Raw genomic sequence first — 57,203 nt, 5'->3', positions numbered from 1 at the left:
TGGCGACGCAGGTCTCGTTCCTGTACCAGCGGCACGATCTGCTGACGCAATTCGCCAATCACCCGGCTGATCGGCGTGTGGTGTCGGATTTCCTGATCGAAAAGGATCCGCTGTTCGCCGGCCTCACCTTGGGCGCAGACGAAGAGCGGCTCTATCAGCGGCTCTACGCCACGCTGCAGCCGCAGATTCCGCGGCCCGACCTGGTGATCTACCTGCAGGCGCAGCCCGAAATCCTGATGGATCGCGTACGCAAGCGCGGCGTCGGCGCCGAGCGCAACATCACCGAGAGTTACCTCGCCAACGTTTCCGAACGCTACGCGAGCTTCTTCCATCAGTACGACGCCGCACCGCTGTTCATCGTGAATGCCGAGGTGCTCAACCCGGTCGATCACGACGACGATTTCGAACTGCTGGTTGAACGCCTGACCGCCATGCGCAGCTACCGCGAATTCTTCGGCTACGCCCAGTAATCCATCCACCGCCCTAACGCAAGGACGCAGGTTGCCGGCCCGATCGGCGGGCAGCCCTCCGGACCCGGCAATCCGCATGGATCCGCAACGCGCCCGCAGCCAGGAAGTCCCACGATGACCTATCTCCAGAACGACCGCCCAGTGACCCTCCATGAGCTCGCGAAAATGCGGGCAGAAGGTCGCAAGATCGCGATGCTGACCTGCTACGACGCCAGCTTTGCCGCTTTGCTCGAGCGCAACGGCGTCGACGTCTTGCTGGTCGGCGACTCGCTCGGCAACGTATTGCAAGGCCAGAGCACCACACTGCCGGTCACCCTCGAACACATGGTCTATCACACGCAGTGCGTCGCGCGCGGCAGCAAGCGGCCGATGATCGTGGCGGACATGCCCTTCGGCAGCTACCAGGAGAGTCCGCAGCAAGCGCTGCGCAATGCGGCGCCGTTGATGGCCGCCGGCGCACATATGGTCAAGCTGGAAGGCGGCGCCTACATGGCGGAAACCGTGCGCTTCCTGGTCGAACGCGGCATTCCGGTATGCGCGCACATCGGGCTCACACCGCAAGCGGTCAATCAGCTCGGCGGCTACCGGGTACAAGGCCGTACCGAAGAAGGCGCACGCCAGTTGATCAGCGACGCGCTGGCGCTGGAAGCGGCCGGCGCGGCGCTCGTGGTGCTGGAAATGGTGCCTGCGTCGGTCGCCGCCGAATTGACGGCCGCCCTCACCACGATGGCGACGATCGGCATCGGCGCCGGCAAGGACACCGATGGCCAGGTCCTGGTGCTGCATGACATGCTGGGCATCTTCCCCGGCCGCAAGGCGCGTTTCGTGCGTAACTTCATGGACGGTGCGAGCACCATCGACGATGCCGTCGCACGCTATGTGGCTGCGGTGCAGGACGGCAGCTTCCCGGCACCGGAACACACTTACTGAACACAAAGAAAAAGGGCCGCAGACAGCGGCCCTTTTTGCATCTGAGCGCGAATGCTCAGCTCTTTTTTGCGTCGGTTTTCTTGTCTGCCGTTTTGCTCGGCGACTTCGTCGAAGCGGATTTCTTGGCGTCTGCGCTAGCCTTGTGGTCGGCCATGTCACCACCGGGGCAGGCAAATGCGGGCGCCGACAGCAGCAAGGCTGCAACGCAGGCAAGGGAATACATTGATTTCATGGGGCAGCCTCCTCGGGGAACAGGCTGTCAATCTAGCAGGCTGCTCGGCCCATGTCAGCCTCGGGCGAAAAATAGCGCCGCCATTACGATGCCCGTCAGCACGATCGCCGACCGCAGTATCGGCGGCGGAAGCCGACGCCCCAGACGCGCGCCGAGGTAGCCACCGATCACCGCTGCGACCATCATCGGCAGCGCCTTCTGCCACACAACGACACCGCCCAGTGCATAGAGCACGGCTGCAATCGTGGTCAGCACCGCCGACACCAGGTTCTTCAGCGCATTGGCGCGATTCAGGCTGCGCTCCCCAAGCAAGCCATACATCGCGAGCAACAGAATCCCAAGGCCGCCGTTGAAATAGCCGCCGTACACCGACACGATGGCGACGCCTGCCGCCGCCGCGCCCGCACCCGCCTCGCCCTTGCCACGCCGCGCGAGCCACGCCAACAACCAGGGCGCCAGCGCGAACAGCAGCGTCGCCAACAGCAGGAGCCAGGGCACGATGCGTTGGAATGCGGCATTCGGCGTGATCAACAGCAGCCCGGCACCCGCCGCACCGCCTACAAGGCTTAACAGCAGGGTCAAGCCGAGCCGCCGGCGGTCGAGACTCCCCAACTCGCGGCGGAAGCCCAGCGTGCTCGCGACGTAGCCCGGCAGCAGCGCAAGCGTGCCGGACGCATTCGCCGCGACCGGCGGCACGCCCGCGAAAACCAGCGCTGGCAGCGTGAGAAAGCTCCCGCCCCCGGCCACTGCGTTGAGCCCGCCGGCAAGCAAAGCGGCCAGCAGCAGAACCATCCACTCGAGGCTCATGTCATCGCCCGCCTTCGTTTCCGCGGCGGAAGTTGCCTGTGGCGCGCGCCATCAAGCCTTGTGCAGTCGCATCGTCAGCGGTCGCGATGCGTGCCAGAAATCGGCTCGCATCGGTGCCAGCCAGCACCGTGACGGTACGACCATGCCAGTCGATGAAGACGCGATCGTCGGCCGTCTTTCGCCAAGCGAACACCGCGCCTCGTCCGTGCGCGCTCATTCTTCCGTGGCCCAGGCCCGGCTGCGGCCGACTGCGTCGCGCCAGCGCGCGAGACGCCGGGCCGCCTCGTCGCGCGATATGGCGGGTGCGAAAGCGCGCTCGATCTCACCGTCTGGCGACGAGGGGTCGGACCCAATGCCCACGTAGCGGGCTGCGAGTCGCGCGGCGCCCAGCGCCGTGCTTTCGGTCACCCGGGGCCGCAGTACCGGTACACCGAGAAGATCTGCCTGAATCTGCATCAGCAAATCGTTGGCGCAAGCGCCGCCATCCACCCGCATCGACTCGATCTGAAGTCCCGCATCGGCTTCCATGGCGGCCAGCAACTCGGCCGACTGGAAGGCGATCGATTCGAGCGCCGCCCGGGCAATGTGCGCGCGAGTCGTTCCCCGTGTGAGGCCGAACAGGCTGCCGCGCGCGAACGGGTCCCAGTACGGCGAGCCAAGCCCGGCGAAGGCCGGCACGAAGCAGACACCATCGGAATCCGGCACCGATCGCGCAAGCGCCTCTACCTCGGCCGCGCTGCGGATGATGCCGAGTCCGTCGCGCAGCCACTGGACGACTGCACCACCGACGAACACGCTGCCTTCGATGGCGAACACCGGCGTCGCGTCGGTTTGCGCCGCGGCGGTCGTCAGCAGCCCATTGCGCGAAGGCGTCGCCACTTCGCCGGTGTGCATCAACATGAAGCAACCGGTGCCGTAGGTGTTCTTGACCATGCCCGGGGCAACACACCCTTGGCCGAACAGGGCGGCTTGCTGATCGCCGGCCACACCGCCGATGCGCACTGGCGCCCCCAACCGATCGGGGAGTGTTTCGCCAAAATCGGCCGCAGAAGGCCGAACCTCCGGCAGCAACTCGCGCGGCACGTTCAGGTGCGCCAGCAACTCATCGTCCCAGCAATGGTCGCGGATGTTGTACATCAGCGTGCGCGACGCGTTGCTGACATCCGTCGCATGCACTCGCCCGCCGGTGAGCCGCCAGATCAGCCAGGTATCGACGGTGCCGAAAGCCAGTTCGCCGCGCGCTGCACGCTCCCGCGCGCCGGGCACCGCATCGAGTATCCACGCGAGCTTGGTGCCGGAAAAATAGGGATCCAGCACGAGCCCGGTCCGCTCACGGAACATGTCGGCCAGCCCGGCATCCCGGAGCGCCGCACAGTGGGCGGCGGTACGGCGGTCCTGCCACACGATCGCGGGATGAATCGCGCGACCGCTCTGACGTTCCCATACCAAGGTCGTCTCACGCTGGTTCGTGATGCCCATGGCGGCTACGTCGCGCGCGCCGATGCCGGCCTTCGCCAAGGCCTGCCGCGCGGTATCGAGCTGGCTTTGCCAGATTGCCTCCGGATCGTGCTCGACCCAGCCGGGCTGCGGATAGCGCTGGGGGAACTCCTGCTGCGCCATCGCGATGATCGCGCCGCCTTCGTCAAAGATGATCGTCCGGGAACTGGTCGTCCCCTGATCCAGCGCCATCAGATACGCCATGCGTTCGCCTCCCCTCAGGATCCGTGATCGTACGCGGCCGGGTGGCTAGTCGCCCAGCCCCGCACGGTGTCGCTCGATCCAGCGCTGCAACGCACCGACTTCCTCGTCCGCCAGGCCGAGGCCGAGCTTGGTGCGCCGCCACAGGATGTCCTCCGCCGTCCGGGCGAACTCCTCCCGCATGAGGTAACGTGCTTCGCTCTCGAACAGGCCAGGAATGATCTCGTCACCAAGATCCGCCGTGTCCGCGACGCCATCCAGCAGCGCTTCCATGCGGCTACCGTAAGTGCGCGCATAACGTTCGATCAGGGCCGATGGGAGCCTTGGCCAGCGCTGCAGCTGACACTGCATGAAGGCATCGATATCTGCACCAGGCAGGTCGCCGCCGGGCAAAGGCGCGTCGGCCGTCCAGGGCGGCGCGCTGTTGCCCAACTGTGAGGCCACGGATTCCATCACCTCTTCGGCTAGTTTTCGGTAGGTCGTGAGCTTGCCACCGAAGACAGACAGCAAGGGCGCGCGCGCGGTGTCGAGCTCCAGCGCGTAGTCGCGCGTCACGCTGGCCGCCTCGCCTGCATCATCGTCGAGCAAAGGGCGGACGCCTGAGAACTGCCATGCCACCTCATCCGGCCGGATCGGTTCCAGGAAGTAACGATTGGCCATGCGGCACAGGTAGCTGACCTCATCGGGCTCGATTGCCACCTTGGCCGGATCGCCTCGGTAGTCGAGATCCGTCGTGCCAATCAAGCTGTAGTCGCGCTCAAACGGAATCGCAAAGATGATCCGACGATCAGGATTCTGGAAGATGTAGGCATACGGGTGCTCAAAGCGGCGACGCACGACGATGTGGCTGCCTTTCACGAGGCGCACCGCCTTGGCGCTACCGACGCGCAGGACGCCATGCAACAGGCTGCTGACCCACGGCCCGGCAGCATTGACCAGCATTCTCGCGGACACCGCCTCGCGACCACCATTCTGGTTCTGCAGCGTCAGCGACCAGGCCTCGTCGTCCCGCCGTGCTGCCACAAGTGACGTGCGGGTGGCGATTCTCGCGCCGCGCTCGTGGGCGTCCATGGCATTGAGCACGACCAGGCGCGCGTCCTGAACCCAGGCATCCGAGTATTCAAAACCACGCACGAACGCCGGCTGCAAGGCATGCCCGGCCGGGTGCCTTCGCAGATCGACACCGCACGAGCCCGGCAAACGCTCGCGAACCGCGAGGTGGTCGTACAGGAACAAGCCGGCGCGGATCATCCAGGCGGGCCGTTGCCCCTCGTCGTGGGGCATCACGAACCGCATCGGGCCGATGATGTGGGGCGCCGCTCGCAACAGCACCTCGCGTTCCTGCAGCGCCTTTCGCACCAGGCCGAACTCACGGTATTCGAGGTATCGAAGCCCGCCATGAATCAGCTTTGTGCTGGCGCTTGAGGTGTGTGAGGCGAGATCATCCTGCTCGCACAACATCACCGACAAGCCGCGCCCCGCGGCATCGCGCGCGATGCCCGCGCCGTTGATGCCGCCGCCCACCACAAACAGGTCGTAAGCCGCCAAGTGACTGCCCTCCCTCGCGTCGCATCGGCAACGCGCCTGCAAGGGGTTAACGGCCTCGCGAGTGAGATGCTGAGCTGCAGCGCCGGGCGCCGGCACGGCCGATGCGCAACCTTCGCGCGAGGCTGCGGGGCATGCACAAGCCAATGGCGGATTTTGTGGTTTACCGCTATTGGATTGGCAATTTCACAACAGTCGCGCTTGCGCGCGGCACCAATCCGGTCGCCCTGATTGTTGTGTCACAGCCCCCTCGGTAGAGTCGCCAGCACACCTCGGCAAAGCCGGGGCTCACGCCACGCAGCAAACCGGTGCCGACCCCGATCTCACCCATTCTTTCCGAACTCGCAAGCCGCCTGGCCGGGAACGAGCCCATCGCCCTGTTCGAGAACAACCTCGACGCCGATGGGCTGACGCGCGTGTTCTCGCAGCCGGCAGGCATGGTGCTGACGTGGGATGGCCCCACGGTGGCCAGCGCGCTCGCTGCAATCGAAGCGGCAAACGAGGCTGGCGAATGGATCACGCTCGCAGCCGACTACGAATTGGGCTACGCGCTGGAGCCAAGCCTTGCGGCGCGCCTTCCGCAAACCGGGCGCCCACTGCTGCAGGCGTGGCGTTGGCTACGATGCGATGTACTTGATCGACCCACGACCGACGCACTCGTTGCAGACGCTTTGGCGCTTCTGAAAGATGACGAGGCCCGGGCCGGCCTGGGCGAGCTGCAGTTCGGTTTGGACGAACGCGCATACCGCGCCGCGCTTGAGCGAATCCGACATCTGATCGGCCTGGGTGACTGCTACCAGGTGAATTTCACGTTTCCCGTCCGCGCGCGAAGCTACGGCCATCCGCTGGCGCTCTACGACCGCCTGCGCACCGCCCAACCGGTACGGCATGGCGGCTACCTGCGTCACGCCGAAGGCACCATCCTGTCGCGCTCACCGGAATTGTTCGTCGCGCGGGAGGGCAAGCGCCTCGTCACGCGGCCGATGAAAGGCACGGCGCCGCGCGGGCAAGCGCAAGCCCTTGCCGAGTCCGTCAAGGATCGCGCCGAGAACCTGATGATCGTCGATCTGCTTCGCAACGACCTTGGCAGGCTAGCGCCCAAAGGCGGCGTCCGGGTTGAGCGCCTGTTCGAGATCGAAGACTACGCGACGCTCCACCAGATGACCTCGACCGTCGTCGCAGCCCCCGTGAGCGCCGGCCTCGGTGAGGTCTTCAGCGCCCTCTACCCGTGTGGCTCGGTAACCGGTGCGCCCAAGATCCGCGCGATGGAGATCATCCGCGAATTGGAAGCCGCACCGCGCGGCCTGTATTGCGGAGCGTTGGGCTGGCTGGCGCCGGATCGCAGCTTCAGCCTCAACGTTCCGATCCGCACCATGGAACTCAATCAGCACGGTGACGCACACATGGGCATTGGCAGCGGCATCGTCGCCGATTCAGACGCCGCCGCAGAATGGGCGGAATGCCACGTCAAAGCCCGTTTCGCAACGCAACTCAAACCCGAGTTTGCCTTGTTCGAGACCTTGCGCTGCGACGGAGGCAAACACCCCTTCCCGCTTCTCGAACACCATCTCGCCCGCCTCGGGCGCTCCGCGTCGGCACTCGGCTTTTCGTTCGACGCCGGCAGCGCGCGTGTGCTGCTGGCACGCACGGCTGCCGACCTGTCCGACGAGGGCCCGCACCGTGTGCGGCTCGCACTTTCCGCGGACGGTGCGCTGGCGATTACCCATGCCCGGCTTGATCCCCTGCCAGCACATCCGACGGTGAGGCTAGCCCCCGAGCGACTGCGCGCGGATGACTACCTCCTCCGCCACAAGACGACCCGCCGCACGCTCTACGACGGCGCCCTGCAGCAAGCCATTGCCGACGGGCACTTTGACGCGCTGTTCTTCAATGAAGCCAGCGAACTGTGCGAAGGCGCCCGCAGCAACGTCTTCCTGAAGATCGGCGGGCAATTGCTGACGCCCCCCATTGCCTGCGGGCTCTTGCCTGGCGTGATGCGGCAGACCCTGCTGGAAGCCGGTCAGGCCGCAGAGGCACGCCTCTACCGCCGCGATCTGCTGCGCGCCGAGGCGATTTACGTCAGCAACGCATTGCGCGGACTGCTCGCCGTAAGCCTCGTCGAATGAGCGCCGGCTGTGGCTTGCAGCCAACGCGTAGCCGCCTTCTGGCTTGACAAGCCGAAAAACATCGGGCAATGCGCCGACCTAAGGCCTATAATCCCGCCCTTCTTGAATCCGCGCGGCGAATTCGCAGGGCGTCCTGCTGCCGCGCTTGATGGGTACCTATGTCGTTTTCCGAACTCGGTCTGATTCCCGAATTGCTGCGCGCCGTTGAAGAAGCGGGCTACAGCGAGCCAACGCCAATCCAGCGTCAGGCGATCCCCGTTGTGCTGGAGGGTCGCGACGTCATGGGCGGCGCTCAGACCGGCACCGGCAAGACAGCGGGCTTCACGCTGCCCTTGCTGCACAAACTCTCGCGCTGGGCCAATACCAGCGCGTCGCCGGCCCGCCACCCGGTACGGGCGCTGATTCTTGCGCCGACCCGCGAACTGGCGATGCAGGTGCACGAATCGGTGCAAACCTACGCGAAATACCTCCCGCTCCGGGCCGCCTGTATCTACGGTGGCGTGGACATCAAACCGCAGCTCGATGAGCTGCGCCGCGGCGTGGAGGTCGTGGTAGCGACGCCGGGCCGGCTTCTCGACCACGTCGAGCAACGCAGCATTTCGCTCGGCCAGGTCGAATTCGTCGTGCTCGACGAAGCCGACCGCATGCTGGACATGGGCTTCATCCCGGACATCCGCCGCATCCTGGCGCTGCTTCCGTCGCAACGTCAGAGCCTGCTGTTCTCGGCCACCTTCTCGGACGAGATCAAGAAGCTCGCCGACTCGATGCTCAAGAGCCCGCAGCTGATCGAAGTCGCTCGCCGGAACATGGTCAGCGAGACGATCACGCACCGCGTGCACCCGGTTCCGGGCGCGGTAAAGCGCGATCTGCTGACCTGGCTGCTGCTTGAGGATGTGGCCGCGCCTCAAGTGCTGGTGTTCTGCAGCACGAAGCTCGCCTGCGCGCGCCTAGCCCGCCAGTTGCAGAAAGACGGCATCGCGGCCGATGCGATCCACGGCGACAAGAACCAGCAACAGCGAACCGAAGCGCTCGAAGGCTTCAAGAGCGGCGCGATCCGCGTGCTGGTAGCCACCGACGTCGCAGCGCGGGGACTCGATATCGATGACCTGCCCTGCGTCATCAACTACGAGCTGCCGCCCACCGCTGAAGACTACATCCACCGGATTGGTCGAACCGGCCGTGCGGGGAAGCAAGGCAATGCGATCTCGCTGGTGTCACCCGATGAGCACCTGCGCCTCACCGCGATTGAAAAGCTGATCAAGCTGAAGATCACGCAAGAGGTCGTGCCCGGCTTCGGCAGTGACGCCACGGCGGATTCGGCGCGCCGCATCCTGCGCAACCAGAACGCGGACCGTCGCGCCCACGCCTCGCCTGATCGCGAGCGGCCCCGCCACGCGGCGCCAGACACGCTCGAACGCAAGCCGAACCTTGCCGCCGATGGCTTTGATTTCAACCGCCCGTATGCCGAAAGCGAGTCGGCCCCGGTCGTGCCCGGAAAGGCCATCAGCCAGCCCAGCGCGCCACGCAAGGCAGGTCGTCCGATCCCTGTGCTGCTCGGCGGTAACGGGCGCTGAACTAACAGCGCATCGCAAAAGAAAAGGCGCCTTGCGGCGCCTTTTTCATTGGCTCAGCGACAATCAGCCAGCCATTTCCTTCACGTGGGCGATCACGTCCGCCACGGCCTGCTGTGCGCTGCCGTACAGCATGCGGCAGTTATCCTCGTAGAACAGGGCGTTCTCGATACCCGAGTAGCCCGCACCCTTGCCGCGCTTGATCACGATGACGTTCTGCGCCTTGTCGGCATCCAGAATCGGCATGCCGTAGATCGGGCTGGACTTGTCGGTACGCGCCACCGGGTTCACCACGTCGTTTGCACCAATCACCAGGGCGACGTCGGCGAGCGGGAATTCGGCGTTGATCTCTTCAAGGTCGAAGATCTTGTCGTACGGCACACCCGCTTCGGCGAGCAGCACGTTCATGTGCCCCGGCATGCGGCCGGCAACCGGGTGAATCGCGAACTTCACCTCGACGCCTTCCTTTTCGAGCAACTGGGCCATTTCCCAGACCTTGTGCTGCGCGCCAGCCACCGCCATGCCGTAGCCCGGCACAACAATCACCTTCTGCGCATAGCGCATCATTGCAGCCGCATCGAGGCCAGAGACTTCCTTCATCGAACCCGCGATCGTGCCGCCAGCCTGCGCTTCGCCAGTGATCGGCTGGAACAGGATGTTGGTGAGCGGACGGTTCATCGCCTTGGCCATCAACTGGGTCAGCAGCGTACCGGCTGCGCCCACGACGATACCGGCGATGATCAATGCCGGATTGCCCAGCACATAGCCTTCAAAGCCCACCGCGAGGCCCGTGAAAGCATTGAACAGCGAGATCACGACCGGCATGTCGGCACCACCGATCGGTAGCGTCAACACGGCGCCCAGCAGCAAGGCCAGTGCGAAGAACAGGATGATGTGCAAGGGCGACGGATGACCGCCCAACACGATCGCTACGCCAAAGCCGATCGTCACCAAGCCCAACACCACGTTCACCGCGTTCTGAGCCGGCAAACGGAACGCCTTCTGCATCACGCCCTGCAGCTTCGCCCAAGCAACGCAGGAACCTGAGAACGACACAGCACCGATCAGCGCACCCAAGGTTGCGAGCGTCGTGACGACCGGGCCGGTGACATGACCCCGCGCGAATTCCAGCGCGGCAATCGCTGCAGCAGCGCCACCGCCCATGCCGTTGTAGATGGCGACCATCTGCGGCATGTCGGTCATCTTGACGACCTTGCCGGACCACCATGCCAGCGAACCGCCGAGCGCCAATGCGACGACGATCAGCAGCATGTTCCGCATGTCCGGGGTCAGGAACGTCACCACGGTCGCCAGCACCATGCCGGCGCCCGCCCAGACGATGCCCTTGCGCGCCGAAACCGGCGAGGCCATCGCCTTGAGGCCCAGAATGAACAGGACCGCAACGACGAAGTACGAAATATTGATCAGCCAAGTTGCCCCGGTCATTTGGCCGCCTCCTTGCGGTCATCGCGCTTGAACATGGCGAGCATCCGTTCGGTTACCACGTAACCGCCGGCCGCATTCGCCGCGCCGAGCACCACGGCAACAAAACCGATTGCCAGTTGCAGCGGATCGTTCGGGTCAGCATTGCCGAGTGCCACCATCGCACCCACCAGCACCACGCCGTGCACAAAGTTGGACCCCGACATCAGCGGGGTATGCAGGATCACCGGCACGCGCGCGATGACCTCGTAGCCGGTAAATGCGGCCAGCATGAAGATGTAAATTGCCAGGAAGCCTTCCATTGCGGCGCTCCGTCAAAGTCCGAGAATCTTTTTCACGCCTTCGTGGCGTACCGCGCCGTCGTGCGTGAGACAGGTACCTGCGATCACCTCGTCGGTCCAGTCGATCGCCAGCGATCCATCCTTGATCATCGGCGAAACGAAGTTGTAGAGGTTCTTGGAGAACATCTCCGACGAGTGAGCGGCCATGCGGCTGGGCAGATTAGTCGGGCCGACGATCAGCGCGGGGCCAACCCGAACCGCCTCACCAGCCACGGTGCCAGCAACGTTGCCGCCCGATTCAGCCGCCATGTCGACCACGACAGCACCGGTCTTCATCTTCGCAACCATATCCGCGGAGATGATCTGCGGCGCCTTCTTGCCGGGGATCGCCGCAGTGGTGATCAGGGCGTCGCATTGCGCAACAGCCTTGCCAAGGCGCTCCGCCTGCTGACGCTTCTCGTCGTCGGTCAGTTCGCGGGCATAGCCGCCGGTACCCGCAGCAGATACGCCGGTATCGACGAACTTGGCGCCGAGGGATTCGATCTGCTCCTTGGTTTCCGGACGCACGTCGTAGGCTTCGACCATCGCACCCATGCGGCGCGCCGTCGCAATTGCCTGCAGACCCGCGACACCCGCACCGATGACGAGCACCTTTGCCGGCCGGATCGTGCCGGCCGCGTAGGTCAGCATCGGGAAGAACTTGGTGCAGTGGCTGGCGGCGATCAGTACGCACTGGTAGCCGGAACATGCCGCCTGCGATGAGAGGATATCCATGCTCTGCGCACGCGAGATACGCGGCAGCAGTTCCATCGCGAAGGTCGTGATCTTGCGCTCGGCAAACAGCCGGGCACGATCCGCGCTCTGGTAGGGTTGCAGGCCTGCAACCAACACGACACCCGGTTTGAGCTTGCCGATCAGTTCGTCGGAGGGCGGCTGGATTGCGAGCACCAAGTCCGCCGCGAGCACCTCGTCGACACCGTCTGCCCAGCGCACATCGGCGAAATCGCCCTCTGCGATGCTGGCAGCGTCGGCGGCGCCGCGTTGAACAACAAGCTCGACTCCGAGCGCCCTGAAACGTTTAGCCACCTCGGGGACCAGCGCAACGCGCCGTTCGCCGGTGACTCGCTCGGCCAAAACGCCGATCGTCAGTGCCATGAAGCCTCCTGGTCAGATGCTGCCCATGCAGGGCAATGGCGCATATGCGCCGGAGTTGCCGGAAGCCTCTGCCCGCAAACGGACGAGCGCAGCCATCGAGGGCGCGCCGAACGTTGGGGGGAGTGCTGCGGCAACGACGAGCCGGCATCATACTGACTGCTGCCGTAATCTGAGAAGCGGAACCGCGCGCGAGTCCGATTACCAATGAGTTGGATCAAACCGGAGCAGTACATGCCGATCAAGTCAAAACCAGTCACCCGCCCCCGAAAGAAGGCGCGCCCGGATTACCGGAGGAAGATTGGCCAGCCGCCAGGCGCACTGATTCACTTGGGCGACATCAAGACGCCCTCGCCCGCGATCACCTTGTTCGAGTACGACCGGACCGGATTCAAGGAATGTCGATTCGCATCGGTCGCTGAATCTCGCAGCTTTGAGCCGGCGCACGACGTGGTCTGGCTCAACGTGTACGGTCTTCAACAGCCCGAGGTGATGAGCGAGATCGGCCGGCGTTTTGCCCTACACCCTCTGACGCTGGAAGACATCCTGAACACCCATCAGCGCCCGAAGCTCGACGACTACGGGAGCTATCTGTTCTTTGTGGCACGCGCCTGGCGCACAGCCGAGGATAGTGGTGAGTTGGTGTCAGATCAGGTCAGCATCGTGCTAGGCGAGCGCTTCGTGCTGACTTTTCAGGAGAGGCCAGGCGGCCTCTTCGATCCAATTCGGGAGCGGTTACGGCAAGGTAGCGGCCCAGCACGTGAGCGCGGACCCGACTACCTTGCCTATTCCTTGCTCGATGCGGTGGTTGACCGCTACTTCAACGTGCTGGAATCGCTCGGGGGCCAGATCGACCAACTGGAAGACACCATCGATCAGCCGCGGGCGGCGCACTTGATCACGGCCATCAACCGCCTCAAACACGACACCCGCGAACTTCGGCGCACCGTTTGGCCGCTGCGGGAGGTCATCACCAGCCTGCAGCGGGTCGACGAGCGTTTCGTCAAACGCAGCACCGACATCTATCTGCGCGATGTCTATGACCATATCGTCCAGGTTGTCGAATCACTCGACAGCCTGCGCGACGCAACTGGCGACCTGCTCGATCTGCACATCTCACTCGACAGTCAGCGGCTGAATACCGAAGTACGCGCGTTGACGGTGGTATCGATGCTTTTCATGCCGGCAACGCTGATCAGCGGCATCTTCGGCATGAACTTCCAGACCATGCCGTGGTTGTCGCTGCCCAACGGCTTCTGGTTCGCGCTCAGTTTGATGCTGGGCATCGCCAGCATCATGGGCCTGATTTTTTGGCGTCGGCAGTGGCTACAGAACAGCTGAGTCTGTCGGCCATTTTTACAGTAACCGGCCGGGCATATTTCCCACTTGTGACAAATTCTTTGCAAACAAAGCGATGCGTGAATTTGTCACGTTCGGGCACGCTTCCTGCTGTCGTGGCAGTTGCGCCCATAAGGCGCAATCAACCCGACAACAGGAGCACCTAAGAATGACTTCAAGCAAGCTGTTCCGTGCGATTGCAGCAATTGGTTTCGGCGCTGCCGCCTCAATGGCCTACGCCGTTCCGATGTCCATCACGCCGAGCATCACCCCGCTGATCGCATCGGGCGCTCCGCCCGACAGCCCCGCCGCGCGCGTCGACCCCAACGAGCCGACTTCGCCCTTCTCCGGCGTCGTCAGCATCAACATCCGCTATAGCAACGGTGACAGCTTCATCTGTTCGGGTGCCATGATCGACCGCTGGCATGCGGTATCGGCCGGCCACTGCGTTGACTCCAACGGCAATGGATCGCTGATCAACATCAATCAGCCCGGAAACGATGTTCGCGTCGTGTTCAATGCGACGAGTGCGCCCGGCAGCGCCGGTCGCGCTGTGATCACGGCCAACAAGGTCGATATGCACCCGGATTACGCTGGTTTTGGCAATTGCCCGTCGGGCGTGCCTGGCTTCTGCGTGAACGACGATATCGCGATCATCCGCTTGTCCTCCCCTGCGCCTGACGAAGCGAAGACCTACAAGATCTACCGCGGCCCGGTCAGCGAAGGCACCCAGTTCACGATGGTCGGCTACGGCACCAGCGGTGACGGATGGGACGGCTACTATGTCAGCCCGGCGTTCCGCGTGAAGCGCAGCGGCAAGAACGTGTTCGACTTTGCAGAAACGAACGATGAAGCTGGCTTCAGCGCCGGTAGCTCGAAAGAAGTCTGGTACGCCGACTTTGACGGCACGCTGCGCGACGGCACCACGGTAGACACCTTCTGTGATCCGTCGGTACTCGGCGTCGCGGTGTGTGGCGCCAGCCTCGGCAACGACATTGAAGCCAACATCGGTGGCGGAGATTCGGGCGGCCCGTCCTTCGTGCTGGTGGACGGCGAGTACCAACTCGTCGCCAACAACACCTTCGGCTTCGCGATGGGGTATTCGCCGAAGGGCGGTTTCGGCGACGGCATGGGCGGCATCCTGCTTGACTCCTACCGCAACTGGATCGACAGCACCGCGGTACCGGAACCGGGTTCGCTCGCGCTGGCGGCCCTGGGTCTGGCTGGACTTGCCGGAGCACGTCGCCGTCGCCGCGGCTGATTCGCTCTTCCGCAAAAAGAAAACGCCCCGAAAGGGGCGTTTTCTTTTCCGACACGCGAAAGCGGCCGCTTCGATCAGGCCGCCTCAACGAGACGGATGATCGCCATCGAAATGTTGTCGCCGGTACCCCGCCCGCGTGCCCGCGCTGTGTCAATCAACCCACGCGCGGCCTGACGCGCAGGCTCATGGCAAACCGAGCGCGCCAGCTCCTGGTCGCTGCAATGCCCCCAGAGACCATCAGAGCAGAGCAGGAATCCGTCTCCCGCCTTGAGCCCCTCGACGCTGCACACTTCAATCTTCGGCTCGCGGTCGGCGCCCAGGCAAGAAAGCAGCAGATTGCGATGTGGATACGTTTCAGCATCCGCCTCCGATATCTGGCCGGTACGAACCAGTTCCGCCACCAGCGAATGGTCGTTGCTGCGAAGCGCGACCCCACCATCGCGGAAGTGATAGATGCGGGAGTCACCGCAATGGGCCCAATGCACCTTGCCGGGCTGCATCAGCAGCACGCACGCAGTGCTATGCGGATCCTGTTCGCTGGTGAAGCGCGTGAGTTTGATGACAACGTGCGCCTCTTCGATGATCGCCCGCAGCAGTTCTTCCGGCGATTCAGAGGCGGGCGAATAGGCTTCGAAGTTCTGCTTGGCCTTGATGACGACCTGCTCGGCAGCCATCGCGCCGCCCGTGTGCCCGCCCATTCCGTCCGCGAGCACCGCAAGCAGCATGCCGGGGCGCGAAGGATGCGGGAACAGGCCCACGCGGTCCTGCTGCTCCTTCCGGTCCCCTTGGTGCATCGCAACGACAGTATCGATAGTTAGGGCCACGTTTTTATCGCTATTAACACTTATGACAATTCTAGCGGTGTTTGTAGGCCACCGATAGCCTGATTCGGGAACACCATCGCCGTCGTACTGATTGGCTCAGCGTTCCAGAACATGGAAATGCTCGATCACCTGCTCGCACAGCTCGTTCATCTCATTGGCGCTGATCTCGAGCCGCTCAAGCAGCAAGCCTTCGTCGTACTCACCACTGGGCTCCGTCAGATCCATTTCGCGCGCATAGAGGTGCATGGACAACTGGAGAATACCCACCAGCATACTCGTCGGCCGCGAAGGGATACATCCCCCTTCATGGTGAAAACGTACCGCCTGAGCCACAAAATCAGGAAGGCGCCAGTGGCGCGCAAGCAGGAAGCCGATCACGGCGTGGTCACACGAGAAGGCTCGGTCCTCGGTCCGGATGTCGGCCCACTTGTTCACATACCCCTCAATGCCTGTGGTTCGGCAATAGGCCGGAAACCGTTGCATCAGGATCGGAACGCCACAGTCATGGAACATGCCCGCCAAGTAGGCCTGTTCGCCACTGACTCGTCTTGCACCGGGAAGGTGGGCAGCGATCAGCATCGCCAATTGGGCAATTGCGGTCGATCGCGCCCAAAAGCGCGCGAGAACCCGCGCATCGCCGGCCATCGCGCGCTGCACGCACAGCGCCTGGGCTAGGGCCAAGGTGCGCGGCAAACCGAGCAATAGAACGACCTGCTCCACCGTTTGCGGCGGCGAAGGGCGTGCGAACAGCGGCGAACGGGCCATGCGATAAAGTCCGGCCGTGAGCGCTGCGTCGCTGGCTATTACCTCCGACACATCCCTCATCTCGGGATTTTCGGTCAGAGCCAGCATTTGCAGCGCCTGCAAGGCGGCCGGCTGCGGCGGCAACTGCAAGCCACGCGCAAGCAACGCTTCGGGCTCGTCTTCCGCGGAGACAGTGAGTCCAACTGTGGTCATTCGGGGGTTAACGGCCCCAAGCAACGCAAGTTGAGCAAATTGCGCGGTCAGGTGCTCAAGGCTTCGTCCAGCCACTCGATCCAGTGTCGCACTGGCACGTCAGCCGCGCTCCCCAAGTGCGCGATACAACCAACGTTTGCGCTGGCGATACCTACCGGCTTACCCGCTGCGAGCGCTGCGAGCTTGTTGTCGCGAAGACTGGTGGCAATTTCAGGTTGGAGCAGCGAATACGAACCGGCCGAGCCGCAACAGAGATGTGCATCCGCAACAGGTGTCAGTTCGTAGCCGGCGCGCTGCAGCAATCCCTCCACCACGCCGCGGATCTGCAGGCCGTGCTGCAACGTGCAGGGTGAATGAAAGGCAATTGCACCTCGACCGCCCAACGCCCGCTTGACCAGGCATTCGTCCAACGCATGGGTCTCCCGCGCGATCAGTTCAGCAATGTCGAGCGTCTGCGCAACGACCTTTCCAGCTTGCGCAAGCATTGGTGCGTCGTCGCGGAACAGATGTCGATATTCGCGAACGAAACTACCGCAGCCCGAGGCCGTGATCACCACGCCCTCCACCTCGCCACGCTCAAGGGCCGGCTGCCATTGCTGAAGCAGACGCGATGCATCCTCCCGCCCGCCTTCATGGTCATTCAGATGACTACGCAGGGCACCGCAACAACCATCACGCCTGACTTCGATCAGCGAAATACCAATGCGATCCAACACTCGCGCGGCGGCGGCATTGACGTCCGGCGTCAGCGCGGGCTGCGCACAGCCCCCCAGCACCAACCACTTCCGGGCGTGCCGTGGGCTTGGCCAGACGCCGCGCGGCCGCGATGGCGCGAGTTTTGCGGCAAGCGTGGACGGCATCAGCGGGCGCAGCGCCCGGGCCACGCGATAGGCGGCGCCGAAGACAGCCGGTTGCGAAATCGTGTTCGCGAGCAACCAGCGCTTTACCTGCTGCGGCGCCGACCTGGGAGGCGCGAGGTTCTCGGCCCATTTGCGCCCAATATCCACCAAGCGGCCGTACTCCACGCCAGACGGACACGTCGTTTCGCAGGAGCGGCATGTCAGGCATCGATCGAGGTGCAGCTGCGTTCGGGCCGACACCGCCTCCCCCTCCAGCATCTGTTTGATCAGGTAGATGCGGCCGCGTGGGCTGTCGAGTTCGTCGCCCAAAAGTTGAAACGTCGGGCAGGTCGCAGTGCAAAAGCCGCAATGCACGCACTTGCGCAGAATGGCATCCGCCTCTGCGCCGTCTGCGGTGTCACGGATGAAATCAGCCAGCTTGGTCTGCATGACGGCCTCACCAGTCGGGGTACATGCGTGCGCGGTTGAAAACGCCAGCCGGATCAAAGGCCGCCTTCAGCCGACGATGCAATCCAAGCAAGGCGGGGCTCAAGCGGCCGAAAGGCACATCGCAGGACTCACCTTCGCCAGCGCGAAAGCACATCGCGCTGCCGTGCTGGCGGGCCACATGTTCGACCAGTGCCGCCCCCTCCTCCACTGGCGTACGCAACCACCGCAGGGCGCCACCCCATTCGATCAGGCCCGAATCGGCGGCACCAATCGTTTCCTCGCAACTCGGAACAGACAGTCGCCACAGCGGGCGGCTGCCCGCGAAGAAAGGATGCGTCTGTTCGCGCAGTGCGCGCCAGAACGCCTGCTGCGCGGCCGGCTCCAGAACCTCACCGCCGATCTTCTTGATGGCGGCCTCAACGGCCGATGCAGCGCCCGACAAGCGCACATGCAGCAAACCGTCCACCCAGCAGCTTGCGGACAACGGGAGGGGTTGCCCGCCCCACCGGTTCAGGCTGCGCAAGGCGTCCGCCTGGGTCATCGACAGCCGCACGGTACGCTCAGCGGCTGGCAGAGGCATCACCTTCAGCGACACGTCCAGCAACAGCCCCAAAGTGCCCATGGCGCCAGCCATCAGTCGCGATACATCGTAGCCGGCCACGTTCTTCATCACCTGGCCACCAAATCGCAGAATGTCGCCACGACCGTCCATCAAGGTGACGCCGAGCAGATGATCACGCACCGCACCGGCGCTGGCGCGGCGCGGACCGGACAAGCCCGCGGCCACCATCCCTCCGACCGTCGCCAGGCCAAAATGAGGCGGTTCGAACGCGAGCATCTGCCCCCGCTCCGCGAGGACCGCTTCCAGCTCAGCGAGTGGCGTTCCGGACCGCACGGTGACCACCAGTTCCGTTGGTTCGTAACTCCGAATGCCACTCCACACGCGCGTATCGAGGAGCTCACCCATCGGCGAGCGGCCGAGAAAGCGCTTGCTTCCGCCTCCCTGCAGTACCAAGGCATGCCCGCTGGCCGCCGCGCGGCGCACACGCGCCTGCCAGTCCGCGAGAACCGGGTCCAAGGGGTCGGCCATCAGAAGCGCTCCAATTCGGGGTACGGCAAGTTGCCGCCTTGCACATGCTGGCGGCCGCCCTCGGCGCAGCGGTTCAGCGTCGGGATCGCTTTGCCGGGGTTCAACAAACCAGCCGGATCAAAGGCCGCCTTCACGCGATGGAACATCCGCAACTCGTTCTCGCCAAACTGAACACACATCTGGTCGATCTTCTCGACGCCCACGCCATGCTCGCCCGTGATCGAACCGCCCAAGGCGACCGATCGTTCGAGGATCTCTGCGCCGAACGCTTCAGCCCGCGCCTGTTCGCCCGGTGCAGCGGCGTCAAACAGAATCAGCGGATGCAGGTTGCCGTCGCCAGCATGGAACACGTTGATGCAACGTAGCGCATAGCGGCGCTCCATCTCGGCAATCGCGTTGAGCATTTCGCCAAGCCGCTTGCGCGGGATCGTGCCGTCCATGCAGTAGTAGTCGGGCGAGATGCGGCCCGCCGCGGGAAAGGCGGCCTTGCGCCCCGCCCAGAACCGCAGACGCTCGGCCTCATCCCGCGAGATCCGGATCTCGCCAGCGCCGGCCCGCTGCAACACCTCGCTGACCCGAGCCACCTCCTCCGCCACTTCCTCGGGAGTGCCGTCACACTCCACAAGCAGGATCGCAGCCGCATCGAGCGGATAGCCAGCATGGACAAAATCCTCCACCGCCGCCGTGGCCGCCTGGTCCATCATCTCAAGGCCGGCGGGGATGATGCCCGCGGCGATGATCTCGGCGACCGCCTCCCCCGCAACCACGACGTCCGAGAACGCCGCCAACACGCATCGTGCGAGCTGCGGTGTTGGCAACAAGCGCACCGACACTTCGGTCGTCACGGCCAGCATCCCCTCGGAACCCGTCAGCAATGCAAGCAGGTCATAGCCCGGTGAGTCGAGCGCGTGGCTGCCAAACTCGACCACGTCGCCCGCCATCGTCACGCCCCTGACTCGCAGCACGTTATGCACGGTCAGGCCGTACTTTAGGCAATGCACGCCACCCGCGTTTTCTGCGACGTTGCCGCCAATCGTGCATGCAATCTGCGAGCTTGGGTCCGGCGCATAGTAGAGCCCGTATGGCGCTGCCGCCTCCGATATGGCCTTGTTACGCACGCCGGGCTGGACGACGGCAACCCGCGCAACGGGGTCAACGCGAACAATCTTGCGAAACTTCGCCATCGCCAGCAGCACGCCGAACGCATGCGGCATTGCGCCACCCGACAGGCTCGTGCCAGCCCCCCGCGCCACCACCGGCACCCCCATACGCTGGCAAATCTTGAGGATCTCAACAACCTGCGCCTCCGTCTCCGGCAGGGCAACCAGCATCGGCAATTGCCGCATCGCAGCCAGGCCGTCGCACTCCCAGGGTCGCAAGTCTTCCAGTTCACTCAGCAGACAAGTCGGCGGCAACACGGCGGCTAATGCCTGAAGCACCGCGTTTCGGTCTATGCCCGAAAAGTGGACGTCGGCCTCCCCCGGCGAAACATCGTTCACACTCGTTCCCATGTGCCGTCCCCAAAAGTGCTGCCCAAGTACCGCATGAGGGTCACCGCCAGCTGTACGCTGGGCGACCACGCCTCCGTCACCACCGATAACCCATTCATCCCTGCGGCCAACTTGTCGCTTATGTGCGGCCAAACCCCTAGCTCTCACCCCGTTTGAGAGCACATTGGCTGCTTGGATGACTCTACTGGATCAACGTCGGGAACGGACATCGTTCCCGCGCGCTGGTCGTTACGCGCGACCGTCCGAGAATATGGTCCCTCATAACCAGTACGTCGTCACCTGTGTTGGATGTGACTTCGCCTTGGCGAGCCTACTACTCGACCGCCCATTGCCGGCGCCACTGCCGCTGAATCGCCAGGGCTAAACCGACGCCGACCGACTCCTATCGAGCCAGTGGCCTGCGCCGCCGCGTCCGCCACGAAATGCGCCGCATCCGTGGGACCTAACGGCCAGCGAGTCAGTTGATGCAGCCCTCACCGCCTGAGTGCTGGCGCTTACGCTTTGGCCCGACTCACCATGCGTTCAGCCTTGGCTGAGTCCGCGCGAGGCCTCATTTCTGATTTCAATCAATGGAATTCAATTTCTTATTGCGAAACGTCGTTTCACGCATCACAATAGCCCTGCTGCTAACAAGGATGAAGGCAGCACTGATCAATCTCGTTTTCTGGAGACAGACATGGCCTCGACCGAACAAGTACAAAACCTCGTCGGAATGCTGGACGCCTACTTCGGCTGCGAAGGCTTCCACGTCAACATCAACGTGCTCAACCGCGACATGCTGATCGACGCCATGGAGAATCCGGAAAAGTACCCGCAGCTGACGATCCGCGTGTCCGGGTATGCGGTGAACTTCACCAAACTCACGCGCGAGCAGCAGCTCGACGTGATCAACCGTACGTTCCACTCGCACTGAGCGCGGACGATCGCGGGCGAGGCGCCCAACGCCGAACGCCCGCCTCCTCCTCAGAATCCCCCAGGGCCGGCGAGCGCCTATAATCGCGCGCTCGATTGACTGGGGGATTTTGATGGGACATCGCCTTTCGCGCATTGCCACCCGCACGGGTGACGATGGCACTACTGGCCTTGGAGACGGCAGTCGCGTCGCCAAGGATTGCCCGCGCATTCACGCGCTTGGCGAAGTAGACGAACTGAACTCGCTGCTTGGCGTGCTGCTGGCCGAGACACTGCCGGACGACGTCAGAACCTTGCTGGATCACGTCCAGCACGACCTGTTCGACCTTGGCGGAGAAGTTTGCATCCCCGGCTATACGATGGTCACTGAAGCACATGTGCTGCGGCTGGACGACGCCCTCGCCCACTACAACGCATCGCTTCCGCCACTCAAGGAGTTCATCCTGCCCGGCGGCTCCCGCGCTGCCTCGTTGGCGCATCTCGCTCGTACCGTTGCACGACGTGCCGAGCGCGCAATCGTCACACTTGCCCACCAGGAGAGCATTCACCCGCCGGTGCGTCAGTATCTGAACCGGCTCTCGGATTTACTCTTCGTGCTGGGGCGCCATCTGAACCGTTGCGCAGGTGGCAGCGACGTGCTTTGGAAGCGCGCAAAACCAGGCGAAGCCTGACAAAACAGAAGGGCCGCGATGCGGCCCTTGTCATTTCTGTTGCGGCAACTGGACGTAGGTCTCGTTCGGCTTCACAAGCCCGAGGTCGTAGCGGGCACGCTCCTCGATCGCTTCGTAGCCGGTTTTCAGATCCCGTACCTCGGCCTCAAGGCCCGCATTGCGCGCCTCAAGCTTGGCATTGCTCTCGCGTTGCGCCTGCACCTGCTGGTCAAGCTCTCTGACGCGGGTCCACCCCCCTTTGCCGAACCACAACGGGTACTGCAACACACCGAGCAGTGCGACAAGAATCAGGGCTGGCCACTTCATGTGGAACCGATCGTCATTAGAAGCTGAAAACGCGCGAATTCTATCGGAATATCAAAGAGAAAGGGCCGCTGAGCGGCCCTTTCCAGTGATTCGGCAACCGGCTTGCGCCGGCAGTCGATCAGCGATTACGCAGGTTGTAGAACGCCGACAGACCCGGGTAGAACGCGACATCGCCCAGATCTTCTTCGATGCGGAGGATCTGGTTGTACTTGGCGATACGATCCGAACGCGACAGCGAACCGGTCTTGATCTGGCCAGCGTTCAGGCCGACAGCGATGTCAGCGATGGTCGAATCTTCGGTTTCGCCCGAACGGTGCGAGATCACGGCGGTGTAGCCGGCGCGCTTGGCCATTTCGACGGCGGCAAAGGTCTCGGTCAGGGTACCGATCTGGTTCACCTTGATCAGGATCGAGTTGCAGATGCCCTTGTCGATACCTTCCTTCAGGATCTTGGTGTTGGTGACGAACAGATCGTCGCCCACCAGCTGAACCTTCTTGCCCAAGCGGTCGGTCAGCAGCTTCCAGCCTTCCCAGTCGCCTTCGGCCATGCCGTCTTCGATCGAGATGATCGGGAACTTGTCGACCAGGCCAGCAAGGAAATCAACGTTCTGAGCCGGGGTCAGCGACAGCTTCTCGCCTTCCATCTCGTACTTGCCGTTCTTGAAGTACTCGGAAGCGGCGCAGTCCAGACCCAGGACGATGTCCTTGCCAACCACGTAACCGGCCTTCTCGATCGCTTCAACGATCAGTTCCAGCGCTTCAACAGCACCAGAGACGTTCGGGGCGAAGCCGCCTTCGTCACCCACCGAGGTCGGGTAGCCCTTCTTGTCCAGGATCTTCTTGAGGTTGTGGAACACCTCAGCACCGTAGCGCAGCGCTTCCTTGAAGGTCGGCGCGCCGATCGGCAGGATCATGCATTCTTGGAAGTCCAGGCTGTTGTTCGCGTGGGCTCCGCCGTTGATGACGTTCATCATCGGCACCGGCAGGCTCATACCGCCCGAACCACCGAAGTAGCGATACAGCGGCAGACCGGCTTCTTCGGCAGCAGCACGGGCGACAGCCATCGACACGGCCAGCAGCGCGTTGGCGCCCAGGCGCGATTTGTTCTCGGTGCCGTCGAGGTCGATCATCGTCTTGTCGATGAAAGCCTGCTCTTCGGCGTCGAGGCCCACGAGCGCTTCGCAGATCTCGGTGTTGATGTTGTCGACAGCCTTCTGGACACCCTTGCCCAGGTAGCGAGCGGCGTCGCCGTCGCGCAGTTCGATCGCTTCGCGCGAACCGGTGGAGGCGCCCGACGGCACCGCTGCGCGGCCCATCACGCCAGATTCGAGCAGCACATCCGCTTCAACCGTGGGGTTGCCGCGCGAATCAAGGATCTCGCGGGCGACTACATCAACGATAGCACTCATGGTTTTTCCCTTTTCTCTATCAAGACTGTGCCGCCTATGGGGGCGGCATCCCTCTCACCCGCCGGAAAACCGGCGGTGCGGCGCCCGCTGACGGGGGAGTGTCCCGGACGCGCATGACCGATGAAACTTTTTAATTTTAAGCTGCCGAGTATGTCGGCGCTTTGACCGTGCGCAGACTTCAGCTTTCGAGATCGCCGAAAGCCAGGTCCGAAATCGGCTCCCACAGCGCGACCACCTTCAGATGCTCTGGATGCACAAAATAGGCTTCCAGCGCTTCACGACTGTCGAAGCCGGAGACCAGCACGTAGTCCCAACCGCACACGTCCGGCGTGGTATTGAACCCACACTGCCATGTGCGGATCTGCGGCACCTTGGTCGGCAGCGCGCTCATGGCCGCATGGGCTTCGCGGGCAGCGGTGGAATCGACCGCCACCCCCGGCCTGAGCTTCAGCAGGACGACGTGCGTGATCACAGTGTCGTTTCGATGAAGCCGTGACGCTTCACCAGCTGATCGATCTCCTTGAGCGTCGCCAGTAGCGCACGCATCTTCTGCAGCGGCCAGGCGTTCGGGCCATCGGACAGCGCCTTGGCCGGATCCGGATGGGTTTCCATGAACAGGCCCGAAATTCCGGTTGCAACAGCAGCACGCGCCAGCACCGGCACATGTTCCCGCTGGCCGCCGCTCTTGTCGCCTTGCCCGCCCGGCAATTGGACCGAGTGCGTTGCGTCAAACACAACCGGGCAGTTCGTTTCGCGCATGATCGCGAGCGAGCGCATATCGGAAACCAGGTTGTTGTAACCGAACGAGGCACCGCGCTCGCAGACGAGAATCGTGTCCGCGCCACCGGCTGCTTCCTTGGCCTTTGCGACGACGTTCTTCATGTCGCCGGGGGCAAGGAACTGGCCCTTCTTGATGTTTACCGGCTTGCCCGTCGCAGCAACGGCGCGGATGAAGTCGGTCTGACGGCACAGGAAAGCTGGCGTCTGCAGCACATCGACGTATTGCGCGACGATCGGGGCTTCCTGCTCGGTATGCACATCGGTGACGACTGGCACCTTCACCGTTTCACGCACCTCGGCGAGGATCTCGAGACCCTTCATCATGCCCAGGCCGCGGAAGCTATTGCCCGAGCTACGGTTGGCCTTGTCGAAAGACGATTTGTAGATGAACGGAATGCCCAGATCGGCGGTGATGCTCTTGAGCTCGGCCGCGGTATCGAGCGCCATCTGGCGGGATTCGATCACACACGGGCCGGCCATCAGGAAGAAGGGCTTGTCGAGACCGACTTCAAAACCGCAAAGATTCATCGTTGTTTCCTCGCTACCCGCCGCGCATGCATCTGCCATGGCAGTGGGCGAAAAAATGGCCGGCTTGAAGCCGGCCATGTGATTTTCGGCTTACCGCTTGGCCGCTTGCGCCAAGGCGGCGCGTACGTAAGCGGTGAAGAGCGGATGCCCCTGGCGCGGGTTGGAAGTGAATTCCGGATGGAACTGCACGCCCACGAACCACGGGTGATCCGGCAGTTCGATCATCTCACACAGGTCGGTACCAGGCGCGCGACCGGATACACGGAGACCCGCTTCTTCCAGCTTCGACAACAGGGTGTTGTTGACCTCGTAGCGATGGCGGTGACGCTCGACGACTTCCGGCTTGCCGTAGATCTCGCGGGCCAGCGTGCCTTCGCCGAGCAGGCAGGTCTGACCGCCCAGTCGCATCGTGCCGCCGAGGTCGGAATTTTCGTCGCGCTTTTCAACCTTGCCGGTGCGGTCCTGCCACTCGGTGATCAGACCGATCACCGGATACGGCGAGTTCTTGTCGAACTCGGTCGAGTGGGCGCCCGCCATGCCGGCCACGTCGCGAGCGAACTCAACGACGGCAAGCTGCATGCCGAGGCAGATCCCCAGATAGGGCACCTTGTTCTCGCGCGCAAAGCGGATCGCGGCGATCTTGCCCTCGGTACCACGGCGGCCAAAGCCACCCGGCACGAGGATCGCATCCATGCCGGACAGCACGCCGGTGCCATCCTTCTCGATCTGCTCGGAGTCGATGTAGTGGATGTTCACCTTGCTCAGCGTGTGCATGCCGGCATGCGACAGCGCTTCGGTGAGCGACTTGTAGGACTCGGTCAGATCGACGTACTTGCCGACGAAGGCCACGTTGACCGAATGCTCGGGGTTGTCACGTGCGAACACGAGCTTGTCCCACAGCGACAGATCTGCAGCGCGCGCAAGGATGGCGAGCTTGTGGCAGACAATCTCGTCGAGCATCTGGTTGTGCAGCATCGCCGGGATCTTGTAGATCGAATCGGCGTCCAGCACTTCGATGACCGCTTCCGGCATCACGTTGCAGAACAGTGCGATCTTGCGGCGCTCGTCGACCGGGATTTCACGGTCAGAACGGCACAACAGCACGTCCGGCTGGATGCCGATCTCGCGCAACTCCTTGACGGAATGCTGGGTCGGCTTGGTCTTCAGCTCACCGGCCGTCGCAATGTACGGCAGCAGCGTCAGATGCATGAAGCAGGTGTTGTTGCGGCCTTCTTCGATGCCCATCTGGCGGATGGCTTCGAGAAAGGGGAGCGACTCGATGTCACCCACGGTACCGCCGACTTCGATGATCGCCACGTCGGCGCCTTCAGCGCCGCGCTTGACGTAGCGCTTGATCTCGTCAGTGATGTGCGGGATGACCTGAACGGTCTTGCCCAGATACTCGCCGCGGCGTTCCTTCTTGATCACGGCGTCGTAGATCTGGCCGGTCGTGAAGTTGTTGCGCTTGGACATCTTCGCGCTGGTGAAGCGCTCGTAATGCCCGAGGTCGAGATCGGTCTCAGCGCCATCCTCGGTCACGAAAACTTCCCCGTGTTGGAACGGGCTCATCGTGCCTGGATCGACGTTGATGTAGGGATCGAGCTTGAGGTGGGTAACCCGGAGGCCGCGGGATTCGAGGATGGCCCCCAGCGAAGCAGCTGCAATGCCCTTGCCTAGCGAGGACACCACGCCGCCGGTGACGAAGACGTACTTGGTCATGGCGAAACGGGATGCTGGTAAAAAGAGATGATAGCGCATCCGGCCCGCCCCTCCAAACCGGACGTCGGCAGCCCCGCCGCGAAAGCCTCAGAGCGGCCGCCGCACCTCTTCGAGCAGCCAGCCCCGAAACCGCTGCACCAAGGGCAGTTCGGACGAGGCCGGCGTCGTGACGATCCAATAGCTCGATGGCAAGGGGCGCACGCGGTCGAACAGCTGAACCAAACGACCGGCGGCAAAATCGGTGATTGCGAGGCTGCGCCGCGTCAGCACCACGCCGGCGCCCTCAACGGCAGCTTGCAGCGCGAGGCTGGAGTCGTTGTAGGACAGCATCTTCGGGCGTGCCGACAAACTCAGCCCCTCCGCCGCAAACCAGTCGGGCCAATCCTCCCCGTGGCCATGCAATAGCTGAACATCGCGCAGATCGGCCGGCGCGCGGGGCAAGTCGCCACCTCTAAAGCCCGGACTCACTGCGACGAGCAACTCGTCAGCCATCAGGAACTCGCTCAAGAGCCCCGGGTAGCACCCGCCGCCGAAGCGGATCGCCACATCGACGCCTTCGGCCAGGAGATCCACCAAGGCTTCCGACGAGCGAATGTTCAGCTCGATATTGAGCTCTCGCTCAAGGAAGCGACCGATGCGTGGAGACAGCCACCGCGCAGCGAAGGACGGCATGGTTGTAACGGTGAGGCGACGCGGGTTTGTCCGGCGCCGCAGCGCGGCGGTGCGCTCTGCGATACTCAGCAACGCATCGTGGGCGGTCTCGGCGAGGGCGGCGCCCGCCGCCGTCAGCGCGACGCCGCGGCCCTTGCGCTCGAACAGCGCGACGCCAATCCACTCTTCCAGCGTCTTCACCTGCTGACTGACGGCACCGTGCGTCACCGACAGCTCTTCAGCCGCGGCTGTCAGGCTACCAAGGCGAGCGGCCGCCTCAAAAGCACGCAAAGCGCCAAGCGGCGGCAACGGAGGCAAGGCCGATCTGTTAGCTGATCTCATGGCTGAGTTAGAAAGTATCGGAGCACGGTTTTTCCTGAAACAGCAGACTTCGAACTACCGAATCGACGTTTCAGGAGCCCCCAGTCATGAAAGTCAATCTAACACAGACACAGTTGTCGCTTGAATCAGGAAGCGTGCTCTCACTCACCGACGCCGCAGGACTCGCGCTGCACTGCGAGGCCGGCCGCCTGTGGCTGACAACGCCCGACCAGCCCGGTGACCACATTCTCGACGCCGGCATGAGCTTCCCTGTTACCGGTCGCGGAAAGCTGGTGATCGAAGCGATGGGCGCGAGCCGTGTCTCGATGCAACGCCCGGCTCCTGCCGTCGCAAACCTTCTCCCCCAACCGCCCAGCCTGCAATGGGCAGAAAGCTGAGGACATCATGGCCTTCGAACTTTTCCTCGCGCCGGTTTTTGTCGTGGTGGTCGCGGCCGCGGCCGATGCGGTCATCCGTACGACGAAATACCGCCTCCCCCGCGCTGACCAGCCGCGCCCGCGCGCAGACTGAAGCAACCGCCCGGTCCAACGCCGGGCGGTTACAGCGCCCGCGCGATCAGCTCCTTCATGATCTCGTTGGTGCCGCCGTAGATCTTCTGCACCCGCGCGTCCGCCCAGAGCCGTGCAATCGGGTACTCGCTCATGTAACCGTAGCCGCCGAAGAACTGCAGGCACTCATCCAGCACCTTGCATTGCTGCTCGGAACACCAGCTCTTGGCCATGTAAGCCGCGGTGGCATCGAGCCGGCCGTCGAGCAGGCGCTGGATGCAATCGTTCACGAAGACGCGCATCACATGCGCAGTGGTGGCGCATTCGGCGAGCTTGTGGCGGGTGTTCTGGAAATCGAACACCGTCTGGCCGAAGGCCTTGCGCGCCTTGGTGTAGTCGAGCGTCAGTTCCAGCGCACGCTCGATCACCGCAATCGCCAGCACCGCGAGCAGCATCCGTTCGTAGGGCAGCTGGCTCATCAGCTGCGCAAAGGCCTGCCCCTCGGCGCCACCCAGAAGGTTGGCCGCCGGCACGCGGACATCGTCGAAGAACAGCTCGGCGGTATCCGAACCCTTCTGGCCGATCTTGTCGAGGATGCGGCCGACGCGGAAACCCGCCAGCCCCTCAGTTTCGAGGACGATCAGCGACAGCCCCTTGCCGCCCTTCTCGGCGCTGGTGCGCACGACAACCACCAGCAAATGCGCGGTAGCGCCGTTGGTGATGAAGGTCTTGGCGCCGTTGATCACGTAGCCGTCACCTTCGCGCACCGCCCGGGTGCGAATGCCCTGCAGGTCGCTGCCCGCATCCGGCTCGGTCATCGCGATACCGGCCAGCAGCTCGCCGCGCGCCATCTTCGGTAGCCAGCGCCGCTTCTGCTCGTCGGTGCCGTAGTCGAGGATGTAGTGCGCCGCGATGGTGTGCACCGAAGTGCTGACTGGCACTTCGGTGCGGCCCAGCTCTTCGACCATCACCAGCTGATGGGCGAGGTTGCCCCCGGCGCCGCCCCATTCCTCAGCCAGCTCGGGCAGCAGCATCCCCATCTCGCCGACCTTGCGCCAGACCTCGCGGTCGACAAAACCCTGCTTACGCCAGCGCTCGCAGTGCGGCGCAAGCTCGCCCTCAATGAAGCGGCGCGCGGCGTCGCGGAACATCGCGATGTCCTCGGTCATCCAGGGCAAGCGCGTGGTTTGCAGCGGGATCATGCGGCGTTCTCCGGGAGTTGTTCGATGACGCGGGCGGCGAGTAGCGCGTCGAGATCGGCGTCGGAGAACCCGAACGCGCGCAGCAGTTCCACAGTGTGTTCGCCGGCCAACGGCGGCTCGCTTCGCACCGAGGCGGGCGTGGCCGAGAGGCGCGGCGCGGGCGCCGGCTGGCGGATGCCGGCCACTTCGATGAAGGCCTCCCGCGCCTGCAAGTGCGGGTGCTCAGGCGCCTCGTCCATGTCGAGCACCGGCGCGATGCAGGCGTCGGAATCTGCAAACATCGCAGTCCAATGATCTCTCGTCTGGCCGGCGAAGATCGCCGCAAGGCGCTCACGCATCCCCGGCCAGTGCGCTGCGGTGTATTGCTCCAGCACCGGAAAGTCGGGGTCGTCCCCCAGGCCCAGCGCCTGCAGCATCAGCGCGTAGAACTGCGGCTCAAGCGGCGCGACCGACAGCCACTTGCCGTCCGCGCAGGCATAGACGTCGTAGAACGGCGCAGTGGAATCGAGGATGTGCTCGATGCCCGGATAGCGCTCGCGCTTGGCATGGACGTTGTAGAGACCATGTGCGAGCAGCGCGGCACCTTCGGTCATCGCGGCGTCGATCACCTGCCCGCGGCCGCTGTGGCGCGCTTCGAGCAGCGCGCAGGCGATGCCGAACGCGAGCATCATGCCGCCACCGCCCATGTCGCCCAGCAGCGAAGGCGGCGCCCAGGGCGCGCCGCCGTGCCAGCGGCCGGCGTCCAGCGCGCCGGAGAGCGCGGCGTAGTTCAGGTCGTGTCCGGCGCGCGGTGCCAGCGGGCCGGTCTGGCCCCAGCCGGTCATCCGTGCGTAGATCAACCTCGGATTGCGGGCCGCGCAGACGTCCGGGCCCAACCCGAGCCGCTCCATCACGCCGGGGCGAAAGCCTTCAATCAGCACATCGGCCTGTTCCAGCAGCCTGAGCACCACCTCGGCCGCGCCCGGGGCCTTCAGGTCGATGCCCAGCGAGCGCTTGCCGCGGTTAGCGACGGTCTCGCGCCCACCGCCGAAGAGCTGGCGCGCCAAAGTGCCACCGCTGCGTTCGAGCAGCGCCACGTCGGCCCCCATGTCTGCCAGCAACATGCCGCAGAACGGCGCAGGGCCGATGCCGCCAATCTCGATGACGCGCACGCCGGCCAGCGGGCCGGTACTCGGGTTCATTCGGACTCCTTCAGGAACAGTTGCGCCAGCGTATCGACCAGCGCGTCGATGGTGTCGCCGCGGTCGGGGCGGAACCATTGCACCGCCCAGTTCATCGCGCCCATCAGGGCCATGCGCGAAAGGCGCGGCGATTCGGCGCTGCACCAGCAGCCAGCGGCGATCAACGCATCGATCTGCGCTTCCCACATCGCTTCGTAATCGCGACGAAGCTGCCGCACATGGCGCTCGGCGGCCGAAGGCAGCGCGCGGGTCTCGTAGAGCATCACCGTCATGTGGTCGGCATCGCGGTCGAGGATGCCCTCCAGATGCCGCTGCGCCATCTGCCGGAAGGCCGCGACCGGGCCACCGCTCGCCTGCGCCGCCGACACCGCGGCGTGCACATCGGCCATGCCCTCCTCCATCACCGCGACGAGGATCTCCTCCTTGTTGCGGAAGAAGTAGAACAGGCTGCCGGACTGCATGCCCGCGGCCTCGGCCAGCTCGCGCACAGTCGCCGCACGGAAGCCCTTCTCGCGGAACAGCCGCGCCGCCGAGCGCACGATGCGGGTGCGACCGTTGTCCGGCCCCGGTGGCGCCTTCGGGCGGCCCGGCTTGCGCGGCGTAGCGGGTTCAGCGGAAGGCTTCGCCACGGGCAGCCTTTTCGCGTAGCAGTGCCGGCGGCGCAAAGCGTTCGCCGTAGCGCGCTGCCAGCTGTTCGGCGCGCGTGCAGAAGGCCGCCACGCCGGTCGCGTTGATGAACTGGATCACCCCGCCAGTCCAGGCCGGGAAGCCGATGCCGAAGATCGAGCCGACATTGGCCTCGGTGATCGACTCGAGCACGCCCACCTCCAGGCAGCGCACGGATTCGATCGCCTGGATGAAGAGGATGCGGTCGCGCACATCGTCCAGCGGCACCGCCTCCGGCCGCACCGGGAACGCTTCGCCCAGCCCCGGCCACAGCGCCTTGGGCTGATCGGCGGGGTAGTCGTAGAAGCCCGCCCCCGCGCTGCGGCCGCTGCGGCCTGCTTCGGCCAAGCGCCGCACTACATCCAGCGCCGAGGGTGGTGTGTAGGGCAGGCCCGCCTCGGCGCAATCGCGTGCGGCCTGATCCGCGACGGCGAGGATCAGCGACAGCGTCACTTCGTCCATCACCGCCAACGGCCCGACCGGCATGCCCGCCTGCTGCGCAAGGTTCTCGATCACCGCCGCTGGCACGCCATCCGCCAGCAGCGCCGCGCCCTCGTTGGTGAAGGTGCCGAACACCCGGCTGGTGAAGAAGCCGCGCGAGTCGTTCACCACGATCGGCGTCTTGCCGATCTGCTGCACGAAGTCACAGGCCTTCGCGAGCGTCTCGGGCGAGGTGCGCGCGCCCTTGATGATTTCGACCAGCTGCATCTTGTCGACTGGCGAGAAGAAATGCAGGCCGATGAAACGCGCCGGGTCGGCCGAGGCTTCGGCCAGCCCGGTGATCGGCAGGGTTGAGGTGTTCGATGCAAACACGCCACCGGGCGCGAGCATCGGCTCGGCTTCGCGGGTTACGGTGTTCTTCAGGGCGCGTTGCTCGAACACCGCCTCGATGATCAGGTCGCAGCCGTCCAGCGCGGCGATATCGGCTGCCGGGGTGATGCGTGCCAGCGTCGCGTCGCGCTTCTCCGGCGTCGTGGCGCCGCGGGCGAGGCGCTTGTCGAGCAACTTGCGCGAGTAGTCCTTGCCCTTCTCGGCGCGCTCGATCGTGACATCGCGCAGCACCGTGTCGATGCCGCGACTTGCCGCCGCCCACGCGATGCCGGCGCCCATCATGCCCGCGCCGAGCACGCCCACTCTCTTCGCCTGCCAGGCGGGCACGCCCAGCGGTCGGTGCGCGCCGCGCTTGATCTCATTCAGCCCGAACCACAGGGCGCCGATCGTGTTCTTGGCGATCTGGCCGGTCGCCAGCTCGACGAAGTAGCGGGTTTCGATGCGCAGCGCGGTGTCGATGTCTACCCGCGTCGAATCCACCGCTGCCGCGAGTGCGGCTTCGGGCGCCGGGTAGCAGCCGCGGGTCTTCGCACGCAGCGCGGCAGGCGCCACCGAAATCATCTGAGCGGTCTTCGGGTTCTCCGCCCCGCCGCCGGGGATCCGGTAGCCCTCCGTGTCCCAAGGCTGTTGCGCAACGGGCGACTCAGCGATGAGCGCACGCGCAGCCGCGACCAAGTCCTCGCCCGGCGGCACCACGCGCTGCACCAGCCCGGCCGAAAACGCCTCGGCCGGGCGAAAGCGCTTGCCCTCCAGCAGGTAGGGCGCAGCGCGGTAAAGCCCGAGCAGCCGCACCATGCGCACCACGCCGCCGGCACCGGGCAATAGACCCAGCGTGACTTCGGGCAGGCCCAGCTCGATCCGCGCGTCGTCCGTGCAGATGCGCTGATGCGCGCAGAGCGCCAGCTCCCAGCCACCGCCCAGCGCGGCACCGTTGATCGCCGCCACCACCGGCCGGCCAATACGTTCGAGCCGGCGCATCGCATGCTTCAACGCTTCGACCGCTGCGAACACCCGCGGCGCGTCGTCGCGCCGGTAGCCGATCAGCTCTTCAAGGTCGCCGCCGGCGAAGAAGGTCTTCTTGGCCGAGGTCAGGATGATGCCGGTGGTCGTCTCGCGCCCGGCTTCGAGCTGTGCGACAAGTTCGACGAAATCCGCCTGGAAGTGGGCGTTCATCGTGTTCGCGCCCTGCCCCGGCATATCCATGGTGACCACGACAATGCCGTCTTCGCCCCGCTCGAGCCGGAAACTCTGCAGATTCGTCATGTTCACACCCGTTCGATGATCGTGGCGATACCCATGCCGCCGCCCACGCACAGCGTGACCAGGCCACGGCGCAGGTTGCGGCGCTCCAGCTCGTCGAGCAGCGTGCCGACCAACATCGCGCCGGTGGCGCCGAGCGGGTGGCCCAACGCAATCGCGCCGCCATTCACGTTCACCTTCTCGTGCGGCACCCCCATCGCGCGCATGAATCGCAGCACCACTGCAGCAAAGGCCTCGTTCACCTCGAAGAGGTCGATGTCCTCAACACTCAGGCCGGCGCGGTCCAGCGCCTTGTGGGCCGCCAACGCTGGCGCGGTGAGCATGATCATCGGATCGTCGCCCGCCAACGCGGTGGCAACGATACGGGCGCGCGGCGTCAGCCCGTTCGCCGCCGCCGCTTCGTTGCCGATCAGCACAAGTGCGGCGCCATCGACGATGCCGGACGAATTGCCGGGGGTATGCACATGCCGCACCCGTTCCACCTGCGGATAGCGGCGCTTGACCAATTCATCGAAGCCCAAGCCGCCCATGGCCTCGAACGAGGGCTTGAGTTTGGCCAGCGCCTCGGGGGTCGTCGCCGGCTTGATGAACTCGTCCTCGGCGAGGATCACCTGTCCGAGTCGGTCCGTCACCGGCACCACCGAACGAGTGAAATGGCCTGCCGCGCGCGCAACGGCAGCACGCTGCTGCGAAGCCAGCGCGAAGGCATCGACCGTATCGCGGTCGTAGCCGTCCAGCGTGGCGATCAGGTCAGCGCCCACGCCCTGCGGCACGAAGTGGGTCGCAAGACTCGTCTCGGCGTCCAGCGCCCAGGCCCCGCCGTCGGACATCATCGGCACGCGCGACATCGATTCGACGCCACCGGCCACGACGAGATCCTCCCAGCCGGAGCGCACCTTCTGCGCCGCGAGATTCACCGCCTCCAGCCCGGAAGCGCAGAACCGGTTGATCTGCACACCGGCCGCGTTCCAGTCCCAGCCCGCGGCCAGCGCGGCGATCTTGGGCAGGCATGCGCCCTGATCCAGCACCGGCGTCACACAGCCCATCACCACATCGTCCACCCGTGCGGTCTCGAACCCGTGCCGACGCACCAACTCCTGCATCAACCCAACCGTCAGCGCGATTGGTTTGACCTCATGCAGGCTGCCGTCGGCCTTGCCCTTGCCACGCGGCGTGCGTATCGCCTCAAAAATGAATGCTTCGCTCATGCTCCCGGATTCCCCCAGCGTCTTCCCCGGCAGGCAAATTAGTTGAGCGAGCGTTTGCTTGGCAAATTATGTTTGTGCTGGGCGGCCCGGACGCGGAGTCATGAAGTGCCGTGCCGCCCAAGTGGGTAACGGATGCGCGTGCGTTGTTGGCAGCCAACGATGCCTCCATTCGTCGCAGTGATCGCGCAAGCGCCGCTCAGGCGTCCGCAATCGCTGCGCCGGACGCTGGCTGCAGCAGCGCGTTCCAGTCAACGCGCCGGCTGAGCACCATCACTCCAGCCAAAACACCGAACAGCAGCAGCGTGCCAAGCAGCAAGGCGTTCTGCTCCGAACACAGGATTCCGTACAGAGCGCCGTACAGCCCACTCAACAGCACGGCGAAACCGCTCGCTCGCCACATGCTTCCGAGCGCGGCACTCACGTAGTAGCTGATCAGCCCGACGCACACGACCGAGGCGGCGCCGTACGCGGCGTCGAAACCGATGTGTTCGGACAGCGCCAGTAGCAGCATGAAGAACAGCACCATCGCGAAGCCAACCAGCAGGTACTGCACCGGGTGAACCCGCAGGCCCTTGATCAGTTCGTAGACGGCAAAGAGCGCGAGCGTGCAACCGACGATCAGCATCGCGTATTTGGTGGCGCGGTCGCTCATCACGTACGCATCGACCGGGGCCACCAGGGCAACGGCAAAGCTCTCGACGCCAGCAACCGACCGTGCAACCGCCGGCGCATCATCCTGCGCGACAGTGTCACTGGCATTCTGCCCCGCCGGTTCGGCCCCAGCGCGAGCCAGCCATTGTGCGCGCGCATTGCTGGCCACGGCGCTGGTACGCCATACCGCATCAAACCCACTGCTGCGTACAGCCCGTTCGGCCGGAAGGAAATCACCGATGAATGAGGGATGCGGCCAGTCTGAATGCAACACGAGGCGGCTTTCCATGCCAAGCGGGATGACATCCAGGCGCTGCGCGCCGGCCACCTCCGCGACGATTTCAAAGTCAATCATGCTGCCTGGTTCCGGCACGCTCCCGAGCAAGGCGGACACCCCCGCAGGCAAACCGCTCACACCGGTACCTGGCGTTACGTTCAGCGCATGCCCACCCGCGTTCATGCGGACGGCGCGCAAGCCCCGCGCACTGGCCACCGAGAGCACGAGAGAGGGCCTGCCAAACTGGATCTCGCTGCCCTCGACGCTGCGCTTGACCGATGCCGCCGACGGCATCCGAAGCGCCCCCTGGAGCGCGCCAGAAAATGCGTAGCCGTTGACGCGGAAGACACCGCGCTTGCGAACATCGGGCACCAATTGGCCCGTCACATCGAGCGTCTCTGGCAACACGTACAGCACACCGGCCTGACTCATCGGCTCGCGCGTCTCTTTCGACGTGCCACGCTGATTCACCACCACCCAGTGCTCGGTGTACGGCACGATCAACAGCCCGCCGGCCAGAGCCTGGGGGCCGGCTAGGCTGTGGCTGACCGTGCGCAGCGTTTCTTCGCGATAACGGCCACGGTCTTCCATCACGCCTCGCACCATGGCAATCGCGATACCCAGCACGGCGGCAAGCGCCGCAAGCATCAGAAACTTTGAGACAAACGCCTTCATGATCGACTCCGTTCAGTACACGAGGTCGCCAGTGTCAGCGGTGAGCGTGGAGCCCTTCTGAGGGGAAAGTGTCCGGTGTGTGAAGTCCGGGTGAAGTCCCGAGGCTGCGCGTACCGACCACGCCCGGCGAGGTCGCCGTGAAACAGCGGTGTGCCAGTCCTAAGCCAGCGGCAGCGTGAGGCGCGCGAGAACGCCGCCATCCTCTGCGTTGTCGACGTCAACGCTACCGCCGTGCAGACTCGCGACCTCGCGCGCAACGGCAAGGCCCAGGCCGCTGCCTGAGCGGCTGCCGTCGGGGCGGGGTAAGGAGAAGAAGCGTTCGAAGACGCGTGGCAACGCGTATGCTGGTATCCCCGGCCCGTGGTCCCGCACCGAGAGCACCAGCTGCGTGCCGATGGTATCCAGCGTGATTCGCACCACACCGCCAGCGGACGAGAAGTCGATCGCATTATCGATCAGGTTGCCGACAGCGAAACCTAGCAGCGCTTCGTCACCGCGAATTTCAGGCCAGGACTCAGTCACCGGCCCTTCGATCGTGATGCCACGCTGCTCGGCCACGGCGCGGCGAGGGCCAACACAAGAGTCGAGCAGCGCCCCCGCTGACAGGCGCCGCAAATCGGGCGTACGGTCGCGCGCCTCAAGCCGCGACAGCAGAAGCAGCCGGTCGATTGCAGACTGCATGCGCACACTCTGTGCATGCACGTTGTGCGCGAAGCGCGCACGCTCGGCCGCCGGTAGATCGGCTTCTGCGAGCAGTTCCGATGCGCCACGGATTGCGGCAAGCGGGCTCTTCAGCTCATGCGTCAGCGCCTGAACATAACGTTCGACATAGAGTTTGCCGTCGAGCTTGCGCCGCATCGTGGCCATCGCCTGCGCCAGATCGTTAAGCTCCCGCGCCCCGGATCGCGGCACCTCGGCCGGGAGCCCTTCCGAAACATCACGCGCATAACGCTGCAGGCGACGGACCGCGAACGAAAGGCGGACGGTGACGAACAGACCGAGCGCCAACGAAGCCGCCACAAGCGCCAGCCCGTAGCGGGTGATTACGCTCTCGCTGCGCGCGATGATCGGGTCCACCCTGGCGATCGGCTTGGCAACCGTCAGCACGCCAATGATGCGCCCCGCATCGATCACCGGCGCAGCAACGTGGAACACTGTGCTCGCGTCGTCATTGGGTTCGCTGCGGGTGCTGCGCGCACCGTATTCGCCCTTGAGCGTGCGCGCGACATCTATCCAACGCGAGTAATCCAGCCCTTCGGCTCGCCCTTCGGAATCGAACACCACGATGCCGTGCGCATCGGTGACGTAGATGCGGTAGTCGAGCGATGTTTTCCGGAAGTGCCAGATCGGCGCATCGACCTGCCGTTGCGAGTAGGCGCGTACCTGGGTGGCGAAGCGCCCTTTTGCAAGGGTGCCGTCGCGTAATTCGTCGGACGCGAGCGCGGCCAGCAGGTTCGCAGTGTCGACCATCGACTCTTCGATCGTCTCCCGGATACTCGGCTTGACCTCGCGCACGACGATCATCAGCGCGAACAGCCCCGTGAGGCCGACGATGACGAAATAGCCGACGAGAATACGTAGCGGTAGGCTCAAGCTTGCACCGAGTACCCGAGTCCGCGATGTGTCTGAATCGGATCAGCGTCGGGCGCGACCTCGCGTAGTTTGGCGCGCAGGGTCTTGACGTGGGTATCGACGGTCCGGTCGGTGCTGTCACGGTCGTTGCCCCAAACCGCGTCGAGCAGTTGCTCGCGCGAGAACACCCGCCGCGGCGCTCGTAGCAAATGGGCCAGCAGACGGAACTCGAAACGCGTCAGCGGCAAGGCCTGAGCGCGATATTCGATGCGCGCCTCGAGTTCGAACAAGGTGAATCCACCGCTGACCGGTGCTGCCGCCGCTGAGGCAACAGCCGCCGTGCGACGCAGAATCGCCCGCACCCGCCCCGCCACCTCCCGCGGGCTGAACGGTTTTACGACGTAATCATCAGCCCCCAGTTCAAAGCCCATCACACGATCGATTTCCTCATTGCGCGCGGTGAGGAACATGACCGGCAGCGTCGAAAAGGCACGCAGGCGACGCACAAGTTCAAAACCGCTGATGTCCGGCAAGCCGATGTCGACCAGGGCAAGATCCGGCGGCGCATCGCGCAACAGAGCCAAGGCCGCAGCCCCGTTCTCCGCCTGCTCTACAACGTGGCCCTCGCTGCGCAGCACGTAACTCAGCGTGTCTGCAATGGCGGGTTCGTCATCAACGATCAGGACGCGACTCATGGGTTCTTCAATGAAGGGCAAAGGCCTCAAGGATAGCGCGCCGCTTGGAACCCACCCACCACATGCGGCGTGGCATCAACTCAGAACTTGTAGCCGAAGTTCAGGCGGAAGCCCTTGAGATCATGGTCACCATGGGTATAGGTAATCCCCAGGCTCGATTGTTCAATCGTGACACCTGCGAAGTTCACACGGGTACTCGCGGCGATCCCGAACTCCTGGTACTTCTCGATGTAGAGCGCGTCGCCGGAGTAGCGCGTGTCGATGATCCATGCACGCCACGCCGCCGGGCGCCCGAGCAGGCTTGACGGCAACGAGCTGCCCACATCGATGCCGTTGCGCAGCATCGTGTTCGAAAGGTCATAGTCGATTTCATAGTCACCGTACTTGAGGCTCTGCGTCCGGTACAAACCGACCATGTCGGTGATGCCGAACTGCCAGTCGCCCAACGCAAAGGCATAGCGGCTGGACAGACTCGCCGAGTACATCACTGCCGCCGCGCCAAGGTCGGACGATCCGGTCGCGCCAACCCGCAAGGCTGGCGTGAGCACCCAGCCCTTGAGCACCGGCACCCGGAGCGCGCCACCCAGTGCAGCGCTGCCGCCCTTGGCGCCTTCCACCGTGGTGTAGGTCAGCGGCGCCTCCAGCTTGAAGTGGTAGCCGTTGCCCAGGTTCCAGGTCCAGCCGAGCGGTAACTTGGTGACGTTTTGCGAGAATCCGCCGGCGCTGTAACGCCCGAACTCCAGTCCGACCAGCGCATAGTTGTTGCCAGCCATGGAGCTACCCGTTGTGTCGTCGACGAACACCGAGTCGGCCGCCGTCGAGAAGTCGGCTGCACCCATTTGCCCCATCAGGCTGCCAGGGTTGCCAGCGACCGGGTCGACAGGCGAAACATGGGCGAGCTCTTTCAACATCCGTGTCAGCAGGTCGGCGCCCTCGCCCTTCATCCAGGTTTCGAACTGGTCTTCACTCGCGCTGCGGGTGCCGCCGGCGAAGGTCAGGTTGATGCCGAGTGAAGGCACGCGAAAGTTCAGCGTCGGCGATCCGGATGCGTACTCCACCTGTGCTGGCAGGCCCCGGATGTAGAGGGTTGCCACGGCCGCCGATGTCTCGGTATAGGTACTGACAACGCCTTGCAGACCGCTTGCCGAAACGGCATCCAGCAGATCGCCGATTGCGGAAAAGCCTGCCTTGCCCTGTTGCCCACTCTCGCGCACCAAGGCGTCGAGTTCGAACAGATCCTTCGCCTGCACACCTGTGCAGCAGGTAGCCATTGCAACGGCCAATGCCCAGTTCCGCATATGCGCCCCCCTCTTACTCTGATCCGGCGGCTGTGCCGCCCATGAAATCGGAATATATCCCGGCGACCTCGGGCGACGCGAGAAGCGGAAATCCAATGCGCCAAACACGTCACGCAACGCATGGCCCCGCTATCTCGTTCTGATTGAAATGCCCACTATCCACGCAATCCCACCAAGCCTTGCAGCAGGGCGACGGCGCACCGCGGGCCGTCGACGGCGTCATGTGCGGGTCCCTGCTAGACTTGTCGCCCCAGCAGAGTGCATTCACAAGAGGCGGAGAGATGAACATCATCGATGACATCCGCGCACGGCAAGGCGAGCTGTCGCGCATTCGACGCGATATCCACGCTTATCCGGAACTTGCTTTCGACGAACACCGGACCGGTGATGTGGTCGCGAGACACCTGGAAGCGCTTGGGATCGAGACACATCGCGGCATCGGCCGCACCGGCGTGGTTGGCGTCATCCGTGCCGGGAGCAGCACGCGGGCGATTGGCTTGCGCGCCGACATGGATGCGCTCCCGATCACCGAACGCAACACCTTCGAGCATTGTTCAAGGCACGCTGGCCGCATGCACGCCTGTGGCCATGATGGTCACACCACGATGCTGCTCGGCGCCGCCGAATACCTGGCGAAGCACCGCAACTTCGACGGCACAGTCGTGCTGATCTTCCAACCGGCCGAAGAAGGCGAAGGGGGCGCGCCGGCGATGCTAGCGGACGGCCTGCTTGAACGCTTCCCGTTCGAGATGGTGTTCGGCATGCACAACTGGCCAGGGTTGCCAGTCGGCAGCTTTGGCGTCTTTCCTGGCCCGGTGATGGCAAGTTCAGATCAATGGGAAATCCATCTGCACGGCCGCGGCGCACACGCCGCCATGCCTCAGCAGGGCTTGGACCCGATTGTTGCGGGCGCGGCGCTGGTGCAATCACTGCAATCGCTAATCACGCGAACGCGCGATCCGCTCGAACCTGCGGTGCTATCCGTTACCCAGTTTCATGCGGGCGAGGCGTACAACGCGATCCCGGATCGCGCCTACCTGATGGGCACCGTGCGCGCCCTGTCTCACCATGAACGCGACCGCCTGGAACATGCCATCGGTGTCGTGACCGACGGTATCGCGGCGGCCCACGGCGTTCGCGCCGAATACACCTATCGGCGCGGCTACCCACCGACGATCAACGATGCTGCGGCTGCGGCCGTGTGCGCACAAGCCGCTGCCAAGGTGGCCGGCGCGACCGGCGTACTGGCCAATCTGCGCCCAAGCATGGGTGCGGAAGATTTCGCCTACTTCGCCCAGGCGCGGCCGGGTTGTTACGTGTGGATCGGCAACGGACCCGGTGAAGGTGGCTGTACCTTGCACAACCCGAATTACGACTTCAACGACGAAGCCCTGCCGATCGGTGCGAGTTACTGGGTGAGGCTGGTCGAAACCGCCTTGGCGCCCGCATGAGCCCCGACCAGATCCTGCTCTTCATTGGCGCCGCGTTGCTGCTCGCTGTCGCGCCGGGCCCCGACAACCTGGGGGTGCTGACGCTTGGGGTATCGCGCGGGCGCAGCGAGGCACTCGGCTTTGCGCTGGGCTGTGCAGTCGGCTGCTTCAATCACACGCTGCTGGCAGTGCTTGGCGTGTCCGCGCTGATAGCGGCCTCACCGCTCGCGTTTCGCGCGCTCCAACTGGCCGGTGCAGCCTACCTTGTCTGGATCGGCGTTCAGGCCTTGCGCTCTCGCGGCGCCCAGCTCGCCAACCTCGACACGCCATCGGCTGCGGCTGGCTTCCTGCCCTATTTCCGCCGCGGCTTGATCGCCAATGCGATCAACCCCAAAGTAGCTTTGTTCTTCCTCTCATTCCTGCCCCAGTTCATCCGCGCGGACGGCTGGCCGGCCCCGTTGCAGCTGGCGGTGCTCGGTGCGCTCTTCGCAGTGGTCGCCGCCATGGTCTTCGGCGGCATCGCGCTGGCTGCGGCGCCGCTTGGCGGCTGGCTACGTCGTCGCGAACGCCTTACGCGCTGGCTCGACCGTGCTACCGGCGGGCTCTTTGTCGGCTTGGGGATCCTTACCGCTGTGGGGATTCGCTGATTGCCTGTCGCGGCAGTCTGAGGCATCCTCGCGCCCTCGTTTTACGGGATTTGGTTTCATGCACGTTCACACCACGATTGCCAGCCTGCGCAAGGCGCTCATCAACGCCGACCGCGTCGCCTTTGCCCCGACCATGGGGAACCTGCATGAGGGCCACATCAGCCTGATGCAGCGAGCGCGCCACCACGCTGGCGTGGTTGTCTCCAGCATCTTCGTCAATCGACTGCAGTTCGGTCCGAATGAAGACTTCGACAAGTACCCGCGCACCTTCGAAGCGGACTGCGCCAAGCTGCGCGACGCCGGCGTCGATCACTTGTTCGCGCCAGACGAACGCGAGCTGTACCCGCAGCCGCAGCAGTACTTCGTGCAGCCCGCTCAGGCACAGGACGCCATTCTTGAAGGCGCTTGCCGCCCTGGGCACTTTCAGGGTGTCGCGACTGTCGTCTGCAAACTATTCAATATCGTGCAGCCGGACGTTGCGCTGTTTGGCAAGAAGGACTACCAGCAGCTCATGGTGATCCGCAACATGGTGCGCGAACTCGCCATGCCAATCGAGATCATTGGTTGCGACACCGTACGGGCAGCGGACGGGCTTGCCCTATCCTCCCGCAACGGCTACCTGAGTGCCGACGAGCGCGCCGAGGCGCCGCGCCTGCACCGCCAACTCGCCGCCATCGCCGAATCCGTGCGCGCCGGGCGCCATGATTTCGCCGCCCTTGAGGCCGCCGCAGTCGCGCATCTGAATGAAGCGGGCTGGCGCCCGGACTACATTGCGATTCGTCGGCAAGCGGATCTGCAAGCCGCCGAGGTCGGCGTTCCGCTCGTCGTGCTCGCCGCAGCCCGGCTCGGCAACACCCGTTTGATCGACAACCTGGAAATCTGATCGGCGCCAGCGCTGCACCGGCAAGGCCGGTGCTCGTCAGAAACTATCCGGTGACGTGGGAGATCCGCGAGCGCGACGACTCCGGCTCGAAGGGCCGCTCGTCGTCATGTTGTGCGATCTCGTTGATCGCACGTTCCGGATTCTCGGCGCCGCGTTGCAGCGCGACGCCCACCGCGAGCACGTCGATCACAACCAACTGCAGAATCCGCGCGATCATTGAAATGAAGGTTTGACCGTCTTCCACATGGTCAAGCCCGATACTGACCGTCGCCTTGCGCGCCAGTGGGCTCTTGCTCGCGGTGATCGCAATCACCTCGGCACCTGCTGCCATCGCGGCATCGACCGAGCGCAGCAAATCCGCCGGCCGGCCTGAGGTCGAAATCACCACGACGACATCGCCCGGCCCGAGTAACTCGGCAGACTGGATCTGCATGTGAGTATCGGAGTACGCCACACAGGGCACGCGGAACCGGAAGAACTTGAACTGTGCATCGAGCGCCACCACCGCCGCATTCCCGATCGCGTAGAACTCGATCCGGCGGGCGCGGCGCAAGAGTGTTGTCGCCTCTTCAATCGCGGCGACGTTGATGGTGTCGCGCAAGCGCAAGATCGCCGATGCGGTGTTCTCCATCACCTTGGCGCTGATGTCGGGCGCCGAATCGCCATGCCTCACCTGACTGTGACGAACCGGAACGGTGCCAGTGAGACCCGAAGCGAGCTTGAGCTTGAAATCGGACAGTCCCTGGAATCCAAGTGAGCGGCAGAAGCGGATCACGGTTGGCTGACTGACCTCAGCCTGCCGGGCAATCTCGATGATCGGATCGTTCAACACGGTCCGGGGGCGCGCGAGTACCAGCTGCGAGACCCGCTGCTCAGCCTTCGACAAGGTCGGGCCCGCCGAGCGAATCTTGTCCAGCAATGAACTGTCGCCAGTTGCGCGGCCACGCAGGTGATCAGCCAGGATGGCCGAAACGCCGTGGAACGCCGGATACGGCGCAGTGATCACGTAGGTCGGCACCTGCGACAGGTAATCCGAGAAACGCCCTTTTGCCTCGAAGCGCGCGCGGAACGGTGAATGCAGGAAGCGTGGCCCGAGCCGCGGCACGATGCCACCACCGATGTAGATACCGCCCAGCGCACCCAAGGTCACCGCCAAGTTGGATGCAACCGTGCCAAGCATGCCGCAGAAGCAATCGAGCGTTTCCACGCACACTGGATCACTGCCAGTGAGCGCGGCCTCAACGATATCCTTGGCCTTGCGCGGCAAGGGCGGCACGCCGTCTCGCTCGGACAGGGCGCGATAGGTCAATTCGATGCCGGGCCCGGAAATCAGACGCTCGCCAGACACGTGGGGGTACTCACGCCAGCAATAGCGCAGCACATCCATCTCGCGCTCGTCGTTAGGCGCAAAACTTGTGTGGCCGCCTTCACTGCCCAGCGTTACCCACCGATCCTCGGTGGGGATCAGTGCTGACACGCCAAGGCCGGTGCCCGGCCCAAGCAAGCCGATGACTGAGTTAGGCTGAGGTTCACCACCGCCAACCTGCATACGCTGGTCGGCATTCAGATGCCGCAGCGCCATCGCGAGTGCGGTGAAGTCATTCACGACCAACAACGTGGTCAGGTCGAGCCGCTGACGCACTTCATCGATAGAGAAAGTCCAGTCGCGATTGGTCATTCGGACCAGATCGCCGCCGATCGGATTGGCAATCGCAATGCCCGCGTGACTCACACGGAGCACACCAACCTTGCGCAGATAGGCCCGGGTCACATCGACCAGGCCGGCGTAGTCGTCACACCGCAATACTTCGATCGACGCAAAGACACCGGGGGCCATCTCCAGCGCGAAACGTGCATTCGTCGCACCGACGTCCGCGAGCAATCGCGGGCCATCAAGGTACGGTTTGGGGTGCGAGAGCATGGGCACAAATCCGGCAACCGAAGCCGGTGTCACACCACGCTGCGCCCCCCTAGCCATCATGCGACCTCGCAACCCATCGTTGCCTCGAGCAGCTCGTACCAATGCTGACGATCAAGGCTGTGGTTGGCGGCGGCGATGGCCAAACGAACCCGTTCGAGCTTGCCAGTACCGATAACCGGCACCACACCAGAGGGATGGCGCATCAGCCACGCAAGCGCAACCTGCTCCGGTGTCAAACCCGTTTCCCGCCCGATCCGCTGCAGAACCTCGCCCACGGCGAGCCCGCGCTCATCGCCTTGCGAGAAAAGCCGTCCCGCCGCCAGCGGTGACCATGCCATTGGAACAATCCGCATCTTCTGGCATTGATCGAGCGTGCCATCCGCCAATGGGTCGGTACGCAGCAGCGAGAATTCAATCTGGTTTACCACCAAGGGGAACGGTAACCGCGATTGCAGCAGCTCGACTTGGTGAGGATGATAATTCGAGACACCAAAGGTCCTGACCTTGCCCGATTGCTTCAGCGCGCAGAACGCCTCGGCAACCTCGTCCGCATCCAGCAACGGGTCGGGGCGATGCAGGAGAAGGAGATCGATACGATCGGTCGAAAGCGATCTGAGCGAGTTCTCAACCTGCGCGGCAATGTAGCCACGCGAACAGTCGTAATGCTTGACGCGCAGATCCGGCCAGCGGGCCGACTTCAGGCGGATTCCGCACTTGGTAACCAGTTGCAGGCGATCGCGCAGGCCGGCAGAACGCCGGAGTGCATCACCAAGTGCCGCTTCGCCTTGGTAATCGCCGTAGATATCCGCTGTGTCGACTGTCGTCACCCCGACCTCAGCCGCGCCTTCGACAAAAGCGGCCATTTCCGCCGCTGTCATCGACCATTCCTGGAAGCGCCAGGTTCCAAGCACGATCGGAGAGATCTTCCCGACATGGCGGGACGCAATCATGGCCTCGCCTCCAACAGCACCACGCCCTCGCCCAACACTTTCACCTTGCCCCCACTCACCGTCACTTCACGTCCCGTATAGGCATCGCGCAAGCTAACCCCATTGGCAAATACATCGCCAACGGAAAGCTCCTGATCACCGTTTACACCAATCGCCGCAACGATACGATCGCTGCCGTCAGCGGCAACTCGCGAAAACACGTAGGGACTGGAAGAAAGCTTTGCATGCCGACCGCGTGCCACAGCAGGGTGGCGAGCGCGGAACTGAGTTAGCTTCGTCCAATGCGCGAGCACGGAATCATTGATCGCATTCCAGTTCATGTCGGAACGCGTAGCCTGCTGCGGATCGGAATTGGTGAACGGACCCGGCGGACGGGATGTTTCGTCACCATAGAATATCTGCACCCCGCCCGGCGCCAGCAAGAGCGCCGTGCCGCCATCGATCAAGCGGCCGCGGGGAAAGAGCTTCGTATCGTGAGATGAAATATACGAAAGCACGTTATAGCCCGGATCACCTGCCAGCTTCGCAGCGTAGTCTCGATAGACGCCGTCGAGATCGCGAAGGTTGGCCGCGCGATCCTGAAAATCGAAATTGATCATGGCGTCAAAACCATTGGCGTACAGCGCGCTCTTTTCGACGCCGTGCCCCCAGTACTCGCCGACCATCCAGAATGGCTGATCGTCAATTTTCTTCGTCGGGTTCTTCGACTTCCACTCCGCCAGCGCCTTTACCGCATCGGATTTGAGGCGCTTCCATGCAGCCGGTTCTACATGCTTGACGGTGTCACATCGGAATCCGTCTACACCGTAATCCCGGACCCAATTGGTAAGCCAGGTTACCAAATAGTCGCGGACGGTCGCATTCGGGAGCGTCTTAGCCTGCGTATCGCGTTTCGCTTTAAGAAACGGGGGAAGATCAACCTTCTCCGTGCTTTCAGTGCGGAAGTCCGGCAAATAGGCGAGTTGTTTCGTGTAATCGTCGCTGCCCTCTGGCGCGTAGCCGGGCAATCCGGCTCGTACCCAGGCGCCCCCCCACCATTGAGCCCACTTCTTCTTATCGGCGTTGTAGTCGATAAACTCGTGGTAATCACGCAGGCCGGCCTTATCCGCGCCGCGCCAAAGAACGGGGATACGAAAATCGAGGGCGCTCTGGATATCGAGATAGCCCGGGTGATTCATGACAACATCGAACACCACCCGAATACCCTGTGTATGCGCGGTATCGATCATTTCGCGCAATTCATCCGGGGTACCCATGTTGCGATCCAACACGGTGAAATCGGTCGCGTAATAGCCGTGGTAGGAGTAGTGCTTAAACTCCTGGTTCCCACCAACCACCCAACCGTGAATCTGTTCGTACGGTGCGGTTATCCATATTGAATTGACGCCTAGCGCCGAAAACCAGCCAGACTTGAGCCGTTCGGTAACGCCGGCGAGATCCCCGCCATGAAAGGTGCCGATTTCGTTCAGGCCGTCTCTCTTGCGACCGTAGCTGCCGTCGTTATCCGGATTGCCGTTCTTGAAGCGATCCGTAACGAGGAAATAGACAATCGGATTGTCCGCGAACTCCGATGCCGCGAAACACTGACTACTCAGGACACATCCAAAAGCAACAAAGATCGCAAAGATCTGGCGCATAACGGCCTCGCGGGGACCAAATAAAATCCGCCGCCTCAAAGGGCGGCGGATCGTCACACACGCAAATTACTTTGCCTGGCGAGCCTTGATTGCTTCTTCCTTGGACGTGTAGATCGCCTTGTCGCCAGCATTCACCCAGATTTGCTTGATGGTGTTGCCGTCGAAGCGCTGATCTTTCCCGCCCTGCTCTTTGGTATCGCCCTTGTGAATGATGTAGTTCACGAAGCCGCTCTTACCAAACGCCGACAGCGGAACGTGCCAGTACACGCCGGCATCGTCCGTCTTGCCCTTCGGCTTCAGCGGACCAAACCAGTCCACGCCATCAATCGGCGTACCCGGCTGACCAGGGTTGCCAATCCATGCATGCAGACCCCAGCCGGCATAGTTGCCATCCGGGCGGAAGTAGTTGATCGCGATCTGACCTTCGGCCGGATCAGAAGCATCCGCCGCGAAAATCGGCATTGCTGCCACGCCCAGAGCCAGTGCAGTAACGGCCTTCAGAAAAAAACGCTTTGTAGTCATGGGTTGTCCTCCGGTGGAAAGTACTTAGCAGGGATATCCATTTCGCACAGCGAGACTATCCGTAGGCGCCGAATCGCGACGGTGCTACACCGCCACGTCGGCGCTCTTCTTATCGAATCAAACCAAAACAGTTCTTAACCCTTGACGCCACCAGCCGTCAGACCGCCGACCATCCAGCGCTGACTGAGCAGGAACACGAAGGTGATGGGCAAACCAGACAAGATCGCGGCCGCCGCGAAATCGCCCCATAGATACTTCTGTTCATACAAGAACAGCTTCGAACCCACCGCGAGCGTCAGGTTGGCCTCTTGATGCAGAAGCACGGAGGCAACCGGGTATTCGATGATTGCGCCAATAAAGGCCAGCAGGAATACAACCATCAGGATTGGCTTCGCCATCGGGAGCAGAACGTACTTGAACGCCTGCCAGTGCGTCGCACCGTCTACGACCGCAGCTTCCTCGATTTCCACCGGGATGGTGTCGTAGTAGCCCTTGATGGTCCACACGTGCAGCGCAATACCACCAGCGTAGGCAAGAATCAAAGCCCAATGGCTATCAACACCTAGCCATTTCACATAGCTACCGAGGTAGTCGAAGATCGAAAAGATTGCGATCAGCGCGAGCACCGTCGGGAACATCTGCATGAGCAGAAGCGCAGTCATCCAGTGCTTCTTGCCACGGAATTTCATTCGAGCAAAGGCATATGCAGCAGTCGTCGACAACAACACCGCGATGAATGCGGAAATCAATGCAATCTTGATTGAGTTCCACAGCCAGAGCAGCACCGGGAATGGCGGCGTAATCAGTGAACCATCTTCCGCCTGATACGAAATGCCAAGCGCGAGCTTCCAGTGTTCGAAGCTGATTTGGGCGGGGATCAAGCTGCCAACTGCGAAGTTACCCGGCCGAAGCGAGATCGACAGAATCATCAAGAACGGAAACATGCACAGCGAGATGAACGCAATCAGCCCCAAGTGAGCCACCACGACACGCCAGCGATGCGATTTATCCAGAACGATAGCCATACCAAAAACCTTTCAACTCGTTAGCAGGGAGTCAGCACAGCGCGCGACTCCCCTCTTGACCTGCGGTTCGCCGAGATCAGCGGGCTTCCTGTTGATTCACCTTGGTCAAACGCAGGTTGATGATCGAGAGAATCGCAACCATGATGAAGATGACGGTCGAAATTGCCGCGGCCAAACCAAACTGCTGCCCCGAATCACCGAACGCGATACGGTAGGTGTAGGAGACGAGGATGTCCGTCTCACCTGCCGGAATCTTCGTATCGAGGAAGTCCGGACGGCCGTTCGTCAGCAGGCTGATCAGCACAAAGTTGTTGAAGTTGAACGCGAAAGACGAGATCAACAATGGCATCAACGGCTTCAGAATCAGCGGCATCGTGATCTTGAAGAAGTTGGTGAGCGGACCGGCACCCGCCAACGCAGAGGCCTCGTAAAGATCCGCTGGAATCGACTTAATCAGGCCTTGGCACAGCACCATCATGTAGGGATAACCGAGCCAAGTATTGACGATCAGGATCATCACCTTCGCCAGAGTGGGGTCGGAAAACCATGGCGGCTTCACACCGATCAGTTGGTCGAGAATCAGGTTGATTTCGCCAAAGTTATTGTTGAACAAGCCCTTGAAGACCAGGATCGAAATAAAGCCAGGCACCGCATACGGCAAGAATAGGAAGGTGCGGTACATATTGCGCCCGGCGATCGCTTCCCAGTTCAGCAGCACCGCGAGGAACATGCCAACTGCTGCAGTCAGCAGGACCGACATGAACGAGAAGGTCACGTTCCAGGCAAAGATACGCAGGAACGGTTGCTGGATCGACTCGTCGCCCAAGACACGGCGGAAATTGTCAAGACCGATGCCAACCTTGAAACCCGGTGCAAGCTGATCGCCCTGTGCGGTCTCATAGAAGCCGGTCTTAAAATTCGGCTTAACGATCTGGCCAGTTTGAACGTTGGTCAATGAGCCGTCGGGATTCTTCGAATAGAGCTTCTTGACCGGCGCGAACTCACGCAAACCGGACATCGTCAACTCAACGCCATCGGGCAATTTGACGATGACTTCCTTGAGCATGTTGCGCAGAGGAATGATGTCGCGAAGCTCAAGCGGATCACCCAGCGCAACTTCGGACGACCCGGTCGGCGTCGCCTGCGCCACAACGCGCTCGGCTTTTTTCAGTGCCAACGGGCCGGTAACAAACGAAAGGGCAACGTCTTCGTTATCGAGCTTAAGCCGATACTCGCTGCCTTCGCGATGAATTGTGGTGGCGAATGTCTGACCTTCCGTCTGATAGGTCTCGTCCAGCAGGTACTTTGTTGCGCGGTCGAATTCGAGCAGGTTCTTGGAACTGTAGTTCGTGAATCCGATCGCAATGGTGTAGACCATCGGGAACACCACGAATATCAACGCGCCCGCTACGCCCGGAAAGAGGTAACGATACGAATAGGCGCCAGGGGCGGTATAGACGTACACCATCAGTGCGACGACAAACAAGCCGACACCAGCGACAACCGTCTGTCCGGACACATACAGCATAAAAACGAGATAGAGACCAGATAGCGCTAGCAGCGCAAGCAGCGCTGGGCCAATCCATTTTGTCAGACGGTCGTTCACGACTCACATCCCTTACGTGCAGATCTCTCACGCGCCGGCAAACGGGCACGAAAGCCAAGGCGCTTGGATCCGATTGAAACAGCCAAAGACCGCGCCAAACACTCGCCGAATAGGCTCGACGAGTGCTGGCGGGCAAACAAGGCGGGTCGCAGACCCGCCGTGAAGCAGATTACTTCGTCACGATCCGCTTGGCAGCGGCGTCGAGACCTTCCTTCGGAGTCTGACGACCCTGCGTGATGTTCTGCAGAGCGGAAGCCATCGACGCCCAGAAACGACCCATTTCCGGGTTGTTCGGCATCGGAGCACCGTTCTTGGCCGATTCCATCACAGCCTTGATGTTGGCGTCGGCAGCGAGTTCCTTGTAGAACGCCTTGTCGGCCGGCACACCCATCGGCACGTCAGCGTTACAGGTCTTCAGGCCCTGCTGGCTCAGCATGTAGTTCTCGATGAATTCAACAGCCAGTTCCTTGTTCGGGCTGGCCTTGTTAACCATCGCGCCGATCACACCGACGAACGGTGCGCCAGCCTTGCCACCAACCTTCGGAATCGGGGCGGTGCCGAAGTTGATCTTCGACTTCTTCAGGTTGTCCCAAGCCCACGGGCCGTTGATCATCATGGCGATCTTGCCTTGGTTGACACCGGCTTCCATGTCGGCGTACGAAGCGCCCTTCGGCATCACGCCGTCGGTAATCATCTTCGCCAGCAGCGTCGCGCCCTGAACAGCACCCTTGTTATTCACGCCGGTGTCGTTCGGATCGTACGTACCGTCCTTCTTCAGCTTGAATGCGTAGCCGCCGTTAGCAGCAAGCACCGGCCACGTGAAGTACGTGTTGGTGTAGTCCCACAGGATGGCCTTCTTGCCTTCAGCCGACAGCTTCTTGTCGATTGCAGCGATTTCTTCGAAGGTCTTCGGGGCGGTCGGGACGAGGTCCTTGTTATAGATCAGGTGCACTGCTTCGATAGCGAGCGGATAGCCCCAGACCTTGTTGCCCAGCGAGAAGGCATTCCAACCCAGCTGATCAATGGCGTCCTTGGCCTTCTTGCTCGGGGCAAGCGGCTGCAGCAGACCACCGGCGATCCACTCGCCGATACGATCGTGCGCCCAGATCCAGATGTCCGGACCCTTGCCAGCGGCAGCGGCTTGCTGGAACTTACCCGGGGCATCTTCCGGGTGCTCGACGGAAACCTGAACACCGGTCTTCTTCGTGAATTCTTGGCCGACTTTCGCCCAACCGTTGTAGCACTTATCGCCGTTGATCCAGATCAGAAGCTTGCCTTGCTCGGCAGCTTGAACCGGTGCGCTCATCACGCCGGACAGTGCCACCACCGCCGAAGCGGCGAACAGCTTCACTTGATTACCGACTTGCATACTTCATCTCCTTGTAGTGGTCCACCCCATGATCGCCATGTCGTGTGCGGAACACGCACGCGACCGACACTTCTTAACGCGCTACGGATGCCGGATAAATCTTTTATATTTTTGTTTTTGGCTATTGGCGCCTGGTTACCAGGTCACCGGGCAAGCCTGCCCTTTTTCGTCAAATGCATAGCAGCGCTGCAGCGGCAGCCCCACCACGATGTTCTCGCCCACTTTCGCGTGCTTGTCACCAGGCGCCCGCACGATGAACGGTGAATCACAGCCAGCGACTTCCAGATAGAAATACGTGGTATCGCCAAGACGTTCGACAACCTGGATTTTTCCGGCCATCGTGCTGTCACCAGGCTCGACATCGATCGAGGCATGTTCCGGCCGAACACCGAAAGTCACCGGTGCACCCGGCTTCAGGCGGCGAGCGTCGACGGCTGCCTTGACCACAGCACCGCTCTTGAGCTTGATCTGAGCAACTTTCTCGTCAGCCGACACAAGCTGACCATGAACGAAGTTCATCTTCGGGGAGCCGATAAAGCCTGCCACGAAGAGATTTGCTGGGCGGTGATAGAGCTCAAGCGGCGCGCCAACCTGCTCAATGCGCCCTGCCGACAGCACCACGATGCGGTTCGCAAGCGTCATCGCCTCAACCTGATCGTGGGTAACGTAGATCATCGTTGCCTTGAGCTCAGAGTGGAGCTTCGAAAGCTCAACACGCATCTGCACGCGCAACGCGGCATCCAGGTTCGACAACGGCTCGTCAAAGAGGAAGACATCCGGCTTGCGCACGATCGCGCGGCCAATCGCCACGCGCTGACGCTGACCACCGGAGAGCGCCTTCGGTTTGCGCTCGAGCAGATGTTCAATCTGGAGAATCTTGGCAGCACGATCGACAGCCGCCTTGGTGTCATCCTTGGAGGCGCCCGCAAGTTTCAGTGCGAACGCCATGTTCTCTTCCACAGACATGTGGGGATAGAGCGCATAGCTCTGGAACACCATCGCGACGCCACGCTTCGAGGGCGGCTCGTCGTTGACGCGCTTCGAGCCGATATAAAGCTCGCCAGCGCTGATGTCCTCAAGACCAGCAATCGACCGCAAAAGCGTCGATTTGCCACAGCCGGACGGACCGACAAAAACAATGAACTCGCCGTCCTGGATCTCCAGATCGATGCCGTGGAGCGTCTGCACATCTCCGTACGACTTCTTGATGCCCTTGAGTACCAGTCCAGCCATCTAAATCTCTCCGGTTACAGTGGGTCAAATCGGACCCATACGGCAACACATGCTGCCGACAACGATGGACGCAACGCGCATCCCAAATGAAATCTCAAGACTCCCCGGACCGAAGCCCGGGGAGTGATTCAAACAGTCAGCTCAACTGAGCTGCCGTCTGATTCTTACCACCAAGCTTCGAACTGAACGCCGTAGGTGCTGCCGTTGCTCGCAAAGTCCTTGCCGTTCTCGACACCAACGCCACAGTCACGACCGGTGCAACCATGGTAGCCAGAGTTCTTCATGGCATCGTTCCAGTTCGCGTAGGTGTAATAAGCGCGAATTGCCGGACGTGCCCAGAAGCTCTTGCCCGCGCTGATCTGACCAGCCAGGGTGAGCTTGTTCATCGAACGCTCTTCTTGACCGTCGGTCTTGGCGGAATCGTGACCAACTTCGCCACCCACCGAGTACAGATCGTTAAAGTGGTACCAAACGCGGCCACCGAGGTTCCAACCCGTGGTGTCCTTGCCCTTGTTTTCGTTGGTCACTTGATAGCCGAAAGTGGCCGAGCCATTCCACGCACCCGCGTCAAACACCAGGTGATCAAGGAAGCGCCAGCCTTCAGACTCGTAGGTATCCGACGACCACCACTTCGCCGTGCCGTCTAGATTGGCGCCATCTTGCGCGATCTGGATCACAGCACGGTTGAAGCCACCCAAAACACCGATGGTGTGCTGGGCCGTCAACGCGTAGCCGCTGGCGGATTCGTTCTTTTTGCCGTCACTGTTCTCACGGGAGTTCGGCGAGACGATATCCGCGATGAAGTCCAGAGAGCCAAAACCACCAAGCTGAACACCTTCGAGGCGCAGATCGTGGGTGGTCACAGACTTGGCACCACCATCAGCGTAGTTCGGCTTGAAGCCGCCCGCACCGCTCCAGTCCATATCGCCCGTGCGCATGTAGGCGTACGACAGCTTACCGAAGCCCACATCAACGTTCTCAAGACCAGCACCCGGACCGGTGACGGCGTTGTAGAAGAAGTCGGTCATGTGGATGTCTTGGCGCTTGTAGTAACGCTTACCAGCCCAGATGTTGGCGGTAGCAAGCGGGCCAGAACCAACGTTGGTTGCTTCGGCCCACATTTGGCGCCACGACGGAGTGGATTCTTCCCAGTCGTTCAGCTGCTGCGTACCACCGGCAATCATAGTGTGGATGTTGAACTTGGTTTCACCCTTCTCGGCCAGGTTGGCGTCGAAAGCGAGTTCGAAGTAGGTGTCGCACTCGTTACCAAGACGGAAGTGGCCGAGACCGCTCGGGCCCCAGTAGCAAACCATCGAACCGCCGTCGACCGACGAGCCGACGCCGCTACGTGCATAGCCGTGGAAATCAACTGCAGCGGCGCCAGCGCCGGCAGACAGCGTAGCGGCCGCGACTGCGGCAGCGATTGCGCTGAGTTTGAAGTTCATGTCACCTCTCCTGTGGTTTGTAAATGGCAAACCTAAAGATCTGCCGTTACGAAAAAACTGCACTGCAAAAACCTAGACCACTCCATTTGAGCGCACGAATGTGTTCTTCGGGCGTCTCGATACCGCGCCAGCAGCCTCAGGACTACGAGCGCAGTGCGGCTGCCTGTTCGGCCAACCGCGTAATTCCATCCCAGTCGCCCCGCTCCATCATGTCGATCGGCGCGAGCCAGCTCCCACCAACGCAAGCAACGTTCGGCAGTTCTAAGTAGCTAGACGCCGTCTCATAAGTGATCCCGCCTGTCGGGCAAAAAACGACATCGGGGAAAGGGCCGCCCAAAGCGCGCAACATTCCGATTCCACCGGCCTCACGGGCGGGGAAGAATTTGAGTGCGTCAAAACCCATGTCGCGAGCGATCATCAACTCGGCGGGCGTCATCACTCCCGGCAGGAGCGGCAAGGCGGGACCAACCGCGGCCTCCGCCAATTCACGGGTCAAACCGGGGCTCACAGCGAACATCGCACCTGCCGACACAGCCGACTCGAGATCAGCGGGACGCGTCACTGTGCCCACACCTACGATCGCGTCAGGCACTGCATCGCGCATCGCCTTCACGGCATCCAGCGCAACATCCGTCCGAAGTGTTACTTCAAATACGCGAATGCCACCGCGTGCCAACGCGCGAGCCAACGGTGCCGCGTGATCCAGGTTCCGGATCACGATAACCGGCATAACCGGCCCAATGCGAAGAACGTCTTGTAGGTTCATCTGTATCTCAGTGAAAAGTTTCGAAGACGCTGCCGCCGAGCTCGGCTCCGCCTACCGCGTTGCGGAAGACACCGAAGAGCTCACGCCCCATGCCCCACTCGTTCGCGCGAATATCTGGCGACACTGCCGTGCGAGCACGGAGGTCGGCTTCAGCAAGAACAGCTTCCAGCCGGCCAGTTTCGGCATCCAGGCGAATCACGTCACCATCACGAAGCTTCGCAATTTCGCCGCCCGCCAATGCTTCCGGCGTCAGGTGGATTGCCGCGGGAATCTTCCCGGACGCCCCCGACATGCGGCCGTCAGTCACCAGTGCAACTTTGAAGCCCTTGTCCTGTATGTTCGCCAGCGTCGGCGTGAGCTTGTGAAGCTCAGGCATACCGTTTGCGCGAGGTCCTTGGAAGCGCACAACGACAACAACGTCACGATCCAGTTCGCCCCGCTTGGCTGCGTCGAGCATCGCGTTCTGACTTTCAAACACGCGCGCAGGCGCTTCCACCACGCGATGCTGGGGTTTGACGGCCGAAACCTTGATGACTGAGCGCCCAAGGTTGCCTTGCAGAACCTTGAGCCCGCCGTCGTGGCTGAACGGCTCTGATGCCGGCCGAAGAATCCCAGCGTCGCCACTCTCGGATGGAGCATCCACCCAGACCAAGCGCCCATCCGAGGACAGCGCCGGACTCTGAGCGTAACGGGACAAACCAACGCCCATGACCGTCTGAACGTCGTCGTGCAGCAAGCCCGCAGCGAGCAATTCGCGAATAAGGAAGGCCATTCCACCGGCGCGATGGAATTGGTTCACATCGGCAGCGCCGTTCGGATACACACGAGCAAGCAGTGGCACGACCGCGGACAGCGCATCGAAATCGTCCCAGTCAATGATCACACCCGCGGCACGCGCAATCGCAACGAGGTGCAAGGTGTGATTGGTCGAGCCGCCGGTCGCAAGCAGGCCAACGATCGCATTGATGATCGAACGCTCATCGATCATTTGGCCGACCGGCGTGTAGGCGCCGCCCTGCCGCGAGATTGCAACGGCTTGACGTGCGGCCGCTTGGGTCAAGGCATAGCGCAGCGCGGTGCCCGGCGGCACAAATGCGGCACCCGGGAGATGAAGACCGAGAACCTCCATCAACATCTGATTGCTGTTGGCGGTTCCGTAGAACGTGCAGGTACCGGCTGAGTGATAAGCCTTGGATTCAGCCTCAAGCAACGCATCCGAGCCAATCTGCCCCGCGGCGTGCAACTGGCGAACCTTGGCCTTTTCATCGTTCGTGATACCACTTGGCATCGGACCAGCCGGCACAAGCACGGCCGGCAGGTGTCCGAACGACAAAGCTCCGATCAACAGGCCGGGCACAATCTTGTCGCAGACGCCCAGATAGAGCGCTGCATCAAACATGTTGTGCGACAGCGAGACAGCAGTCGCCATGGCGATGACGTCCCGCGAAAACAGTGACAGCTCCATGCCCGGCTGCCCCTGCGTGACACCGTCACACATCGCAGGCACACCGCCCGCCACTTGCGCCGTAGCGCCGACCGAGCGCGCAGCTTCTTTCAACCACTCCGGATAGTCACGCAACGGCTGATGCGCCGACAGCATGTCGTTGTAGGCGGTGACGATTGCGAGGTTCGGACTGCGAAGCTCGCGGATCGCTAGCTTGTCTTGAGCCGGCGAAGCGGCAAATGCATGCGCAAGGTTCGTACAGGACAACTCGGACCGATTCGTCGCCGCGGGTGCCGCGGAAACGCGCGCAAGATAAGCCGCACGGGTGGCAGCGCTACGCTGGCGAACCCGCTCGGTGATCTCGACGATTTTCGGATGGAGTGTCATGTACTTGTGTTCAAGTGTTTCGAACTACGTTTGCGGCGGATTGTAGTAATGCTACAAACCAAAAACAAGAAACCACTGATGCGCCGATACAA

At 62.9% G+C, this 57,203-nt stretch carries 52 protein-coding genes (1 of these 52 only partly in view); 13 read left to right on the top strand and 39 right to left on the bottom strand.

All coding sequences use genetic code 11. The annotated features are described in order from the left end of the window. Both JY500_RS09630 and panB read left to right on the top strand, forming a co-directional pair. Window positions 1–470: the 3' portion of a deoxynucleoside kinase gene (locus JY500_RS09630; protein ID WP_172199173.1), read on the top strand. The gene continues 166 nt to the left of window position 1, outside the view; only the last 470 of its 636 coding nucleotides appear in the window; the start codon falls outside the window, past its left edge; it ends in the stop codon at window positions 468–470. A 114-nt stretch (window positions 471–584) separates the two neighbouring features. Next, complete coding sequence (gene panB / locus JY500_RS09625) at window positions 585–1,400, top strand: 3-methyl-2-oxobutanoate hydroxymethyltransferase (RefSeq protein WP_206256192.1); 816 nt, start codon at window positions 585–587, stop codon at window positions 1,398–1,400. A gap of 55 nt (window positions 1,401–1,455) precedes the next feature. Here the strand turns inward: panB and JY500_RS09620 are convergent, their stop codons facing one another. From JY500_RS09620 to glpD, 5 genes are read right to left on the bottom strand one after another with little or no spacing between them, the layout of a single operon-like run. After that, window positions 1,456–1,632, bottom strand: coding sequence for a hypothetical protein (locus JY500_RS09620; RefSeq protein WP_172199168.1), 177 nt, complete (start codon window positions 1,630–1,632; stop codon window positions 1,456–1,458). Window positions 1,633–1,686: 54 nt separating this feature from the next. Continuing rightward, window positions 1,687–2,439 carry a sulfite exporter TauE/SafE family protein gene (locus JY500_RS09615; RefSeq protein ID WP_206256191.1) on the bottom strand — a complete coding sequence of 251 codons (753 nt, stop codon included), beginning with the start codon at window positions 2,437–2,439 and terminating at the stop codon, window positions 1,687–1,689. 1 nt (window position 2,440) lies between these two features. Further along, a complete protein-coding gene (locus JY500_RS09610) occupies window positions 2,441–2,632 on the bottom strand; it encodes a hypothetical protein (RefSeq protein WP_206256190.1) in 192 nt (63 codons plus the stop codon). 20 nt (window positions 2,633–2,652) lie between these two features. Further along, window positions 2,653–4,140 carry a glycerol kinase GlpK gene (gene glpK, locus JY500_RS09605; protein WP_206256189.1) on the bottom strand — a complete coding sequence of 496 codons (1,488 nt, stop codon included), beginning with the start codon at window positions 4,138–4,140 and terminating at the stop codon, window positions 2,653–2,655. 45 nt (window positions 4,141–4,185) lie between these two features. After that, on the bottom strand, window positions 4,186–5,685 hold the full coding sequence (gene glpD, locus JY500_RS09600) for a glycerol-3-phosphate dehydrogenase (RefSeq protein WP_206256188.1): 1,500 nt from the start codon (window positions 5,683–5,685) through the stop codon (window positions 4,186–4,188). Between the two features lie 305 nt (window positions 5,686–5,990). Here glpD and JY500_RS09595 point away from each other — a divergent pair, with 305 nt between their 5' ends. Further along, a complete protein-coding gene (locus tag JY500_RS09595; protein WP_206256187.1) occupies window positions 5,991–7,808 on the top strand; it encodes a bifunctional chorismate-binding protein/class IV aminotransferase in 1,818 nt (605 codons plus the stop codon). Window positions 7,809–7,966: 158 nt separating this feature from the next. Continuing rightward, window positions 7,967–9,382 carry a DEAD/DEAH box helicase gene (locus JY500_RS09590; RefSeq protein ID WP_206256186.1) on the top strand — a complete coding sequence of 472 codons (1,416 nt, stop codon included), beginning with the start codon at window positions 7,967–7,969 and terminating at the stop codon, window positions 9,380–9,382. 63 nt (window positions 9,383–9,445) lie between these two features. Here JY500_RS09590 and JY500_RS09585 read toward each other — a convergent pair whose 3' ends face one another. From JY500_RS09585 to JY500_RS09575, 3 genes are read right to left on the bottom strand one after another with little or no spacing between them, the layout of a single operon-like run. Further along, window positions 9,446–10,825 carry an NAD(P)(+) transhydrogenase (Re/Si-specific) subunit beta gene (locus JY500_RS09585; protein ID WP_172199147.1) on the bottom strand — a complete coding sequence of 460 codons (1,380 nt, stop codon included), beginning with the start codon at window positions 10,823–10,825 and terminating at the stop codon, window positions 9,446–9,448. Continuing rightward, window positions 10,822–11,124, bottom strand: coding sequence for an NAD(P) transhydrogenase subunit alpha part 2 (locus JY500_RS09580; RefSeq protein WP_172199144.1), 303 nt, complete (start codon window positions 11,122–11,124; stop codon window positions 10,822–10,824). Before JY500_RS09580 ends, JY500_RS09585 begins: the two co-directional genes overlap by 4 nt. Before the next feature lie 12 nt (window positions 11,125–11,136). Then, window positions 11,137–12,258: an NAD(P) transhydrogenase subunit alpha gene (locus tag JY500_RS09575; RefSeq protein WP_206256185.1), complete on the bottom strand. Its 1,122-nt coding sequence runs from the start codon at window positions 12,256–12,258 to the stop codon at window positions 11,137–11,139. A 231-nt stretch (window positions 12,259–12,489) separates the two neighbouring features. Here JY500_RS09575 and corA point away from each other — a divergent pair, with 231 nt between their 5' ends. Together corA and JY500_RS09565 are read left to right on the top strand one after the other, a co-directional pair. Continuing rightward, a complete protein-coding gene (corA, locus tag JY500_RS09570; RefSeq protein ID WP_172199138.1) occupies window positions 12,490–13,596 on the top strand; it encodes a magnesium/cobalt transporter CorA in 1,107 nt (368 codons plus the stop codon). A 166-nt stretch (window positions 13,597–13,762) separates the two neighbouring features. Next, complete coding sequence (locus JY500_RS09565) at window positions 13,763–14,854, top strand: trypsin-like serine protease (protein WP_206256184.1); 1,092 nt, start codon at window positions 13,763–13,765, stop codon at window positions 14,852–14,854. Between the two features lie 74 nt (window positions 14,855–14,928). Here JY500_RS09565 and JY500_RS09560 read toward each other — a convergent pair whose 3' ends face one another. The 5 genes from JY500_RS09560 to JY500_RS09540 all read right to left on the bottom strand — a co-directional run bounded on the left by JY500_RS09560 (window position 14,929) and on the right by JY500_RS09540 (window position 20,525). Then, the gene (locus JY500_RS09560; RefSeq protein ID WP_172199132.1) at window positions 14,929–15,678 is read right to left on the bottom strand and encodes a PP2C family protein-serine/threonine phosphatase; all 750 of its coding nucleotides are present in this window, start codon (window positions 15,676–15,678) and stop codon (window positions 14,929–14,931) included. A gap of 96 nt (window positions 15,679–15,774) precedes the next feature. Then, window positions 15,775–16,635 carry an HDOD domain-containing protein gene (locus tag JY500_RS09555; protein WP_172199129.1) on the bottom strand — a complete coding sequence of 287 codons (861 nt, stop codon included), beginning with the start codon at window positions 16,633–16,635 and terminating at the stop codon, window positions 15,775–15,777. 47 nt (window positions 16,636–16,682) lie between these two features. Then, window positions 16,683–17,924, bottom strand: coding sequence for a glycolate oxidase subunit GlcF (gene glcF, locus JY500_RS09550; protein WP_206256183.1), 1,242 nt, complete (start codon window positions 17,922–17,924; stop codon window positions 16,683–16,685). 7 nt (window positions 17,925–17,931) lie between these two features. Next, window positions 17,932–19,014 carry a glycolate oxidase subunit GlcE gene (gene glcE / locus JY500_RS09545; RefSeq protein WP_206256182.1) on the bottom strand — a complete coding sequence of 361 codons (1,083 nt, stop codon included), beginning with the start codon at window positions 19,012–19,014 and terminating at the stop codon, window positions 17,932–17,934. After that, on the bottom strand, window positions 19,014–20,525 hold the full coding sequence (locus tag JY500_RS09540; protein WP_206256181.1) for an FAD-linked oxidase C-terminal domain-containing protein: 1,512 nt from the start codon (window positions 20,523–20,525) through the stop codon (window positions 19,014–19,016). Before JY500_RS09540 ends, glcE begins: the two co-directional genes overlap by 1 nt. Window positions 20,526–21,009: 484 nt before the next feature. On the opposite strand from JY500_RS09540, the gene JY500_RS22315 reads away from it, so the two are divergent. After that, the gene (locus tag JY500_RS22315) at window positions 21,010–21,438 is read left to right on the top strand and encodes a glycine radical domain-containing protein (RefSeq protein ID WP_281391256.1); all 429 of its coding nucleotides are present in this window, start codon (window positions 21,010–21,012) and stop codon (window positions 21,436–21,438) included. Window positions 21,439–21,550: 112 nt separating this feature from the next. Then, window positions 21,551–22,108: a cob(I)yrinic acid a,c-diamide adenosyltransferase gene (locus JY500_RS09530; RefSeq protein WP_172202951.1), complete on the top strand. Its 558-nt coding sequence runs from the start codon at window positions 21,551–21,553 to the stop codon at window positions 22,106–22,108. A gap of 30 nt (window positions 22,109–22,138) precedes the next feature. Here JY500_RS09530 and ftsB read toward each other — a convergent pair whose 3' ends face one another. The 6 genes from ftsB to gcvA all read right to left on the bottom strand — a co-directional run bounded on the left by ftsB (window position 22,139) and on the right by gcvA (window position 27,818). Then, entirely contained in the window at window positions 22,139–22,414 is a 276-nt protein-coding gene (gene ftsB, locus JY500_RS09525; protein WP_172202952.1) for a cell division protein FtsB, read from the bottom strand. A gap of 118 nt (window positions 22,415–22,532) precedes the next feature. Further along, window positions 22,533–23,822 (bottom strand): phosphopyruvate hydratase, encoded by a 1,290-nt coding sequence (gene eno, locus JY500_RS09520; protein WP_172202953.1) that lies wholly within the window; start codon window positions 23,820–23,822, stop codon window positions 22,533–22,535. 178 nt (window positions 23,823–24,000) lie between these two features. Further along, window positions 24,001–24,294, bottom strand: coding sequence for a Dabb family protein (locus JY500_RS09515; RefSeq protein ID WP_172202954.1), 294 nt, complete (start codon window positions 24,292–24,294; stop codon window positions 24,001–24,003). Beyond that, on the bottom strand, window positions 24,291–25,130 hold the full coding sequence (gene kdsA, locus JY500_RS09510; RefSeq protein ID WP_172202955.1) for a 3-deoxy-8-phosphooctulonate synthase: 840 nt from the start codon (window positions 25,128–25,130) through the stop codon (window positions 24,291–24,293). The genes JY500_RS09515 and kdsA overlap by 4 nt, the downstream gene beginning before the upstream one ends. Before the next feature lie 90 nt (window positions 25,131–25,220). After that, window positions 25,221–26,849 carry a CTP synthase gene (gene pyrG, locus JY500_RS09505; protein ID WP_172202956.1) on the bottom strand — a complete coding sequence of 543 codons (1,629 nt, stop codon included), beginning with the start codon at window positions 26,847–26,849 and terminating at the stop codon, window positions 25,221–25,223. A gap of 87 nt (window positions 26,850–26,936) precedes the next feature. Next, complete coding sequence (gcvA, locus tag JY500_RS09500) at window positions 26,937–27,818, bottom strand: transcriptional regulator GcvA (RefSeq protein WP_281391255.1); 882 nt, start codon at window positions 27,816–27,818, stop codon at window positions 26,937–26,939. A gap of 110 nt (window positions 27,819–27,928) precedes the next feature. On the opposite strand from gcvA, the gene JY500_RS09495 reads away from it, so the two are divergent. Both JY500_RS09495 and JY500_RS22310 read left to right on the top strand, forming a co-directional pair. Further along, complete coding sequence (locus tag JY500_RS09495) at window positions 27,929–28,219, top strand: DUF2917 domain-containing protein (RefSeq protein WP_206256178.1); 291 nt, start codon at window positions 27,929–27,931, stop codon at window positions 28,217–28,219. Window positions 28,220–28,226: 7 nt separating this feature from the next. Further along, the gene (locus tag JY500_RS22310) at window positions 28,227–28,352 is read left to right on the top strand and encodes a hypothetical protein (RefSeq protein WP_256378349.1); all 126 of its coding nucleotides are present in this window, start codon (window positions 28,227–28,229) and stop codon (window positions 28,350–28,352) included. A gap of 28 nt (window positions 28,353–28,380) precedes the next feature. On the opposite strand, the gene JY500_RS09490 is transcribed toward JY500_RS22310, so the two are convergent. From JY500_RS09490 to JY500_RS09450, 9 genes are all read right to left on the bottom strand, one after another. After that, entirely contained in the window at window positions 28,381–29,532 is a 1,152-nt protein-coding gene (locus JY500_RS09490; protein ID WP_206256177.1) for an acyl-CoA dehydrogenase family protein, read from the bottom strand. After that, complete coding sequence (locus JY500_RS09485) at window positions 29,529–30,713, bottom strand: CaiB/BaiF CoA transferase family protein (protein WP_206256176.1); 1,185 nt, start codon at window positions 30,711–30,713, stop codon at window positions 29,529–29,531. Before JY500_RS09485 ends, JY500_RS09490 begins: the two co-directional genes overlap by 4 nt. Further along, the gene (locus tag JY500_RS09480) at window positions 30,710–31,342 is read right to left on the bottom strand and encodes a TetR/AcrR family transcriptional regulator (RefSeq protein WP_206256175.1); all 633 of its coding nucleotides are present in this window, start codon (window positions 31,340–31,342) and stop codon (window positions 30,710–30,712) included. Before JY500_RS09480 ends, JY500_RS09485 begins: the two co-directional genes overlap by 4 nt. After that, window positions 31,323–33,473 carry a 3-hydroxyacyl-CoA dehydrogenase NAD-binding domain-containing protein gene (locus JY500_RS09475; RefSeq protein ID WP_206256174.1) on the bottom strand — a complete coding sequence of 717 codons (2,151 nt, stop codon included), beginning with the start codon at window positions 33,471–33,473 and terminating at the stop codon, window positions 31,323–31,325. Before JY500_RS09475 ends, JY500_RS09480 begins: the two co-directional genes overlap by 20 nt. 2 nt (window positions 33,474–33,475) lie before the next feature. Beyond that, the gene (locus tag JY500_RS09470; RefSeq protein WP_206256173.1) at window positions 33,476–34,678 is read right to left on the bottom strand and encodes an acetyl-CoA C-acetyltransferase; all 1,203 of its coding nucleotides are present in this window, start codon (window positions 34,676–34,678) and stop codon (window positions 33,476–33,478) included. Between the two features lie 196 nt (window positions 34,679–34,874). After that, entirely contained in the window at window positions 34,875–36,281 is a 1,407-nt protein-coding gene (creD, locus tag JY500_RS09465) for a cell envelope integrity protein CreD (protein ID WP_206256172.1), read from the bottom strand. A 159-nt stretch (window positions 36,282–36,440) separates the two neighbouring features. Next, window positions 36,441–37,874, bottom strand: coding sequence for a two-component system sensor histidine kinase CreC (gene creC, locus JY500_RS09460; RefSeq protein ID WP_206256171.1), 1,434 nt, complete (start codon window positions 37,872–37,874; stop codon window positions 36,441–36,443). Further along, the gene (gene creB, locus JY500_RS09455; RefSeq protein WP_206256170.1) at window positions 37,871–38,548 is read right to left on the bottom strand and encodes a two-component system response regulator CreB; all 678 of its coding nucleotides are present in this window, start codon (window positions 38,546–38,548) and stop codon (window positions 37,871–37,873) included. The genes creC and creB overlap by 4 nt, the downstream gene beginning before the upstream one ends. 80 nt (window positions 38,549–38,628) lie before the next feature. Then, window positions 38,629–39,819 carry a hypothetical protein gene (locus tag JY500_RS09450; RefSeq protein WP_206256169.1) on the bottom strand — a complete coding sequence of 397 codons (1,191 nt, stop codon included), beginning with the start codon at window positions 39,817–39,819 and terminating at the stop codon, window positions 38,629–38,631. Window positions 39,820–40,127: 308 nt separating this feature from the next. Between JY500_RS09450 and JY500_RS09445 the strand changes: the two genes are divergently transcribed. From JY500_RS09445 to panC, 3 genes are read left to right on the top strand one after another with little or no spacing between them, the layout of a single operon-like run. Next, window positions 40,128–41,297 (top strand): M20 aminoacylase family protein, encoded by a 1,170-nt coding sequence (locus JY500_RS09445; RefSeq protein WP_172202965.1) that lies wholly within the window; start codon window positions 40,128–40,130, stop codon window positions 41,295–41,297. Beyond that, window positions 41,294–41,923: a LysE family translocator gene (locus JY500_RS09440; protein WP_206256168.1), complete on the top strand. Its 630-nt coding sequence runs from the start codon at window positions 41,294–41,296 to the stop codon at window positions 41,921–41,923. The genes JY500_RS09445 and JY500_RS09440 overlap by 4 nt, the downstream gene beginning before the upstream one ends. A gap of 58 nt (window positions 41,924–41,981) precedes the next feature. Then, window positions 41,982–42,806, top strand: a complete 825-nt coding sequence (panC, locus tag JY500_RS09435) for a pantoate--beta-alanine ligase (RefSeq protein ID WP_206256167.1) — start codon at window positions 41,982–41,984, stop codon at window positions 42,804–42,806. Between the two features lie 43 nt (window positions 42,807–42,849). On the opposite strand, the gene JY500_RS09430 is transcribed toward panC, so the two are convergent. The 11 genes from JY500_RS09430 to edd form a co-directional block, all read right to left on the bottom strand. Then, window positions 42,850–44,727 carry a glucokinase gene (locus JY500_RS09430; protein WP_172202968.1) on the bottom strand — a complete coding sequence of 626 codons (1,878 nt, stop codon included), beginning with the start codon at window positions 44,725–44,727 and terminating at the stop codon, window positions 42,850–42,852. Window positions 44,728–44,783: 56 nt separating this feature from the next. Then, on the bottom strand, window positions 44,784–45,677 hold the full coding sequence (locus tag JY500_RS09425) for an aldo/keto reductase (RefSeq protein WP_206256166.1): 894 nt from the start codon (window positions 45,675–45,677) through the stop codon (window positions 44,784–44,786). Then, window positions 45,674–47,314 carry an alpha-amylase family glycosyl hydrolase gene (locus tag JY500_RS09420; protein WP_206256165.1) on the bottom strand — a complete coding sequence of 547 codons (1,641 nt, stop codon included), beginning with the start codon at window positions 47,312–47,314 and terminating at the stop codon, window positions 45,674–45,676. The genes JY500_RS09425 and JY500_RS09420 overlap by 4 nt, the downstream gene beginning before the upstream one ends. Before the next feature lie 66 nt (window positions 47,315–47,380). After that, entirely contained in the window at window positions 47,381–47,836 is a 456-nt protein-coding gene (locus JY500_RS09415) for a pullulanase-associated domain-containing protein (RefSeq protein ID WP_172202971.1), read from the bottom strand. 134 nt (window positions 47,837–47,970) lie between these two features. Continuing rightward, window positions 47,971–48,861 (bottom strand): maltose ABC transporter permease MalG, encoded by an 891-nt coding sequence (gene malG / locus JY500_RS09410; RefSeq protein ID WP_172202972.1) that lies wholly within the window; start codon window positions 48,859–48,861, stop codon window positions 47,971–47,973. A 76-nt stretch (window positions 48,862–48,937) separates the two neighbouring features. Beyond that, window positions 48,938–50,467, bottom strand: coding sequence for a maltose ABC transporter permease MalF (gene malF / locus JY500_RS09405; RefSeq protein WP_206256164.1), 1,530 nt, complete (start codon window positions 50,465–50,467; stop codon window positions 48,938–48,940). A 169-nt stretch (window positions 50,468–50,636) separates the two neighbouring features. Beyond that, window positions 50,637–51,836 (bottom strand): maltose/maltodextrin ABC transporter substrate-binding protein MalE, encoded by a 1,200-nt coding sequence (gene malE, locus JY500_RS09400; protein WP_172202973.1) that lies wholly within the window; start codon window positions 51,834–51,836, stop codon window positions 50,637–50,639. A 135-nt stretch (window positions 51,837–51,971) separates the two neighbouring features. Further along, window positions 51,972–53,069, bottom strand: a complete 1,098-nt coding sequence (locus JY500_RS09395) for an ABC transporter ATP-binding protein (RefSeq protein ID WP_172202974.1) — start codon at window positions 53,067–53,069, stop codon at window positions 51,972–51,974. A gap of 164 nt (window positions 53,070–53,233) precedes the next feature. Continuing rightward, window positions 53,234–54,514, bottom strand: coding sequence for a maltoporin (locus JY500_RS09390; protein ID WP_206256163.1), 1,281 nt, complete (start codon window positions 54,512–54,514; stop codon window positions 53,234–53,236). Window positions 54,515–54,656: 142 nt separating this feature from the next. Continuing rightward, on the bottom strand, window positions 54,657–55,280 hold the full coding sequence (eda, locus tag JY500_RS09385) for a bifunctional 4-hydroxy-2-oxoglutarate aldolase/2-dehydro-3-deoxy-phosphogluconate aldolase (protein WP_172202976.1): 624 nt from the start codon (window positions 55,278–55,280) through the stop codon (window positions 54,657–54,659). 7 nt (window positions 55,281–55,287) lie between these two features. After that, the gene (gene edd / locus JY500_RS09380) at window positions 55,288–57,111 is read right to left on the bottom strand and encodes a phosphogluconate dehydratase (RefSeq protein WP_206256162.1); all 1,824 of its coding nucleotides are present in this window, start codon (window positions 57,109–57,111) and stop codon (window positions 55,288–55,290) included. Between the last annotated feature and the right edge of the window lie 92 nt (window positions 57,112–57,203).

Source organism: Niveibacterium microcysteis, assembly GCF_017161445.1.
Lineage (GTDB): Bacteria > Pseudomonadota > Gammaproteobacteria > Burkholderiales > Rhodocyclaceae > Niveibacterium > Niveibacterium microcysteis.
Note: the sequence above shows the minus strand (reverse complement) of the source record. Positions and strands in the feature narration are given on the sequence as shown.

What these genes read in the sequence shown, in the direction of transcription:
- eda (WP_172202976.1), bottom strand. Translation starts at nt 55,280, where the DNA reads ATGAACCTACAAGACGTTCTTCGCATTGGGCCGGTTATGCCGGTTATC.
- creD (WP_206256172.1), bottom strand. Translation starts at nt 36,281, where the DNA reads ATGAAGGCGTTTGTCTCAAAGTTTCTGATGCTTGCGGCGCTTGCCGCC.
- kdsA (WP_172202955.1), bottom strand. Translation starts at nt 25,130, where the DNA reads ATGAATCTTTGCGGTTTTGAAGTCGGTCTCGACAAGCCCTTCTTCCTG.
- pyrG (WP_172202956.1), bottom strand. Translation starts at nt 26,849, where the DNA reads ATGACCAAGTACGTCTTCGTCACCGGCGGCGTGGTGTCCTCGCTAGGC.
- glcE (WP_206256182.1), bottom strand. Translation starts at nt 19,014, where the DNA reads ATGGCCGACCCCTTGGACCCGGTTCTCGCGGACTGGCAGGCGCGTGTG.
- JY500_RS09475 (WP_206256174.1), bottom strand. Translation starts at nt 33,473, where the DNA reads ATGACGAATCTGCAGAGTTTCCGGCTCGAGCGGGGCGAAGACGGCATT.
- ftsB (WP_172202952.1), bottom strand. Translation starts at nt 22,414, where the DNA reads ATGAAGTGGCCAGCCCTGATTCTTGTCGCACTGCTCGGTGTGTTGCAG.
- JY500_RS09575 (WP_206256185.1), bottom strand. Translation starts at nt 12,258, where the DNA reads ATGGCACTGACGATCGGCGTTTTGGCCGAGCGAGTCACCGGCGAACGG.
- JY500_RS09415 (WP_172202971.1), bottom strand. Translation starts at nt 47,836, where the DNA reads ATGACTACAAAGCGTTTTTTTCTGAAGGCCGTTACTGCACTGGCTCTG.
- JY500_RS09485 (WP_206256176.1), bottom strand. Translation starts at nt 30,713, where the DNA reads ATGAACCCGAGTACCGGCCCGCTGGCCGGCGTGCGCGTCATCGAGATT.
- glcF (WP_206256183.1), bottom strand. Translation starts at nt 17,924, where the DNA reads ATGCAGACCAAGCTGGCTGATTTCATCCGTGACACCGCAGACGGCGCA.
- creB (WP_206256170.1), bottom strand. Translation starts at nt 38,548, where the DNA reads ATGAGTCGCGTCCTGATCGTTGATGACGAACCCGCCATTGCAGACACG.
- panB (WP_206256192.1), top strand. Translation starts at nt 585, where the DNA reads ATGACCTATCTCCAGAACGACCGCCCAGTGACCCTCCATGAGCTCGCG.
- JY500_RS09490 (WP_206256177.1), bottom strand. Translation starts at nt 29,532, where the DNA reads ATGATCCCGCTGCAAACCACGCGCTTGCCCTGGATGACCGAGGACATC.
- JY500_RS22310 (WP_256378349.1), top strand. Translation starts at nt 28,227, where the DNA reads ATGGCCTTCGAACTTTTCCTCGCGCCGGTTTTTGTCGTGGTGGTCGCG.
- JY500_RS09555 (WP_172199129.1), bottom strand. Translation starts at nt 16,635, where the DNA reads ATGACCACAGTTGGACTCACTGTCTCCGCGGAAGACGAGCCCGAAGCG.
- JY500_RS09440 (WP_206256168.1), top strand. Translation starts at nt 41,294, where the DNA reads ATGAGCCCCGACCAGATCCTGCTCTTCATTGGCGCCGCGTTGCTGCTC.
- JY500_RS09420 (WP_206256165.1), bottom strand. Translation starts at nt 47,314, where the DNA reads ATGCGCCAGATCTTTGCGATCTTTGTTGCTTTTGGATGTGTCCTGAGT.
- JY500_RS09425 (WP_206256166.1), bottom strand. Translation starts at nt 45,677, where the DNA reads ATGATTGCGTCCCGCCATGTCGGGAAGATCTCTCCGATCGTGCTTGGA.
- JY500_RS09615 (WP_206256191.1), bottom strand. Translation starts at nt 2,439, where the DNA reads ATGAGCCTCGAGTGGATGGTTCTGCTGCTGGCCGCTTTGCTTGCCGGC.
- JY500_RS09565 (WP_206256184.1), top strand. Translation starts at nt 13,763, where the DNA reads ATGACTTCAAGCAAGCTGTTCCGTGCGATTGCAGCAATTGGTTTCGGC.
- malE (WP_172202973.1), bottom strand. Translation starts at nt 51,836, where the DNA reads ATGCAAGTCGGTAATCAAGTGAAGCTGTTCGCCGCTTCGGCGGTGGTG.
- JY500_RS09585 (WP_172199147.1), bottom strand. Translation starts at nt 10,825, where the DNA reads ATGACCGGGGCAACTTGGCTGATCAATATTTCGTACTTCGTCGTTGCG.
- corA (WP_172199138.1), top strand. Translation starts at nt 12,490, where the DNA reads ATGCCGATCAAGTCAAAACCAGTCACCCGCCCCCGAAAGAAGGCGCGC.
- eno (WP_172202953.1), bottom strand. Translation starts at nt 23,822, where the DNA reads ATGAGTGCTATCGTTGATGTAGTCGCCCGCGAGATCCTTGATTCGCGC.
- malG (WP_172202972.1), bottom strand. Translation starts at nt 48,861, where the DNA reads ATGGCTATCGTTCTGGATAAATCGCATCGCTGGCGTGTCGTGGTGGCT.
- JY500_RS09530 (WP_172202951.1), top strand. Translation starts at nt 21,551, where the DNA reads ATGGGACATCGCCTTTCGCGCATTGCCACCCGCACGGGTGACGATGGC.
- JY500_RS09470 (WP_206256173.1), bottom strand. Translation starts at nt 34,678, where the DNA reads ATGAGCGAAGCATTCATTTTTGAGGCGATACGCACGCCGCGTGGCAAG.
- JY500_RS09445 (WP_172202965.1), top strand. Translation starts at nt 40,128, where the DNA reads ATGAACATCATCGATGACATCCGCGCACGGCAAGGCGAGCTGTCGCGC.
- JY500_RS09590 (WP_206256186.1), top strand. Translation starts at nt 7,967, where the DNA reads ATGTCGTTTTCCGAACTCGGTCTGATTCCCGAATTGCTGCGCGCCGTT.
- JY500_RS09450 (WP_206256169.1), bottom strand. Translation starts at nt 39,819, where the DNA reads ATGGCTACCTGCTGCACAGGTGTGCAGGCGAAGGATCTGTTCGAACTC.
- edd (WP_206256162.1), bottom strand. Translation starts at nt 57,111, where the DNA reads ATGACACTCCATCCGAAAATCGTCGAGATCACCGAGCGGGTTCGCCAG.
- JY500_RS09430 (WP_172202968.1), bottom strand. Translation starts at nt 44,727, where the DNA reads ATGCTCTCGCACCCCAAACCGTACCTTGATGGCCCGCGATTGCTCGCG.
- JY500_RS09395 (WP_172202974.1), bottom strand. Translation starts at nt 53,069, where the DNA reads ATGGCTGGACTGGTACTCAAGGGCATCAAGAAGTCGTACGGAGATGTG.
- JY500_RS09620 (WP_172199168.1), bottom strand. Translation starts at nt 1,632, where the DNA reads ATGAAATCAATGTATTCCCTTGCCTGCGTTGCAGCCTTGCTGCTGTCG.
- JY500_RS09495 (WP_206256178.1), top strand. Translation starts at nt 27,929, where the DNA reads ATGAAAGTCAATCTAACACAGACACAGTTGTCGCTTGAATCAGGAAGC.
- JY500_RS09540 (WP_206256181.1), bottom strand. Translation starts at nt 20,525, where the DNA reads ATGGGAACGAGTGTGAACGATGTTTCGCCGGGGGAGGCCGACGTCCAC.
- JY500_RS09390 (WP_206256163.1), bottom strand. Translation starts at nt 54,514, where the DNA reads ATGAACTTCAAACTCAGCGCAATCGCTGCCGCAGTCGCGGCCGCTACG.
- JY500_RS09580 (WP_172199144.1), bottom strand. Translation starts at nt 11,124, where the DNA reads ATGGAAGGCTTCCTGGCAATTTACATCTTCATGCTGGCCGCATTTACC.
- glpK (WP_206256189.1), bottom strand. Translation starts at nt 4,140, where the DNA reads ATGGCGTATCTGATGGCGCTGGATCAGGGGACGACCAGTTCCCGGACG.
- panC (WP_206256167.1), top strand. Translation starts at nt 41,982, where the DNA reads ATGCACGTTCACACCACGATTGCCAGCCTGCGCAAGGCGCTCATCAAC.